The sequence below is a fragment of the Gallaecimonas kandeliae genome (genome assembly GCF_030450055.1).
Lineage (GTDB): Bacteria > Pseudomonadota > Gammaproteobacteria > Enterobacterales > Gallaecimonadaceae > Gallaecimonas > Gallaecimonas kandeliae.
Genome location: NZ_CP118480.1, coordinates 1393256 through 1449319, shown reverse-complemented (window position 1 = coordinate 1449319; position 56064 = coordinate 1393256). Strand labels below are relative to the sequence as shown.

57 protein-coding genes (2 of these 57 only partly in view) are annotated in these 56064 nt (G+C 59.7%); 14 read left to right on the top strand and 43 right to left on the bottom strand.

The features are described from left to right. The 7 genes from PVT67_RS07110 to PVT67_RS07080 form a co-directional block, all read right to left on the bottom strand. Positions 1–1448: the beginning of a Dyp-type peroxidase gene (locus PVT67_RS07110; protein WP_301499210.1), read on the bottom strand. 2158 nt of this gene lie to the left of the window's left edge; the window shows 1448 of its 3606 coding nt (coding positions 1–1448); it begins with the start codon at positions 1446–1448; its stop codon lies off the left edge, out of view. Positions 1449–1699: 251 nt separating this feature from the next. Continuing rightward, on the bottom strand, positions 1700–2647 hold the full coding sequence (locus PVT67_RS07105) for an aminoglycoside phosphotransferase family protein (RefSeq protein ID WP_301499209.1): 948 nt from the start codon (positions 2645–2647) through the stop codon (positions 1700–1702). Between the two features lie 39 nt (positions 2648–2686). Then, positions 2687–3787, bottom strand: a complete 1101-nt coding sequence (locus PVT67_RS07100; protein WP_301499208.1) for a threonine aldolase family protein — start codon at positions 3785–3787, stop codon at positions 2687–2689. 134 nt (positions 3788–3921) lie between these two features. Beyond that, a complete protein-coding gene (locus PVT67_RS07095) occupies positions 3922–4269 on the bottom strand; it encodes a GFA family protein (RefSeq protein ID WP_301499207.1) in 348 nt (115 codons plus the stop codon). An 81-nt stretch (positions 4270–4350) separates the two neighbouring features. Beyond that, entirely contained in the window at positions 4351–5034 is a 684-nt protein-coding gene (locus PVT67_RS07090; RefSeq protein WP_301499206.1) for a hypothetical protein, read from the bottom strand. A 61-nt stretch (positions 5035–5095) separates the two neighbouring features. Continuing rightward, positions 5096–5467 carry a hypothetical protein gene (locus PVT67_RS07085; protein ID WP_301499205.1) on the bottom strand — a complete coding sequence of 124 codons (372 nt, stop codon included), beginning with the start codon at positions 5465–5467 and terminating at the stop codon, positions 5096–5098. A gap of 78 nt (positions 5468–5545) precedes the next feature. Further along, positions 5546–6421 carry a prohibitin family protein gene (locus tag PVT67_RS07080; protein ID WP_301499204.1) on the bottom strand — a complete coding sequence of 292 codons (876 nt, stop codon included), beginning with the start codon at positions 6419–6421 and terminating at the stop codon, positions 5546–5548. A 398-nt stretch (positions 6422–6819) separates the two neighbouring features. On the opposite strand from PVT67_RS07080, the gene PVT67_RS07075 reads away from it, so the two are divergent. Then, positions 6820–7563: a class I SAM-dependent DNA methyltransferase gene (locus PVT67_RS07075; protein WP_301499203.1), complete on the top strand. Its 744-nt coding sequence runs from the start codon at positions 6820–6822 to the stop codon at positions 7561–7563. Between the two features lie 202 nt (positions 7564–7765). Here the strand turns inward: PVT67_RS07075 and PVT67_RS07070 are convergent, their stop codons facing one another. The 9 genes from PVT67_RS07070 to PVT67_RS07030 form a co-directional block, all read right to left on the bottom strand. Beyond that, entirely contained in the window at positions 7766–8080 is a 315-nt protein-coding gene (locus PVT67_RS07070) for a hypothetical protein (protein WP_301499202.1), read from the bottom strand. A 130-nt stretch (positions 8081–8210) separates the two neighbouring features. Beyond that, on the bottom strand, positions 8211–8642 hold the full coding sequence (locus PVT67_RS07065; protein WP_301499201.1) for a DUF6326 family protein: 432 nt from the start codon (positions 8640–8642) through the stop codon (positions 8211–8213). Between the two features lie 133 nt (positions 8643–8775). Further along, complete coding sequence (locus PVT67_RS07060) at positions 8776–9273, bottom strand: tetratricopeptide repeat protein (RefSeq protein WP_301499200.1); 498 nt, start codon at positions 9271–9273, stop codon at positions 8776–8778. A 95-nt stretch (positions 9274–9368) separates the two neighbouring features. Further along, on the bottom strand, positions 9369–9971 hold the full coding sequence (locus PVT67_RS07055; protein WP_301499199.1) for an LURP-one-related family protein: 603 nt from the start codon (positions 9969–9971) through the stop codon (positions 9369–9371). Between the two features lie 156 nt (positions 9972–10127). Next, positions 10128–10706 carry a GNAT family N-acetyltransferase gene (locus PVT67_RS07050; RefSeq protein WP_301499198.1) on the bottom strand — a complete coding sequence of 193 codons (579 nt, stop codon included), beginning with the start codon at positions 10704–10706 and terminating at the stop codon, positions 10128–10130. A gap of 83 nt (positions 10707–10789) precedes the next feature. Next, the gene (locus PVT67_RS07045) at positions 10790–11152 is read right to left on the bottom strand and encodes a gamma-glutamylcyclotransferase family protein (RefSeq protein WP_301499197.1); all 363 of its coding nucleotides are present in this window, start codon (positions 11150–11152) and stop codon (positions 10790–10792) included. Between the two features lie 103 nt (positions 11153–11255). After that, positions 11256–11861 carry a DUF998 domain-containing protein gene (locus tag PVT67_RS07040; RefSeq protein WP_301499196.1) on the bottom strand — a complete coding sequence of 202 codons (606 nt, stop codon included), beginning with the start codon at positions 11859–11861 and terminating at the stop codon, positions 11256–11258. A 100-nt stretch (positions 11862–11961) separates the two neighbouring features. Then, the gene (locus PVT67_RS07035; protein ID WP_301499195.1) at positions 11962–12876 is read right to left on the bottom strand and encodes a hypothetical protein; all 915 of its coding nucleotides are present in this window, start codon (positions 12874–12876) and stop codon (positions 11962–11964) included. Positions 12877–14202: 1326 nt separating this feature from the next. Then, the gene (locus tag PVT67_RS07030; RefSeq protein WP_301499194.1) at positions 14203–15012 is read right to left on the bottom strand and encodes an alpha/beta fold hydrolase; all 810 of its coding nucleotides are present in this window, start codon (positions 15010–15012) and stop codon (positions 14203–14205) included. Between the two features lie 209 nt (positions 15013–15221). On the opposite strand from PVT67_RS07030, the gene PVT67_RS07025 reads away from it, so the two are divergent. The 3 genes from PVT67_RS07025 to PVT67_RS07015 are packed head-to-tail and all read left to right on the top strand — an operon-like array spanning position 15222 to position 16431. Beyond that, positions 15222–15542 carry an ArsR/SmtB family transcription factor gene (locus tag PVT67_RS07025; RefSeq protein ID WP_301499193.1) on the top strand — a complete coding sequence of 107 codons (321 nt, stop codon included), beginning with the start codon at positions 15222–15224 and terminating at the stop codon, positions 15540–15542. Further along, positions 15539–16021 (top strand): SRPBCC family protein, encoded by a 483-nt coding sequence (locus tag PVT67_RS07020; protein ID WP_301499192.1) that lies wholly within the window; start codon positions 15539–15541, stop codon positions 16019–16021. The genes PVT67_RS07025 and PVT67_RS07020 overlap by 4 nt, the downstream gene beginning before the upstream one ends. Next, entirely contained in the window at positions 16018–16431 is a 414-nt protein-coding gene (locus PVT67_RS07015) for a GFA family protein (RefSeq protein ID WP_301499191.1), read from the top strand. The genes PVT67_RS07020 and PVT67_RS07015 overlap by 4 nt, the downstream gene beginning before the upstream one ends. A gap of 55 nt (positions 16432–16486) precedes the next feature. On the opposite strand, the gene PVT67_RS07010 is transcribed toward PVT67_RS07015, so the two are convergent. The 14 genes from PVT67_RS07010 to cysB all read right to left on the bottom strand — a co-directional run bounded on the left by PVT67_RS07010 (position 16487) and on the right by cysB (position 29046). Beyond that, positions 16487–16882, bottom strand: coding sequence for a GFA family protein (locus tag PVT67_RS07010; RefSeq protein ID WP_301499190.1), 396 nt, complete (start codon positions 16880–16882; stop codon positions 16487–16489). Positions 16883–16959: 77 nt separating this feature from the next. Beyond that, on the bottom strand, positions 16960–17106 hold the full coding sequence (locus PVT67_RS07005; protein WP_473092212.1) for a GDCCVxC domain-containing (seleno)protein: 147 nt from the start codon (positions 17104–17106) through the stop codon (positions 16960–16962). A 148-nt stretch (positions 17107–17254) separates the two neighbouring features. Next, complete coding sequence (locus PVT67_RS07000; protein WP_301499188.1) at positions 17255–17638, bottom strand: VOC family protein; 384 nt, start codon at positions 17636–17638, stop codon at positions 17255–17257. Positions 17639–17695: 57 nt separating this feature from the next. Beyond that, entirely contained in the window at positions 17696–18367 is a 672-nt protein-coding gene (locus PVT67_RS06995) for a class I SAM-dependent methyltransferase (RefSeq protein WP_301499187.1), read from the bottom strand. Between the two features lie 167 nt (positions 18368–18534). Further along, positions 18535–19200 (bottom strand): glutathione S-transferase family protein, encoded by a 666-nt coding sequence (locus PVT67_RS06990; RefSeq protein ID WP_301499186.1) that lies wholly within the window; start codon positions 19198–19200, stop codon positions 18535–18537. A gap of 117 nt (positions 19201–19317) precedes the next feature. Next, positions 19318–19893, bottom strand: coding sequence for a hypothetical protein (locus tag PVT67_RS06985; RefSeq protein WP_301499185.1), 576 nt, complete (start codon positions 19891–19893; stop codon positions 19318–19320). A gap of 89 nt (positions 19894–19982) precedes the next feature. Then, on the bottom strand, positions 19983–20372 hold the full coding sequence (locus tag PVT67_RS06980; protein ID WP_301499184.1) for a cupin domain-containing protein: 390 nt from the start codon (positions 20370–20372) through the stop codon (positions 19983–19985). Positions 20373–20437: 65 nt separating this feature from the next. Continuing rightward, positions 20438–20572, bottom strand: a complete 135-nt coding sequence (locus PVT67_RS06975) for a hypothetical protein (protein WP_301499183.1) — start codon at positions 20570–20572, stop codon at positions 20438–20440. A 147-nt stretch (positions 20573–20719) separates the two neighbouring features. Then, positions 20720–20959, bottom strand: a complete 240-nt coding sequence (locus PVT67_RS06970; protein WP_301499182.1) for a hypothetical protein — start codon at positions 20957–20959, stop codon at positions 20720–20722. 143 nt (positions 20960–21102) lie between these two features. Further along, entirely contained in the window at positions 21103–23412 is a 2310-nt protein-coding gene (locus PVT67_RS06965) for an AAA family ATPase (protein WP_301499181.1), read from the bottom strand. A gap of 138 nt (positions 23413–23550) precedes the next feature. Continuing rightward, a complete protein-coding gene (locus tag PVT67_RS06960) occupies positions 23551–23964 on the bottom strand; it encodes a hypothetical protein (protein ID WP_301499180.1) in 414 nt (137 codons plus the stop codon). Between the two features lie 890 nt (positions 23965–24854). Then, on the bottom strand, positions 24855–26228 hold the full coding sequence (pntB, locus tag PVT67_RS06955) for a Re/Si-specific NAD(P)(+) transhydrogenase subunit beta (RefSeq protein ID WP_301499179.1): 1374 nt from the start codon (positions 26226–26228) through the stop codon (positions 24855–24857). 4 nt (positions 26229–26232) lie between these two features. Then, positions 26233–27753 (bottom strand): Re/Si-specific NAD(P)(+) transhydrogenase subunit alpha, encoded by a 1521-nt coding sequence (locus PVT67_RS06950; protein WP_301499178.1) that lies wholly within the window; start codon positions 27751–27753, stop codon positions 26233–26235. A 318-nt stretch (positions 27754–28071) separates the two neighbouring features. Further along, positions 28072–29046 (bottom strand): HTH-type transcriptional regulator CysB, encoded by a 975-nt coding sequence (cysB, locus tag PVT67_RS06945; protein WP_301499177.1) that lies wholly within the window; start codon positions 29044–29046, stop codon positions 28072–28074. 143 nt (positions 29047–29189) lie between these two features. Between cysB and PVT67_RS06940 the strand changes: the two genes are divergently transcribed. After that, the gene (locus PVT67_RS06940) at positions 29190–29960 is read left to right on the top strand and encodes a hypothetical protein (RefSeq protein ID WP_301499176.1); all 771 of its coding nucleotides are present in this window, start codon (positions 29190–29192) and stop codon (positions 29958–29960) included. Between the two features lie 113 nt (positions 29961–30073). On the opposite strand, the gene topA is transcribed toward PVT67_RS06940, so the two are convergent. Next, positions 30074–32623 carry a type I DNA topoisomerase gene (topA, locus tag PVT67_RS06935; protein ID WP_301499175.1) on the bottom strand — a complete coding sequence of 850 codons (2550 nt, stop codon included), beginning with the start codon at positions 32621–32623 and terminating at the stop codon, positions 30074–30076. Between the two features lie 215 nt (positions 32624–32838). On the opposite strand from topA, the gene astB reads away from it, so the two are divergent. Together astB and PVT67_RS06925 are read left to right on the top strand one after the other, a co-directional pair. Beyond that, positions 32839–34179 (top strand): N-succinylarginine dihydrolase, encoded by a 1341-nt coding sequence (gene astB / locus PVT67_RS06930; protein WP_301499174.1) that lies wholly within the window; start codon positions 32839–32841, stop codon positions 34177–34179. A 127-nt stretch (positions 34180–34306) separates the two neighbouring features. Beyond that, on the top strand, positions 34307–35608 hold the full coding sequence (locus PVT67_RS06925) for a dicarboxylate/amino acid:cation symporter (protein ID WP_336407818.1): 1302 nt from the start codon (positions 34307–34309) through the stop codon (positions 35606–35608). 41 nt (positions 35609–35649) lie between these two features. On the opposite strand, the gene PVT67_RS06920 is transcribed toward PVT67_RS06925, so the two are convergent. Continuing rightward, positions 35650–36447: a DUF3025 domain-containing protein gene (locus PVT67_RS06920; RefSeq protein WP_301499173.1), complete on the bottom strand. Its 798-nt coding sequence runs from the start codon at positions 36445–36447 to the stop codon at positions 35650–35652. 96 nt (positions 36448–36543) lie between these two features. Here PVT67_RS06920 and PVT67_RS06915 point away from each other — a divergent pair, with 96 nt between their 5' ends. Beyond that, entirely contained in the window at positions 36544–37290 is a 747-nt protein-coding gene (locus PVT67_RS06915) for an HAD-IIA family hydrolase (RefSeq protein WP_301499172.1), read from the top strand. Positions 37291–37388: 98 nt separating this feature from the next. After that, positions 37389–39002 (top strand): M28 family metallopeptidase, encoded by a 1614-nt coding sequence (locus PVT67_RS06910; protein ID WP_301499171.1) that lies wholly within the window; start codon positions 37389–37391, stop codon positions 39000–39002. On the opposite strand, the gene PVT67_RS06905 is transcribed toward PVT67_RS06910, so the two are convergent. Beyond that, positions 38977–39459: a glutathione peroxidase gene (locus PVT67_RS06905; protein WP_301499170.1), complete on the bottom strand. Its 483-nt coding sequence runs from the start codon at positions 39457–39459 to the stop codon at positions 38977–38979. The two genes, PVT67_RS06910 and PVT67_RS06905, sit on opposite strands and share 26 nt — an antisense overlap. A 73-nt stretch (positions 39460–39532) precedes the next feature. On the opposite strand from PVT67_RS06905, the gene PVT67_RS06900 reads away from it, so the two are divergent. After that, positions 39533–41122, top strand: a complete 1590-nt coding sequence (locus PVT67_RS06900; protein ID WP_301499169.1) for a cation:proton antiporter family protein — start codon at positions 39533–39535, stop codon at positions 41120–41122. Here PVT67_RS06900 and PVT67_RS06895 read toward each other — a convergent pair. From PVT67_RS06895 to PVT67_RS06885, 3 genes are all read right to left on the bottom strand, one after another. Further along, on the bottom strand, positions 41073–41477 hold the full coding sequence (locus PVT67_RS06895; RefSeq protein ID WP_301499168.1) for a hypothetical protein: 405 nt from the start codon (positions 41475–41477) through the stop codon (positions 41073–41075). The two genes, PVT67_RS06900 and PVT67_RS06895, sit on opposite strands and share 50 nt — an antisense overlap. Beyond that, positions 41474–42304, bottom strand: coding sequence for a mechanosensitive ion channel family protein (locus tag PVT67_RS06890; RefSeq protein WP_301499167.1), 831 nt, complete (start codon positions 42302–42304; stop codon positions 41474–41476). Before PVT67_RS06890 ends, PVT67_RS06895 begins: the two co-directional genes overlap by 4 nt. Before the next feature lie 137 nt (positions 42305–42441). After that, positions 42442–43062 carry a trimeric intracellular cation channel family protein gene (locus PVT67_RS06885; protein WP_301499166.1) on the bottom strand — a complete coding sequence of 207 codons (621 nt, stop codon included), beginning with the start codon at positions 43060–43062 and terminating at the stop codon, positions 42442–42444. Between the two features lie 176 nt (positions 43063–43238). Here PVT67_RS06885 and PVT67_RS06880 point away from each other — a divergent pair, with 176 nt between their 5' ends. The 3 genes from PVT67_RS06880 to PVT67_RS06870 all read left to right on the top strand — a co-directional run bounded on the left by PVT67_RS06880 (position 43239) and on the right by PVT67_RS06870 (position 46294). Next, positions 43239–43661, top strand: a complete 423-nt coding sequence (locus tag PVT67_RS06880; RefSeq protein WP_301499165.1) for a hypothetical protein — start codon at positions 43239–43241, stop codon at positions 43659–43661. Between the two features lie 117 nt (positions 43662–43778). Next, positions 43779–46022, top strand: coding sequence for an aminotransferase class V-fold PLP-dependent enzyme (locus tag PVT67_RS06875; protein ID WP_301499164.1), 2244 nt, complete (start codon positions 43779–43781; stop codon positions 46020–46022). Between the two features lie 101 nt (positions 46023–46123). Then, on the top strand, positions 46124–46294 hold the full coding sequence (locus PVT67_RS06870; RefSeq protein WP_301499163.1) for a hypothetical protein: 171 nt from the start codon (positions 46124–46126) through the stop codon (positions 46292–46294). Positions 46295–46326: 32 nt separating this feature from the next. Here PVT67_RS06870 and PVT67_RS06865 read toward each other — a convergent pair whose 3' ends face one another. Genes PVT67_RS06865 through PVT67_RS06855 form a run of 3 tightly spaced genes read right to left on the bottom strand, consistent with a single transcriptional unit; the run spans position 46327 to position 49414 of the window. After that, complete coding sequence (locus PVT67_RS06865; RefSeq protein WP_301499162.1) at positions 46327–47958, bottom strand: amidohydrolase; 1632 nt, start codon at positions 47956–47958, stop codon at positions 46327–46329. A gap of 9 nt (positions 47959–47967) precedes the next feature. Further along, a complete protein-coding gene (locus PVT67_RS06860) occupies positions 47968–48273 on the bottom strand; it encodes an MGMT family protein (RefSeq protein ID WP_301499161.1) in 306 nt (101 codons plus the stop codon). 43 nt (positions 48274–48316) lie between these two features. Further along, a complete protein-coding gene (locus PVT67_RS06855; protein WP_301499160.1) occupies positions 48317–49414 on the bottom strand; it encodes a hypothetical protein in 1098 nt (365 codons plus the stop codon). Between the two features lie 323 nt (positions 49415–49737). Between PVT67_RS06855 and PVT67_RS06850 the strand changes: the two genes are divergently transcribed. Continuing rightward, positions 49738–50013, top strand: coding sequence for a hypothetical protein (locus PVT67_RS06850; RefSeq protein ID WP_301499159.1), 276 nt, complete (start codon positions 49738–49740; stop codon positions 50011–50013). A 3-nt stretch (positions 50014–50016) separates the two neighbouring features. On the opposite strand, the gene PVT67_RS06845 is transcribed toward PVT67_RS06850, so the two are convergent. The 4 genes from PVT67_RS06845 to PVT67_RS06830 all read right to left on the bottom strand — a co-directional run. Continuing rightward, positions 50017–51279: an HD-GYP domain-containing protein gene (locus PVT67_RS06845; RefSeq protein WP_301499158.1), complete on the bottom strand. Its 1263-nt coding sequence runs from the start codon at positions 51277–51279 to the stop codon at positions 50017–50019. 195 nt (positions 51280–51474) lie between these two features. Further along, positions 51475–52746, bottom strand: a complete 1272-nt coding sequence (locus PVT67_RS06840; RefSeq protein WP_301499157.1) for a polyhydroxyalkanoate depolymerase — start codon at positions 52744–52746, stop codon at positions 51475–51477. 178 nt (positions 52747–52924) lie between these two features. Continuing rightward, positions 52925–55546, bottom strand: coding sequence for a M1 family metallopeptidase (locus PVT67_RS06835; RefSeq protein WP_301499156.1), 2622 nt, complete (start codon positions 55544–55546; stop codon positions 52925–52927). 99 nt (positions 55547–55645) lie between these two features. Continuing rightward, positions 55646–56064: the 3' portion of a YIP1 family protein gene (locus PVT67_RS06830; protein ID WP_301499155.1), read on the bottom strand. It continues 196 nt past the right edge of the window; 419 of the gene's 615 nt are visible here — the last part of the coding sequence; the start codon falls outside the window, past its right edge; the stop codon is at positions 55646–55648.

Here is a 56064-nt window from a genome sequence, read left to right as displayed (position 1 = left end):
GTGATCTTCTCGTCCTCGCTGAGGTACTCCAGCACCTGGCTGCCGATGCCGAGGGAGAGCTGGGGCATGTTGCCGACGATGATCTCCAAGGGATCTATGGCCAGCAGGTTGGCCTTCTTGCTGTACTCGGGGCTGACCAGGATCTTGGACAGGCTGAGCTGGGTGGCCTTGCCCTTGCGCAGCACCACAGAGGCGTCCAGCAGGGCCTTGTCGTCGGGGCCCAGGTGGTCGCGCAGGTGGCCAAGGGGCGGGGTCTGGCGCGGCTTGTACCAGGTGTCGTGCCAGCGGGAGAACTGCTTGTCCACCAGCGCCAGTATGCGGTCGCTCAGGGGGCAGTCCTGGGTCAGCTTGGAATGGCGCACCTTGTGCTGGTAGTCCTTGGCGTTGTAGAACATGTAGCCGTTTTCGCTGCGCACGTCGAAGTAGGCGTTCATGGTGATTTCTTCGTTGCCGGGGCCGGCCTGGATGCCGCATTCTTCGAGGCTGGGCACGTACCAGTAAGAGCCCTGGTGGCTGTGGGTGACGCTGAACAGCCGGTCCTGGATGAAACCCTTCTGGTGGCCGGCGATGCCGTCCAGCAGCTGGTCGAAGACATGGCTGGCCTTGGCGTAGCCGGCGAAGAAGACCCCCTCTTCACGGGATCGGTTGTCGGCCTTGTGGCCGAAGGGCAGCGCCTGGCGCAGCAACCGGAAGTTGACCCTGTCTCCATTCAATTGGCGCACCCGCTTGATGTGGCTGGCGCTGTCGTCCATGGGGATCAGCCTGTCCTTGTCGTCCCGCCCTATCATGTTCTGCTTGTCCAGCTCGCTCATGGCGCCGAGCTTCTCCCAGTCGTGGAGGAAGCGCTGGGAGATCAGGAAGGCGCCGCCCCTGTGGCTGGGATCTTCCCCGCCGATGACGGTGCGCTGGGACAGATCCTCGGCGTCCGGCGGGTTGATGATGCCGTCGGTGAAACGGCCCCCCAGCACCTTGCCGCCGTGTCGCTTGTCCGCCGCCACTATAAGCGGCGCCTTCAGGCAGTAAGGCGCCATGGCGTCTTCCACCAGGGCCCGCAGCGCCTCGGCGTCGCTTTTGTCGTCGGACTTGATGTGGAACCAGAGATCGCCGCCGCTGTTGCCGACGATCTGGCCCAGTTCGTCGAGCTTGGCCTTGGAGCCCATGCCCTGGGGCAGCGAATACCCCAGCACCTCGCTCCAGCCGGCCCAGAGCTCGAAGCCCACCCCCAGGATCACGGCGCTGCGGTAGCCCTTGTCGGCGCAGTAGGCGTCCAGGCGCCTGGCCAGCTCCTGCCAGCGCTGGTGCATGTCCAGGGAATGGTCGTTGACGTAGAAACTGCAGTAGACGGCGTGGTCCGGGAAATAGGCCAGGGCCTTCTGGCTGAAATCAAGGTTGAGGATCTTGCTGCGGGGCGCGTCCAGCCCGGCGGGGGTGTCGATTGGCTTGTCCATGGTGGTTCCTTGTTGTTATTGCCTTTCCTAAGCCCAAACCGGGCAAGGCGCCTTTCCATGGCCTCATCTTGGACGAAGAGGCGGCGCACCTGCGCCGCACGTGAAAGAGGAACCTGCCCCAGCCTGGGGTGCTTTTCATAGAGCCTAGCCAGCCGCCGCCGTTTTGCATTAAAAAGATTGTTTTTCACCCACTTGTAAGCATTGGGGCAATAAAAAAGGCGCCACTGGGGCGCCTTGGTTTGCGAGGCCGCTCAGCTCCTGGCCTTGTCATTAAGCCGGATAAAGGCGTTCTCGAAGGCCGTCTTCAGGGGCGCACGGCCCTGCTCGGGAAGCTGGATCATCATGGACCCATAAGACTGGGCCTGGTGGGCATAACAGAGGATCTCCGCCCTGTCCCAAGTCTGGCGCAGCGCTCCTTTGTCCATGAACGCCGTCCAGCCGCCGAGGTATGCGTCGATGATGCGCTCTTTTCCCGCGCCTTCCGGCATGCGGTAGACATAGGTGCCGTCGATGAAGGGGTGGCTGATGCAGGCGTCGCTCCAGTCGAAGAAGACAAAGCCGTCCTGGGTCCGGGCTATGTTCTCGATATGCAGATCCCCGTGCATCAGGGCGTCCGGCAGGGGATGGCGCCCCAAGTCGGCAATGGCCTCGGCCACTTTGGCTATCGTCTCGGTGGCGTAGGCCAGCGCCTTTGAAGGCAGCAGGCCGGCGAGGCGCTCGTCACAGAAGAGCTCCGCCAGCCGCTCGGGCAGCGCCGTAACGGGCCTGGCCAGGCAGCCGCTGGCCTTCAGCCGCTCAAGGTGCGGGATGGAGCTGCTCTGCAGGCGCCCATAGGCGGCAAAGGCCTCGGCCCAGACCGACAGGTCGCAGTCCTGCGCCAACGGCTGGCCAAAGCTGCCAGACAGCATCCATTGCCTGTCCGCCTGGATGGCCAGCGTCGCCGGCGTCGCGCCGGGGAAGCAGTCGCTGAGGGTGCGGCACAGGCTGGCCTCGTTGGAGAACAAAGGCAGCTTTGCCGTGGCCTTGAAGTAGTAGTCCCCCTGGGCCGTGGGCTGCCTCAGGATCTGCCCCAGGGCCCAGCCGGACACCGCCTCAAGGGGCATTCCTGCCGGGATCTGCCGCTTTTCCAGCTCGGCCTTGACCCAGGCGTCGGCACTGGCCGGCCAGTCGCCCTGCTCCCAAGATTGCGTGACTGTCATTGTCCTGGTCATTCCCTTGTTGGCGCCGGGTCACGCCCTTCAGTCCGCCAGCACCTCGGCGGCGAAGGCGTCTATGGCCGCCTGCCATTGGTCCCGGCTCTGCTGGTCGAAGGCGCTGCCGATGGTCAGCTCGCAGCAAAGGTGCGCTTCCCCTACCTGGTAGGGCGGCGTGATGAGGGCCAGGCCGCTCTGGCGCATCCAGCGGGCCGCCTTTTCCAAGAAGCGCTGCGGCTGGCACTGGATGCGCAGCCGGAACATGTTGGTCTGGGGCTGCAAGGGCCAGGTGCTGAACCCGGCCAGGGCGTTGATCTGCTGGGCCAGCCACTGGGCGTTGTCCCGGCGCTTGGGAAGCTGCGGCAGGTGTTCGCGCAGGCCCTCCCGGGCGGCAATCACATAGGGGGCCAGGCTGTAGAGGTTACCGCCGGCCCGGCGCAGCCAGATGCGGGCCTTGGCGATGAAGTCCTGGTCGCCTGCCAGCACGGCGCCGCTGATGCCGCCGAGATCCTTGTAGAAGCTCACATAGACCGAGTCGAACAACGCCGCTATTTCCGCCAGGGACTTGCCGTAGGCGGCCGGGCATTGCCAGAGCCGGGCGCCGTCCAGGTGCAGGCGTATTCCCTGCCCCCGCACCCATTGGCTCTGTGCCACCAGTTCGTCCCAGGGTGGCAGCTGGCCGCCTATCTCGCGCATGGGCAGTTCCAGCAGCACGGCAGCCAGGGGGTTTAGGGCGGCCGCCTGCAGCTGGGCCAGGGTCGGCACCTGGTGGGCGTCGCCGAGGGTAACGCCCTTGAGGCCGTAGAGGATTTCGAAACCCTTCTGCTCGTGCAGCTCCAGGTGGCTGGTGGCGTGCAGTGCCACATAGGGACTGCGCTGCTCTTCGGCCCAGATCTTCAGGGCCATGGGCTGGGCCAGGGTGCCGCTGGGTAAAAAGAGCGCCGCTTCCTTGCCCAGCAGCCGGGCCACCTCGGCTTCGAAGTCCGTGATCAGGGCGCCGCTGCCGTAAACGTCGGCTTCCTCGGCCTCACCGGTGGCATCCGCCAGCCGCTGCAGGCTGGCCTTGAGGGAGATTTTCTGGTTGCGCACCGTGCTATGGCGGCACTGGTTGAAGGCGGCGCGAAAAGCGCCCAGGTGATCGGTCATGGTTTTTCTTCTGGGAGCGGGACCAAGGTCCGCCAGTATAGGTAAAGGCAGGCGGCCCAGGCCAGGCCGCCCAACGGCAGGGGCCCGCCGCCTGCCCTATCCCTGTGGCCGCGGCCGGCCAAGTTCCGCAAATATCAGAGAGAACGGCCGTCGAAATGCTTGACCGGCAGGGCCGCCAGGTCCAGGTCCTCGATGCAGTTGAGGTTGATGGCGGCCATGGCGTTGCCTTTGGGATCCTGGCCTTCGCCATAGGGGTGGATGCCGCAGACGGGGCAGAAGCGGTGCCGGATGACGTGCTTGTTGAAGCTATAGGTGCTGGCCGCGTCTTCCGGGGTCAGCAGCTTGAGGGCGCTGCGGGGTACGAACCACATCAAGGCCCCCTTGCGCCTGCAGATGGAGCAGTTGCAGGCCAGGGCCCCATCTACCTGGCCGTCCACTTCGAAGGCGATGCGGCCGCAGTGGCAGCTTCCCTGGTATGTCATGCTAGCGTCTCCTTAAGGTGAAAGTTGCCCCGGCAGGGGCAGCTTGAAGTGTAGTGGAAGCGCCGAACCTGGGGCCTTGCCTCAGGCGGCCGCTTCCCGCCTGCCTCTGGCCGCCGGGCTCAGCCGCACCCAGCGGAACAGCCACATGATGGCCAGTTTGGTGGCCGCGCTGACACTGGCCAGCAGCAGCAGGGGCCAGCCCGTTTCCAGCCCCATCACCAGGGCGAAGAAGATGGTGGTGACATCCATGGCCAGGATGAACTGGCTCATCTTCAGGGAAACGGCGCCGGTCCGGCCGGCCTTGAGAATGAGGCCTATCTGGTGCAGGTAGCCCTGGGCCAGCAACACTGTGATGGTGACGATGAGGCCTTGCGAGAGCAGCTTGCCTTCGTCCACATAGCGGTGCCCCGCCACCAGGCCGACCAAGCCCAGGATCATCAGCAAGGCTCCTGTTGCCAGTGCCAGCCTGGCGGTGCGGCTGCCCCTGTCGCGGTAGATCTCAAAGAGGATGGCCAGCACCAGCAGGGACCCCAGCAGCCTTGGCCAGACGATGAAGTGATTGAAGGGCTGGATGGAAAAGCCGTAGACGAAGAAGGACCAGTAGGCCAGGAAGCTGACGGTGAACTGGTTGAGGGAGAGGATCTCGGTGGGCCTGCCCTCCCCCGCGTCTTTGCGGCCCAGCACCTTGGCGAGCTGGGTCCAGACCCCATAGAAGCTGACGAAGATAAAGGCGGTATTGAGGCTGCCGGCGATGCTGTAGAGCATGGATTTTCCTTCTTGTGGTTGTGATGCGTGCATGGCCTTTGGCCCACCTCGGGCAAGCCCTTTACTTGCAGTGGGCCACCATGCGCTGCAAATCAATCTGGGGCCCCTTGACGCAGGATTCGACCTGCACAGTGACTGTCCCCAAGAACCAGAGCCCTGTGCCCAGCACCGCCGCCGCCCAGAGCCGGGCCAGACGGTACCCCTGGGGGCGCCAGAGCAGGTAGAGCACCGATAGGGCGGCAAGGCCGGCGCCGACAGGCATGGCGAGGCTCAAGGCCGACCAGGCCACTTGCCCCGGCCGCAGCCAGGCCAGCCCCAGCACCAGGGCCGCGGGCACCAGGGGCAACAGGGGCAACAGGGGCAACAGGGGCAACAGGGGCAACAGCAGCATGGAGGCCAGCAAGGCCCCCAGCCAGCGGATATTGATGTCCATGATTGCCCTCCTGAGATTGCCTCCCTCTGGCCCGGAAAGCTGGGCGAAAAAAACGCCGGCTATGCCGGCGTCCTTACCTTATTTATGGGTATCGAAGAACGGCAGCGTGCTGTTGGGCAGCATGGTCTGGGGCAGCTTGCCGTCCCATTTCTCGGCCTTGGTCAGCTCCACCAGATCCTTGTTCTGGGCCAGGGCGGCGGCGCGGCTCTTGATGGCGGCGGCCTCGGCTTCACCCTTGATGCGGATGGCTTCGGCCTCGGCCTTGGCCCGGGCCAGCTGGGAATCGGCTTCCGCCTGGGCCTTGGTCACCGCTATCTGGGCGCTGACCCGCTCCTTCTCCAGGTTCTGCTTCTGGGTCTGCACCTCCACCTCGGCGCGCATCCTGTCTTCCACCGATTTCTCATAAGCGTTGGAGAAGTCGATGTTTTCTATCTGCACCGAGCTTATCTCGATGGGCCCCTGCACCGCCTTCTTGATGGCGTCGGTCACGTCCATCACGAACTTGACCCGTTCCTGCACGGCGGAGATGGCGGTGTACTGGCCGAAGATGTTCTCCACCTGGGTGGGCACGGCGCGGTCCACCAGGCGGTTGACCATGGAGTCGATGTTCATGAAGTTGGCATAGACCTGGGCCACCTTGTCTTCCGGCACACGGAAGGTCACCGACGCCCTGATGGTGGCCGGCTGCTGGTCGCGGCTGTAGGCCTGGAGCTTGGAGTAGCTGACGGTGTGGGTCTGGGTGGAGATCTTCACTATCTTGTCGATGAGCGGCATCTTGAACCCCAGCCCCGGCTCGGCGGTGCCGATGATGCGGCCGTTACGCAGATGCACCCCCCGCTCCCCCTGGTCCACCGTGAACCAGCTGCCGTAGGCCACCACGACGATAGCCAGCAGGACAAGGAAAGGGACTATTTTGGCGATGCCCACCGCAGGGGCCCGGAGTTGTGTTGCCATCGCAGGGTTCCTTTTTATGCGTTTGAATTTCCAATTCGAATACAAAGGGATAACTCGAAGTTAAAGTATCCCACAAGGTCGCCCTGCTGCGGTGAAAAAGGTATTTCCAAGTGTTTCGACCAGCAAAGGCAGCGCCCTTTGGATTGCTGAGTCCCCACCAGGCCTGATCAGCCCAGTCCAGGAACAACCAACGGTACTGCCATCGACAATGGCTGGGCCCAGTACCGCAGCCAGGTCAAATAAAAGCGAATAAAAACAAGCTATAACCCGTGACGATTTTCAGTTGTCACCGGCATTGTTGCTGCCCGTCACAGCTGGTCGCTATCTCTGCTTCGCAATTACCATTCGCTGATATATGATGCGCCACCGCAAAATTGCTGCTCAAAAACCAGGCTCAGATGTCCGCCAACGCCTTGTACACCGACCTGTCCGGTTATTACGACTTAATGTGTGCCGATATCGACTACCAGGCGCAGAGCCATTGCATTCGCAGGCTGCACCAGATCTTCGGGAACAGCGGCAATAGCCACCTCGATCTCGCCTGTGGCACTGGCCCCCATGTCCGTCATTTCGTGGATTTCGGTTACGTCAGCAGCGGGCTCGACATCAACCAGCCGATGCTGGACATCGCGGTCATGCGCTGCCCACAAGCGCAGTTTTCATTGCAGGACATGTGCAGTTTCGAGGTGGCCGAGCCGCTGGACCTTATCACCTGCTTCTTGTACTCCATCCACTACAGCGCTGGGCTGGCAAGGCTGAAAGACTGCATCGCCAGCGTCCACCGGGCACTCAAGCCAGGCGGCGTCTTCTGTTTTAACGTGGTGGACAAGAACAAGATCAACAACGCTTCTTTTGTACGGCACTCGGCAGAACAGGAAGGCAGCCTGCTCACCTTCCAGTCCGGCTGGTATTACAGCGGCGCCGGTGAAAGGCAGTCGCTGAAGGTCAGTATCGAAAAGACCACGGCCGAAGAAACCCAATCCTGGCGCGACGAGCACCCCATGGTGGCCTTCGGCTTCGACGAACTGCTGGCCATATTGGCGCCCTACTTCGAAGTGCATGTCTTCGAGCATGACTACGAGAAGATCATTCCCTGGGACAACCACTCCGGCAACGCCATTTTTACCTGCGTGAAGCTGTAACTGGGGCTCTAGCCTACCCCTTCAGCGCGGCAGCCCAAGCAGGGGTAATGACCTTTTCTAGCGTGTTGTAAGGGCCAAGTGGATCTAGCTTTCCGCCCGCCCCAAACTTGCCGCCTTCCCAGCCCACACCTTCAGGCACACAAACTCAGGTGGGCCTGCTCTCCCATTGAAAACCTGCTGGACCAATCCGCGAATAGCCTGCTCACACGCCGCTGACCATATAGAGCGCTGTATCTATGGCCTTCGTCGTCAATCCCGGGTTGTCCAAGGGCACGTTATGGTCGGAGGTGTCGGTGACAAAGTGAACGGCCCTGGGATTCCGGTCGATCAGCGAGTCATGCAAAGCCCGCCAAGCCATCTTCCCCTCGGCGCTGTGCCCTATCCACCAATTGCTCTCGTTCAGTTTTGAAGAAGTGAGGATCACCGTCGGTATTCTTTGCGTAACCTCCTTGTCTGCTATCGCCTTATCTCGATAAAGGCGCTGCAGATAGGCCCATTCAGGCTGCCCTTCCATCATCTTATAATGTTCGTCGTGGCATCGACCTCCACCAGGGTGGCTGCACCTTGCCCTTTTGGCGACATGAAAAGCAAGAGTTCATCCTCCCGCGCTTGACGGACCTGCTGAACATCGCTGCGTTGCGCCACTGTCAAATGCCGGATGCTGCGCCTGTTGCTTGTCTCGGCCAACGCCACGCATACCAGACCACGAGCGAAGTGAGCACGACTTCGACCACTGCAAACAGGACATAGAAAGCCCAGCCGCTACTGACGGCAATTAACAGCATCAGTACCGTGAAGAGCAACCCCACTACTATGTTGAGCCAACGGCTGACGACGGGTTTAAGGGCGAGGCTAAGGAAGATCATGATGCTTGGAATTATCATCAAGACAGAAGTGCCCAGCAGCACTGTCTGCGTCACCGCACCAAGGGGCTCCATATGCCCTTGCAACATCGTTTGCAGCTTCCCGGGTATGTAGAGCTCGAAATAGTCGCCGTAGACATAGCAAAACATCGTACTAGCCCATAGGGCCGCAAGTTTTATCTTTACAGGGACTTTTATATCTTCTAATGCGGGCATGTTCTTTGCTCCTCTCGTGCGGCCTAACATCCACGTACGGCTGTGATTGAGGCGACTTGTGCTTTTCAACGGCACTTGCATCACCATGCAAATTGTTGCCAACTGGAAAATGTCAATACAGACCAAACGCCTATTAGCGCTTGTCGACTAAACGTCCTGCATATCGGAACAGGGACTGATTGTAGCGGGGCAAATAAACGGACAGCGCTTGCAAACTATGAAGCAGGGCCTCATCTTTGCGCCCCTGATCATGGAGGACTAGAGCCAGGAAACCTCGCACTGCCCCATCCAGCTCATCAGGATCGCTTCTTAGCTCTGCTTCGAGTATTGAAAGGCTCTCCTCAAGCTTGCCCAGATTCCGCAATGAACTAGCCAGTTGGATAGAGGTCCTCCTTTTTCGTAGTCCGGATATACCCTTCGCTATGGCTTCCCTGTACTGCGGGATTGCCAACTCAGGATAACCGCTGGAATCAAAGGCACAGCCGCGTTCGAAAGGAACCAAGGGGTGCCCTTCCGGCAGTTGTGCTACCAACTCTTCTATATGGGCCAGGAAGGCCTCAGTAGAATAGCTCGAGAATCGCTCCCAAAGCGCAATTTCCTTTTTCTCCCACTCTTCCGTTGGAGATTGCATCAATCATATCCTTGTCATCTCATGCCCCCAAACGAAGGCGAGTAAGAAAGACGTTGCGTAGACGGCTACCGCCCGCAACCTTTCAGCCGGTTGTGTTAGTCGTTACCTTTGTTCTCGAAGTGGACAAAGTCAATCAAGAATACGGCTCCGAGAAAGAGTGCTTTTAACCTGGCATCCCACTCTCTGGGGAAAGTCACGTCGAAGTTGTCGGCGTCTGTAAAACCCTCCTTAAGCAGGCCGCTCCATTTTTTTGTGATCTTCCCATACTCAGCGTCGCCCTTCTTGATGACAAAGGTCCAAGGCTTAAGTATGGGCCCAAACAGCTGGAACAGCTCTCGCCCCGAGCTATCCAAGACCGAGTATTTACGCCGAAAAAAAGAAAAACGTTTCTTCAGCGCCCCAAGAGACTGACCTTGAGAGTCAAGGATATTGGCCTCATGGAAGTAGAACCTGAACGGCCTTGCCACGCGCAACACTTCCTGATTATTTTCTGCTAAGACAACGATCGTAAAAGGGCGCAGGGCTTTTAGAAATACCCTGAGCAGCGCGGAGCCGCCCTCCTCTGCCGCATAATAGATGTTATTGCCAGCTTCATCCAGCACAGTGTATTTATTTTTCGTCTCGAAACCAGAAAGAATTTCCACCCATTCTTTCTGCTGCCTTACGATGAGACCATCCAGTGAATTCAGCCTTTCCATTGTGAGACTCGCCTTATTATTAATGACAAGGACCCCAAAACATGGCACCTTCAGACACTCCCTGATCCTAACGGTATAACACCAGAAAAATAATTCAGAGAAGCATTTTCATACGCCACCCACGACTTAGGGCATTGGGCTACCTTAAGTCGTCTTTCAGTTTAATTTACTTAACAGGTTGTTTTTTACCGCTGGCCATTCGGCAGCCACTATCGAATAGACAGCCGTATCTCTCAGAGATCCATCAGGCATTATCTGATGATGACGCAGGATGCCATCTAGCTTCGCACCCAGGCGTTCTATGGCGGAGCGGGACCTTTGGTTAAAAAAGTGCGTCCTGAACTCAACGGCGATGGCATCATGTGATTCAAAAAGGTTGCTCAACAACAATAGCTTACACTCTGTATTGACAGGCGTTCTTTGCGCTGAGGCTGAATACCATGTGTAGCCAATCATTGCCCTTCTATTATGTTCATCGACATTATAATAACGGGTGGTGCCAACAATTTCGCCAGTCAACTTTGAACGGACTGCATATGCGATATTCCTCGCCTTGCCGGCTTCAATGGCATATTCAACATAGGCACCCATATTTTCTGGGCTGGGTACAGTCGCAAACCACAGCTTCCATGGCTCGCCATCTTGAACAGCCGACTTCAATCGAGGCACATGCTCAATCCGCAAGGGTTCAAGTATTACGAACTTTCCTTCCAACTTGCCTTCATTAATCCACATAGGTTTTAAACTTCATTTCTCAGATAACAACTAGCCCTGGGGCGGCATGGACAGCAATAGAATGCAGTTCTATCAGCATCTTGCTAGGCATCGCTGTTCTTGGCTGGCTCGGTTGCAGCGCATACATACACCCACGCATTCTTTCCTGATTCAAATTCACCAAGAATGCGCACATATTCTTCGACTTCATATTCATCCGCTTGCGCCAACTCCGAGGGGGTTAGTTCAAATACAGTGCCTTCTACGATGTCAGTGCCATTACCCGTGAACTTGAGAATTGGATGAGTATCTGTTCCACTGGTTTTAATTACCTCTGGATCTTTAATTTTTATGTCCGAAAGAACGTAACCCATTAAGGTATCTTTTTCACCACTGAGTTTTCTACCAAAGGTTTTTTCCTGAACCTGTTCCATCTGCAAGGTGCCGTATGAAAATAGTCTTTCCATTTACTGCCTCGATATGTGTGAATATATGCCTGACGACGGAGTCAAGCAGCCTGTGTGCCGCACCGGCCTATGCGACAGGCATGAGTGTGAACGGAAGGATTGGTTAGCGCACGCCCAGGGTGGCTGGAATGCCCCCGGCAGCGTTTTCTCTGGCAACTTGAACGGCTGCCAGACCAAACCAGCCCATTGTTGGCAATGCCCAGAGGCGCTGGATAAGGCCGTTGTACTCAGATGGAATGAAGCCGGCGTAGATCAACCAGAACATAAGGGCATGGACAAATGCCATCACGCATGAGAGCAACTCGAACTGTGGTGAGCGCGCATGGCGACTAAATTCCAGCGCGACTGCGAGCGGTAGCACAATCATGAAGATGGAGATGTTGTACAGCAAGTGAAGAGGCGTCTCCAGGGTCCATATTCCAGCGCTGATCATGCCAAGGCCAAAGAGAACGGATGAGAGCATGGAAAAAGACATACCGCGTCGCATGGACAGTTGCATGCCAACGCCGAAGACGCACATAGAAATTCCGATCAGAATGTCCGCAGCGCGATGCGTATAGGCATAGGCTGGCGCTTCCAGTGCAACAGCACTGATGCTATTTCGCAATGCATCGAATCCCGGAATAAACCACCCAAGACTAATGTTGAGAAGCGATAGCATCCAAATGAGATGGGCTTGCTTGACTGACATAACCACAATTCGATCCATGAATGTCTTCCTTGTGATGTGAGAAATGAATAACGCCACTTGAGCGCGCTAACACCAAGCTAAGTGGCGCGCTTTAGCGCGTCCTTGCTTGAGTGCCGTGTTAGGCGACTACCTGCTTATAAGCGAATGGCTCTGATATAGCATTTGCTACATATGTATAGAATGAGTCTTCTGAGTCGTCGACACTTACAGGACCAACTACAACATATTCAATAATTTTACCAGATTTTTTCTTTAGGTTATGACCGTATTGCATAATTTGCCCAAGAGCCTCACGTATACAACGTTCAGCAGAAAAAGAGGACTTTACTTCAAATAAAATAAACCTGTCTTCCAACTCGACCAATACGTCTATGAAGTTTGACTCTATTTTTACGAATTCCGGGCCGTACTTTTCAGCCAATTCGATAGTTAGTAAGTTCTGAATTTTATTATGCGCACGAGACGAAATATAACCAGCCGTAGCTTCAACCACTACATCTTCAGTTGTTTTCAAAGAAAAGCTACTATCTTCATGATCTTGCCTGGTCGCTTCATTTGAATAGTAACCAAAGATAGGCTTTATCCTATTTAAATCGTCAACCTTATGAATCGTTTGACCATACCCAAAAGGAAGTTCATATTCTAAACCAGCCTCAATGAAATCAACCTCTATTGTATGACCCAGTTCATCACAGCGTTTATAAACAGGAGCGTCTATACCTTTTACAATCGCGTACGCACCAATAACAAGACGAGCTTGCTTCCCTGATGGTGCACTATGTATTTTTACGGCAATTAAATCTCCAGGCATCAAATTTAAAAAATATTTAAGCGTGGAGTAAGATTCCTTTGATTCCGATTTTGTTTTTAGGTGACTTATTATGACTTCATGCTTTTTACCCACGAAGTCACACATATCCTCACCCCAGTTAAACCCAGTCGATATGACACCTTTTTCCAGCATCAAAGGAAAAACATCATCAAATCCATCGTTCTGATTTCCATATTTACTGCCGATAATGTAATAGTTCATTTGCATGCCATTGATTTAAAGTAATTCGCATAACAAGACGTATAAAGCCGGCTCGTTTTCACTCATTAGACCACCTTGCCGAATGAGTGCAACTCGCTCTTTTACAAGACTAATGCATCAGTCCCGTTCAAGCGGCTGCGCGAAAACGCACCGGCTCCTTTTGCTGCTCGGACCGGCTTCTTATCTTGAAGTCGGACCACCTTATAAATCATTTACTCTCAGTAACTTAGCTATCTATGGCCGAGATAAACGAGCCAGGTGTCCGTGATAAAGGAGCCAAATTGCCACGGCTTACCTGGATATACTGTATGCCCATCCAAAAATCTGAGGGGCGCTGTCCAATGGACAACCGTGTCAAACCGTCTTGATTTAGCCAAAAGGGCGGATGATATGCCTGCGGCATGGCTTATTGCTTGCCGGGTCCCGCCCCGGCGGGCGGGATACTTTGTTTTCGCACAAAGTATCCAAAGGCACCGCCCCTGGCGTTACGCGATGTCCTTACCTCTGGTCGCTCCGAGGCCACCGGCTCATACGCGCTCCCGGCACGTATTCGCCTGCCTCGACGTCCTGTCTCGGCAGGCCTTTCACTCCCGGCGGTAAGGCGCTCCACTTAAAAGGGGCTCCGGGGTCTCACCTGCAAGCCTGGTTAGCCGTACTGGGCTCTTGTTTCTTCCTAGCGTTGTGCAGAAGCACAAACGAAACTGCGGGACCTCAGGCCATAAGCTTAAGCCAATGGTGATGGCGCTTTCGCCCCGTTAAGTGCAGCGCTGAGGCGCCGAGAGCGTGAGCTGGCGCGAGGCAGGACGCCGAGCGAGCGGAATACGTGGTTGGACCCGCGTATGCAGCGGTCAGCGGCAAGCGACCAGAGGCGAAGGACAAGCGAAGCGTGGGGCCGGGTTTTGGGTACTTTTGCCGCAAAAGTACCGCGCCAGCGGGGCGCCCCCCGCAAATGAAAAGCCCGTGCCCGCAGGGCACATCAAAACCCACGCTACCGCCCTTGAGATGACGGGCCTCCACTCCCTGACAGTCCTTGTTGTCTGACTCCCTAGACAAGTTCCTCAACAGATCCCGACTTCTGACCCGTCCCTGGTGGGCCTACCGGCCCGCACATCCTGTGTGCGGGCGTTCGCCTGCGTCAAAGCAGTGCTTTGACTTCGAGGCTCACCCATCCATCGCAGGCAAAATGTAAAACGCAGGTTAACTCCCTCCCCTCCCCCGGTAAACCCTTAGCCAAATCAAACAGCTATAAAAAAGGCGCCGGATGGCGCCTTTCCGTCCGGCCTCCTGCCGCTATCGGCAGAGCGAACCGCTTGGCGTACCAGGCGCTCAAGGCAAGGCCCAGCTCTCCCGAAGAAAATCGGCGATGGCGGCGTTGACCACCTGGGGATGGGTGACGGGGGCCATATGCCCCAGCTCGGGAAAGCGCAGCACCCGGACATTGGGCAGGACGGGGATCAGGACCTCGGCGACGGCCTGGGCCGACTTGGGTGAACGGCCCCCTTGAAGGTAAAGGATGGGCATCTGCAGCGAGGCAAAGGCCGCCAGCCCGGCCGGTTCACCAAAGAGGGCACTTTGCCAATGGCGGATATTGGCGATGGCTTTGGCCATGGCCGCTTTACGCTCGTCCGGCGTCGCGGCCCAGCAGCCCTCGCCAGACCAGAAGTCGATGAAATACCGGGCCGCCTCGTCGGGGTCGCCGCGGTCAAGGGCTGCCGTTGCGGACGCGACGGCACTGCGAATGCCGTCGGCCCTGTTCGGGGGCGGGGACTGGGCGTCCACCAGGGAAAAAAGCGTCGGTTCAAAGAGCACCATCGCCTTGATGCGCTTGGGATACCTGAGCCCCGCGACGAGGGCGACGGCGCCGCCATAGGAGTGGCCCACCAGGGCAAGGGGCCCTGGCTCGGTGCCCAGCAGCGGGCTGATAAAGGCCACCTCATCGCTCAGGGACAGCTGGTGCTGCCCAGGCCAGCCGGCACTCTTGCCGGCGCCATAGAGATCGGGGGCCAGGACCCGGTGATCAGCGGCCAATTCCTCTGCCAGGGCGCGCCACTGGCCAGAGCTGCTGGCGTTGCAGTGCAGGCAAATGACGGCCGGACCGGCACCCACCGAGCGCACATGAAGATTGGGACTTGGCACCTCTGTTTCCTCCTCGGCCGCTTCGGGCCAAAACACAAAGCCATCTTTAGAGGATAGTGTCTGCCCCTGCCCCGCCTGGCGGCCGGTGCTGGCAAGAACCCTGTCTCCTCAGCCCTCAAGCGAGCAGCCAGAAGCGTCATTACGTCAGAAGGCCATTTGACATGCAGGCATTTACCTGCATAATTTCTTCACGTAGAGGAAAGGAACAGATGGACGCAGACAAGGTTTTCAAAGCGCTGGGCGACCCGACACGCAGGAAGGTCCTAGACCTGCTGTTCGAACAGAACGGCCAGACCCTGGGCGAGCTCTGCGAGCACCTGGACATGGCAAGGCAATCGGCCACCCAGCATATCGGCCTCCTCGAGGAGGCCAATCTGGTAAGCACGGCCAGGCATGGCCGGGAGAAGCGGCACTACCTCAACCCGGTGCCGCTGCACGAGATCTACGAACGATGGGTACGGAAATTTGAACGCCAGCGGCTCTCGCTGCTGCACGACCTGAAGAGTGAACTCGAAGGAGAGGGACAATGAACAAGGAAAAGACCAGCTTCATTTACGTGACCTACATCCGCTCGACCCCGGAGAAGGTGTTCGAGGCCATCACCAAGCCGGAGATAGCGCGGCGCTACTGGGGCCATGAGAATATCTCCGACTGGCGGCCAGGCTCGCCCTGGAAGCACGTGCGCACCAACGAGCAGCGCACCGTCAATCTGGTCGGCGAGGTGGTCGAAGTGCTGCCGCCGACACGCCTGGTCATCACCTGGGCAGATCCGGCCAAGGCCGCCGATCCGGACAGCTACAGCCGCGTGAGCTTCGACATCGAGGCCTACGAGGAAATGGTGCGCCTGACCGTGACCCACGACGAACTCGAGGCGGGTAGCGGCATGGCCATGGGCATCCAAAGGGGTTGGCCGATCGTGCTTTCCAGCCTCAAATCCCTGCTGGAAACGGGGCAAGGCATCGACGTCTTCGCCAAGCCGAAATCCGAGGCCAGCGGGGTCTGCGCATGAACCCGCCCTACAGCGGTGGCTGCGCCTGCGGCGCTGTCCGTTACGAGACCCGGCAGGCCCCCCTCTTCCAGAACCACTGCCAGTGCCGCCAATGCCAGCGGCGCAGCGGCACCGGGCACGGCTCCTACCTGACCTTCCCGGCCCGGGCCGAGATGAGGATCACCGGCCAGGCGTCGCACTGGGAGGAGGTCGCCGACAGCGGCAATGTGAAGGTCCATGCCTTCTGCCCCGTCTGCGGGACCCCTGTCTACCTGACTTTCGCCGCCATGCCGGACCTCATCGCCGTCCACGCCGCCAGCCTGGACGACCCTGGCCGCTTCGCGCCCCAGGCGCTCACCTACCGCTCTCGCGGGCTGGCGTGGGACAGCATAGACCCAGGCCTGCCGGCCTTCGAGCGGATGCCCGGCTAAGGCGGTAACAAAAGGCCCTGCCGCGACGGCAGGGCCTTTTCATTTTTAAGGGAGCCTAGGGAATGTGCTCCGCCTCAGGCGGCGGCTGCACCCAGTGATGCATTCGCTCCTCATAGACGGAGACGGTCGGCGCCGGGAAATCGGGGTCGGCAAAGGCGCCGACCGGGATCGTCAGGAAGGCCTCCAGCCCCTCTGCCTCGTAATAGAGGGTAGCGCCGCAGCGGGGGCAGAAGTGGAAGCTGGCGCTCGAGCCTTCGTCGCCGACGCGGACATAGCGGGTGGAATCGCCACTAAGGGTCACGTCTTGGCGGCGAAACCTGGCCTGCTCGCCAAAGACGCTGCCGGTGCGGCGCTGGCAGGCAAGGCAATGGCAGATGGAAACCCGTACCGGCTCACCGACGACTTTGGCGCTGAGCTGGCCACAGCTGCATGAGGCTAGGCGGCTTGGCATAACGTCTTCTCCTGTGTCACAAGGTCACCACCAACAAAAGCGCCAGGGCAGAGGCTCAAGGCGGTTTGCTGGCGGGTTCATTCACAACAGCCCTGCCCTTGTTGCCTTGGTGGGCATTGAACTGAGCCGAAAGAGCAAAAGACGCAGCAGTCTCCCGGTTTGGGCCTCAACAGCTTGTGGCACCCTTCACACTGGTAAAAGAAGAGGCACGAGTCGGTCGGCATCCGTTCCTTCTTGCGAAAGCCACATTCAGGGCAGGTGATTTCAGATCCCAGTATCAACTCAGTCATCGCACTCTCCCGTCGTTCATCGTTGCGCCTGGCCCCTCAAGCCCAGGAAGGGCTGCGCGGTAAGGCCGCTGCCGCCCCCCCCTCAGCTGACCCCTTCGTAGCACCTGGCTTCCAGGTTATGGCCATCGGGATCATAAAAATAGAAGGCTTGGGCCAGGCCACGGGCACCGTAATGGTTGGTACCAATCAGGCCATTCCTGTCGAATACGTCCGAGCCAAAGGGTATCTTGCCGCTCAGCAGGCGCTGGTGGAGCCTGATGAAGGCATCTCTATCAAGAGAAAAGGCCAGATGAACCAAGTCCTTGGGCGCCTCCTCAAGCAGATCCAGGGTCAAATGCTCGCTGACCCTGATGAGCTCAAAAGGCGCCGCTACGCCTTCATGGGAGAAGCCCACAACCTGGGTGTAAAACTCCACCGATTTCGATGCGTCCTTTACCCGCAAAATGAGGTGATCGAGATGCGTCATGACATTCCTTGTAAGTTGGATGGCAGGCGCAGACAGCGCGCCGGCTGCTTGGCCTGGTCAGGATAAAGGTTTTTCGATGACGAAGACCAGGAAAGGCCAGAGGGGAAAGCCGATATGTCTTTGCAGCAGGACCTTGCCGCCGGCCTCCTTGAGGGCGGGCAGCACATCGACGGCGCGGCACCCCATCGACAACCAGGGGAAATGCCAGGCGATATCTTCTACCCGGTCGGCCAGGTAGCGCACCACCCCATTCTTGGGTTCAGTCGAGTGAGCAACGGCGATTTTGCCCCCCGGCTTCGTCACCCTGTACAGCTCCAGCGCCCCTTTTACCGGGTCGTACAAGGGGCAGAGGCTGTAGCTCGACAGCACGACGTCGAAGCTGTTGTCGGCGAACGGCAGCTGGACCATGTCCCCGCTCTGCAATGCCACCCTTTCCTGCAGATGCTCCCGCGCCACCTTCTCCCGGGCGACGGCGAGCATGTCCTCGCTGAGGTCGAAGAGCGTCACCTGGCCCTTTGGCCCCACTTTCCTGGCGGCCAGGATGCCGGTGATGCCGGTGCCGGCACCACAATCCAACACCTTGTCGCCTTCTCTCACGGCGTTATCGATGAGGAGCGCTCTGCCCTTTTGGTCGGTCTTGAAGGTGAGCAGCCCATGCTGGACCTCATACCGTTTCGCTATGCCGCCATAGAGGCGCTTCAGTTCTTCCGTGCCGAGTGCCTTGCGCATCGTCAGACTCCATATCCAAACTCGCCAGAACAAGCCTAGCCTGGGCATTGAATAAGATGGGCATCATAGCCCTGCCAGGCCTCGGCTCTAGGGCAGATCATTTCAGGGCTCGCCGGGCAGGCTCCATTTGTCACTTTCGCCACGCTTCCAGCCTGCAACTGCACCGTTCAAGGCTGATGCCCATCTGCCTGTTGCCTGCTGGTGAAAACCGCCTTTTGGGCGGCGAAAGCGCGCTGATAGGCAGGCCGCTCTTCAGCGCGGGCGACATAGGCCCAGAGGTTGGGATATTCGTCCAGGAGACCCGACGCCCTCAGCCTCAGCAGCACCGAGACCATCATCAAGTCCCCGGCGCTGAAGCCCTCTTCCAGCCAGTCGGCATCCCCCAGGTAGTCAGAAAGCTGGCCCAGCCGAGTGCGGATACGCTCCTCCACCAGCGGCAGGCGTTCCTGGCTCCAGGGCTTGTCGCCCTCCAGCAGCTTTGCGGTCGTGAGATCCAGTATCACCGGCTCCACCGTATTGAGGGCGGCGAAGATCCAGGTGATGGCGCGCGCCCGCGCCTTGGCATCCGCCGGCAGCAGGCCTTGATGGCGCTCGGCGATATGGAGGACTATGGCCCCCGTCTCGAAGAGGCAGAGGTCGCCTTCCTCGTAAGTGGGGATCTGGCCAAAAGGGTGCAGCGCCAGATGCGCGGCTTGCTTCATTTCGCTGAACGAAACCAGGCGGACCTGATATGGCTGCCCCACTTCTTCCAGCGCCCAGCGCACCCGCATATCCCGCGCCAGCCCCCGGCCACGATCGGGTGACTGTGCAAAGGCCGTTATGATGGGTGTCATGCTATTCCTCCTGGTCCATCTGCTGGTAACAACCCTAGTCGAACGGGACGGGTGTAGATCGACGGTTCTGTGGTAATTGTCACTCGCTGGAGTCTTTGCGATGGGCATACTTATTATTTAATTTCTCCGCTTGTTGGCATGTCGATATTCCTCATAGAATGAATTTATGTCTATTGTGTAAAACAAACCACCATCAGCCACCGCCACAGACGGCCCGACATAAATATAAGATCTTTTTATCACAGAAGGGTCCAATACAGCCTCAAAAAAACGGCTTCCGCTACCATCAAATTCCTCACTGATCTTCGTGGTCATCACTATCTGTTTAGAAATCTTCGGAAACATTAAAAATTCTTTTTCTTCTGCCTTCGTCATTTCCTGCCGGGGATTTGGCTTTTCGAAATGTTGATTTATGTAATAAGAATCGAAGAAACCTCTAAGATCTTGATTTTTCGGTGCTATGGGTTCTTTAGAAAGAACTAACCAGGCGGATTTACCAATGATATCTTTTGAAACTAGAATTTTTTCATCATTGAACCATATTCTGTAATTCTCAATTCCTTTTGATTTTTCAAAATGAATGTCCAATCCCTTTTCTTTCATGTTTGCAGGTATAATTCGCTCAAATCTAGTCCAGGCAGCGTCAAGATTGAAAGAACATAATAAAATTGTAACGAATAATAGTTTAACCATGCCGCACAAGCCTCCGCAGTAGGAAATTTAATTGGTTGAAAACGAAGCGAACAGCCCTGGCCTACCTGGCTTTATATTCCACCCTGCATTCACTCTGGCATCTCGACGCTATGCTCGGTCGGAGGCGGCGTGATCGTCAAAACCTTCAACCCCTTGGGTGATTCGAACCTGTGCCAAACCCCCTGGGGCACCACCAAGAACTCACCTTGGCGAAGTATGTTCCTATTTTCAACGCCATCCATCAGGAGAACCAAGGTTGTTTCGCCTTCGACGACTTGCACCAATTCGTCACCGGCTGGATGCCGCTCCCACTCGCTGAAACCAACATAGTGCGTCAGATAGATAGCGCTCCGATCAAAGTCCGCCAATTTAACAAAGGCATCCTGCATATCCCCTTCAGCCGTTTCTGGGGTTCTGTTCTCGAAGCACTTAACTTTACCAAAGCCTTCTTCTATCGATATTGCCGTAGACTTTGACACTGGCTACTCCTTGTGACTATAAGACCCCGCACAAGACGTGCATTCAACTATAAGCCGTGGTTACTTCATTTTATTTTTTGGCTTTTAATAAGATGGGATATGCCCCAGAACAAGACCCCAGCGCCGGCACTGGACAAGAAGAAGAACAGCCCAAGGCCTAATGGGGTTCCCCAATGCAAAATATGGTAAAAGACTTCCATGACTAACTCCTTTTGTTATAAGACATTTCAAATGAGCAGATCGAAATCAAGTTAAAATTAAATTTCGCCGTTATAGATTTAAAAAAGTAGGTAATAGCAATGCTCTACTCAGCAGGAATGGCTTTTTTAATCACCTGTAGCACCTTATCATACCGTACTGACGTTTTTCTTTCTGGTGAAAACAATGAATAAAATAACCACCACTAAGGCAGCAATGGCTACCCATAGGTCTGTGAGTCTTTCAATAATTGAAACGCCAGCAGGGACAATACCAACCATTGAGACGAACCAGGCTTGCCTCTGTTTAAATCTCAGATCGGTGATAGCGATAAAAAGCAAAACCGCAATAAGGAACATTGCAGAATAATGTTCAATTTCCATTTCCATGATATATCCTAAATTTCTCTAACAGGTATTCCTAAACGCCAGGCTTTGGTAGAGACATGGCGCTTCAATCAGCTGATACTCTGGCGGCCGGCTGCAATGAAAAGCTGAGGATGGGTGTCCTTTGGATTCTTTCTTTACACCAATCATGCGATAACTTCGAGCATTTCGTTGTAATGAATCTCATCAACTTCCTGAAGCCATGTAAAAATATCACCAATGACATTTTGGCTTTCACCTAAAAGGTTTTCAGAAGAATCTTCATTAATTTCAATAACAGCGCTATGTGAGTATTTGTTTATGAATCGATAAATCTTTTCTTTGGTAGATTCATCTGTGATTTCGCAACCGTTCAAGCCACAATTCATAAGCTGTGCAATATCACTTCGGTGCTTTGGAAACTTGAAGCTAAAAAATGATTCAAGCAGTTTCCTTGAGAGATTCGCAGTTAAAAAGGCTTCATCTCGAGACAATGCAGAATTGTCTTTGTATGCATACAGCTTTGAAAATATATAATGGTATTCTGAATTGTAATTAACCAGACTAGAGTCTGCGTCTTTAAATGTTGATTGGCGTGGAGCGACTGTTGACGCTTCAATTGTATAAAAGAACGCATTTGGATCTTTGGGCGGATTCTTTCTTTTTCTATTGCGGTTTACACCTTCAAACCAATCACGGATCAATTTGAAGTAAGTAAAGTTGTGCGTAAATACAAATAACTGCTTTGCTTTGTCACAATTGCTACGAAGAAACGAATACGCATGAAATAAGTGGTTCGAGTCAAAGCTTGAAACAGGATCATCCACAACAACGATAGTATTTTCCATCTTGTTATCGTTTTCTTTTAACTTGGTTATAAAGTAAACAAAGGCAATAGCCGTTTTTTCACCTTCGCTTAAGTTTCCTTCTACCGGAACGGAATCGTTCCGCAATATTTCATAGCCTTTTTTAACAGGGCTAAAACGAAGAGTTAATTCACTACGACCAAGAAACTTGTGAAGTGATTCATTAAACTGGTCAGCCCCCAAGCCTTCGTTTGATAAGGAATCTTCAAGGCTTCTAATTTCACTGTTTCGGCTAGTTATTGTGGCTTTTAACGTATTATTTGCGGCCGTACGGTCAACGACTTCCTTTTTCTTGCTGTGGTAACCGAAAGACTTAACCTCTGTGGTTGCATAGTGAAGTTCAAGTTGTTTCTTGGATTTGTCTGTTTCCTCCTTGAAGTTGTTCGATTTGTGGTTGTGCTTATCAACAGTTGTACCAATCGCTGCCATAGCATTGTTAAAGGCCTTTATCGAAGATTCGCTAATAACGTCGACCGTAAGACCAGTCTCAAGTGGGTTTCCTGTCTTCTCTTTCAGGATTTTGTGCCAAGCTGAGATTTCTTCATTAAGGTCTTTGGTAGCCTTTTCCAAGGCTGCACAGAATTCGCTGTACTCCATTTTAAATTCTTCGTAAAAGTCAGCTGCCGCTGGTAAAACAGGGACTTGAATGTATTGATCTGTAAGCCAACCATCAGCATTCACAAGCCTGCTTTGAAAAGCTTTGTAATCGTCATTGAAATGGGCTTCGAGCTGTTTGATGCGATCTTCAGTTATGGCATTACCACAAAATTCACACTGGTTTGTATCATGGCGATTATGAAGATCAAGACCAGTTTCAACCCAAGACTTTATATCACCATGCTCAACAAGTCGTTGAATGGTTTTACTGACTACGCTGGTATTTAGAAGATCATCAAGACGTTCTTTTGCTTTGGCGAAGGTTTCCTGATTAATGGCCTTTCGTGTGAATGAAATAGGGTTCTTCTGATCTGGTTTAGCAGCATTGGTTAGTTCGATAATTCTATCTTCATTAAGAAGTGGCTCATCCGTCTTCATTGATTCAATGTTTGCGGCGACAAACGCCTCAAACTTGCGTTTATCGTAATTTAAGTAATAGCGATCTGTTGTATCAATCGACTGAAGGCTTGTCTTCAGGTGTCTTGCGCTATCAGTATCAAATTTTGATACGGCGCTGTCGAGTTTCCTAATCTCTTCGGCTTCTTTGCTATGCGCTTCTGAATCTATCTTTTGCAATGCCTTCAGTTTATCCAGTCGTTGACGTTCTTCAATCTTCGCTTTGTCTACAAGTAAGATACTCTTGACTACGTTGTTCCATGAAATATTTTCTTCAATGAAGTCGTGATTGAATGTGTAGATATTTAAATCGGCGTTGGTAATACTCGCTTGCGTAATAAACGTGCCGTCATCTATAGCTACAGTTAACTCCGAAGATGGGAACTTTTCTGAATTAGCTTTGTTTTCGATGCATCTAAAAACACCTGAGAGTGTAGACTTACCACTTCCGTTCCAACCATAAAACAGATTGTACTTCCCAAAATCTTTAGCATTGGAATTTGTATGATTCTGATAGATACCGAAATTTTTTAGTTTTTCTATGCTCTTTATTGACATAACATCCTTGCTCTAAAAATCACGCGCTACTCTATTGGCGTATAACGCCTGCAGTTGCGGCTTGGGTGAACTGGCGGCTTTTTTGCTGCGCAGCGCGAAAAAGGTGACAGTTTACCCAGGTCCGGCAAGCTGCACTTGTTAAGCGATTGATGCCCAAATTTCATCTGCTACGCCCAAGTTTTTAGGTATTAATATTTTAAGTTGCTCTTCCAAGAAGTTGTTAGCAAATGCTAAATCATCGCACTCAAAAAAGTAATGTTCGATAAGATAGCCAAAATAAACTTCAGGGATCTTTATATCACGCCCCATACATTCGGAAGAAAGCCAATTTAAGAACCTTGATTTTTCATCTTCGTTTTTAGGAACAAGAATTTTAGTTCTTAGCGCGAACTCTTCGATATAAGTAAACTTGCGAGGCCCTGGAAATTCATAACTTGGCAACTTTAAACAATAACTCGGACCTTTTAACGATAGTGTAGATATATGATCGAAGTTCTCACTTTCGTTTAGAAGCTGCGCATCAGCCCAATCTGTGGCTTCTTTTTCAGTCAAAAACCCAAGATTGTATAAAGCGAGTACTGTTGGAATTCTCGACATATTTTTACACGCTTAACAATAGTTATAAAGCCGGCTCGTTTTCACTCATTAGACCACCTTGCCGAATGAGTGCAACTCGCTCTTTTACAAGACTAATGCATCAGTCCCACTCAAGCGTCTGCACAAAAACGCGCCGGCTCCTTTTGCTGGTCGGTCCGGCTTCTTATCATGAAGTCAGACCAGATAAAAAATCGATTATACTCAGTGACTTAGCAATTTTTTTTGAGATAAAAGAGCCAGGCGTCCGTGATAAAGGTGCCAGATTGCTATTTCTTGGTTGGATATACTGTATGCCCATCCAAAAACCTGAACGACGCAACCTACTATCTCACAGCCTGCCACGCCTACTGGTTCGGGGCCTTTCCCCCTTGGAGCCACCGAGTGGGAGGCTGCGTGAAGGAAGTCGAGCCAGGGATGGCGAGACAGGTGAGTACGCGTCTGGACACGCGTATGAACCGGTTCCTGGCAAGCAGCTGGACGCGAGGGGACCGCGTAGCGGTGGCGGAAGCGGGGGTGCACTCTTTGGTTACTTTCTCTTGCACAGAGAGAAAGTAACCCGCCCGCCGGTGCGGGAACCGGCAAACAAACAGCCGTGCCGCAGGCACCTTCAAGACACGCTACCGCCCTTGAGATGACGGGCCTCCACTCCCTCACGTTCCTTGTTGTCCGACTCCCCGAGCGATCTCGCGCCAGGTTCTGGCTCTTGGCCCGGTGGGCTCCCCAACGAATACATTCGCCGCCCCAGGCAAGCATGTGAACCCCAGGTTACCCCCCTCCCCTTCCACGGTAAACCCTCAGCTAAATCAAGCAGCTACAAAAAAAGGCGCCCTGGGGCGCCTTGTCGCTTAGAAGGCCTTGAGGATGGCCTCCACCGTCTGCTTGGCATCGCCGAACAGCATCACGGCGTTGTCGCGGAAGAAGAGCGGATTCTGGACCCCGGCATAGCCAGTGTTCATGGAGCGCTTGAACACCACCACCTGCTTGGCCTTCCACACCTCCAGCACCGGCATGCCGGCGATGGGGCTGGCCGGGTCCTCGGCCGCCGCCGGGTTGACGGTGTCGTTGGCGCCTATGACCAGCACCACGTCGGTGTCGGGGAAGTCGCCGTTGATCTCGTCCATCTCGAGGACTATGTCGTAGGGCACCCTGGCCTCGGCCAGCAGCACGTTCATGTGCCCAGGCAGGCGCCCGGCCACGGGGTGGATGCCGAAGCGCACCTGGACGCCCTTGGCCTTGAGCTGCTCGCAGATCTCCGCCACCGGGTACTGGGCCTGGGCCACGGCCATGCCGTAGCCGGGGGTGATGATGACGGAGCCGGCGTTCTTGAGCATGTCCGCCACGTCCTCGGCGGTGACTTCCACGTGCTCCCCTTCGATGTCGGCGCTGGCCTGGGCGTCGTTACCGAAGCCGCCGGCGATGACGGAGATGAAGGAGCGGTTCATGGCCTTGCACATGATGTAGGAGAGGATGGCGCCGCTGGAGCCCACCAGGGCGCCGGTGACGATGAGCAGATCGTTGCCCAGCATGAAGCCGGCCGCCGCCGCCGCCCAACCCGAGTAGGAGTTGAGCATGGAGATCACCACCGGCATGTCGGCGCCGCCGATGCTGGCCACCAGGTGCCAGCCGAAGGCCAGGGCTATGAGGGTCATCAAGAAGAGCGCCGAACTGCCCTGCCCGCCTGTGCTGACGAAGTAGAACATCAGGCCCACCGAGACCACCACCGCCGCCAGGTTGAGCTTGTGGCGGTGGGGCAGCATCAGCGCCTTGGAGTTGAGGACACCGCGCAGTTTGCCGAAGGCGACGATGGAGCCGGTGAAGGTGACGGCACCGATGAAGACGCCGAGGTAGATCTCGGTGAGGTGGATGCTGAGCAGGGTGCCGCTGAGGCTGCCGTCCGCCAGCCAGGAGTTGTAGCCCACCAGCACGGCGGCCAGGCCCACGAAGCTGTGGAGGATCGCCACCAACTCCGGCATCTGGGTCATTTCCACCTTCAGGGCCAATCGGGTGCCGATGGCGGCGCCTATGACCATGGCCAGCAGGATCCAGCCGTAGCCGGAGACGCTGGGGCTCCAGATGGTGGCCACCAACGCCAGGGCCATGCCGACGATGCCGAGCAGGTTGCCGCCCTTGGCGCTTTCCTGCTTGGAGAGCCCGGCCAGGGCACCGATGAAACAGAGGGCCGCCACTATGTAGGCGGCACTGACCAATCCTTGAGACATCCTGTTACCCCTTCTGGAACATTTTCAGCATGCGGCGGGTGACGGTGAAACCGCCGACGATATTGATGGTGGCGATCAGCACCGCCACGAAGGCCAGGAAGCCGGTGAAGCCCCCCGACCCCGCCTGCAACAGGGCGCCGACGACGATGATGCCGGAGATGGCGTTGGTGACCGACATCAGCGGCGTGTGCAGGGCGTGGGTGACGTTCCAGACCACGTAGTAGCCCACCACGCAGGCCAGCACGAACACCGTGAAGTGGGACAGGAAGGCCGGCGGCGCGGCATTGGCCACCCAGCCGAAGGCGGCAAGGCCGGCGGCGGCAAGCCAGTACTTTTTGCGGCCCGGCTCCTTGGGGGCTTCCACCTTGGGTGCCGGTTTGGGGGCAGGCGCCGGTTTGGGCGCGGCCGAGACCGAGATCGGCGGCGGCGGGAAAGTCAGCTCGCCGTCCCTGACCACCGTCATGTTGCGCAGCACTACGTCCTCGAAGTCGAGGTGGATGTTGCCGTCCTTCTGCGGGCACAGCAGTTTGGCGAGGTTGACCAGGTTGGTGGCGTAGAGGGTGGAGCTCTGCCCTGACAGGCGGCTCGGCAGGTCGGTGTAACCGAGGATGATGACGCCGTTGTCGGACTTGAAGCGCTTGCCCGGCTTGGTGAGTTCGCAGTTGCCGCCGTTGGCGGCGGCGAGATCGACGATCACCGAGCCCGGCTTCATGGCCTTGACCATGTCGCGGGTGATGAGCTTGGGGGCCGGCCTGCCGGGGATGAGGGCCGTGGTGATGATGATGTCCACCTCCCTGGCCTGTTCCAGGAAGAGCGCCATCTCGGCGTCGATGAAGGCCTGGCTCATCTCGCGGGCGTAGCCGTCGCTGCTGCCGCCCTCCTCCTCCAGCTGCACCTCGAGGAACTCGGCGCCCATGGAATGGATCTGCTCCTTGACCTCTGGCCTGGTGTCGAAGGCGCGCACTATGGCCCCCAGGGAGCCGGCGGCGCCGATGGCGGCCAGGCCCGCCACACCGGCCCCTATCACCAGCACCTTGGCCGGCGGCACCTTGCCGGCGGCGGTGATCTGGCCGGTGAAGAAGCGGCCGAAGGCGTTGGCCGCTTCCACCACGGCCCTGTAGCCGGCGATGTTGGCCATGGAGGAGAGGGCGTCCAGGGACTGGGCCCTCGAGATGCGCGGCACCATGTCCATGGCCAGCACCTTGACCTTGCGGGCCTGGAGCTTGGCCAGCAGCTCGGGATTCTGGGCCGGCTGGATGAAGCTGACCAGGGTGGCCCCCTCCTTGAGGCGGGCTATCTCCTCGTCGCTGGGGGCGTTGACCTTGAAGACGAGGTCGCAGTCCCAGGGGTCGCCAAGCTCGGCGCCGGCCTCCCGGTAGGCGGCGTCGTCGAAGCTGGCGCCCTTGCCGGCCCCGGGTTCGACGACGGGCACAAAGCCCAGCTTGATGAGTTCGCCCACGGATTTGGGCGAGGCGGCCACCCGGTTTTCACCGGGTAGGCTTTCGATAGGTACGCCGATACGCATGACTGCTCCCTGAGGTTGGGGCCCCGCGATACGGCTGCGACTTCGGGCAAGATTGCAAAGCTTTCCCTAGATGTAACAGAAAAATCAGGCAGTTGGGCAAGTCCTTTTTGTTCTATGACTATGCGATCTGGCTTTTGCCCGGCCCCGGAGCCTTGAGCCGCACCGGTCCTCGGCCCCAAACAGTCAAAAAAATGCCCGGCGCTTGGCCGGGCAATGCATGGAACTAACTTGTCAGCAGAGTGAAACCCCTCGGGCTTCAGGGACAACTTTAAGGCGTCACCACCGGCAAGGTTTTGACCTGGATTAAGGTTTTGGCCCTCAACGCACCGGCAGGGCCATGTTCTTGAACAGGGCCTCCACCGCTTCGCTGTCACGCAGGCGCAGGGCCTCGTCCACCACTGCCCTCGTCAGATGCGGGGCAAAGCCCTCGATGAAGTCGTACATGTAGCCGCGCAGGAAGCTGGACTTGCGAAAGCCAATTTTGGTGGTGGAGGCGCGGAACAGGTGGCTGGCGTCTATGGCCACCATGTCGGAGTCCAGCTCGGGGTCGAAGGCCATGGAGGCGATCACCCCTACCCCCAGCCCCAGGCGCACATAGGTCTTGATGACGTCGGTGTCGGTGGCGGTGAAGACGATCTGCGGCTCCAGGTTCTTCTTGGCAAAGCCCTCGTCCAGGTCAGAGCGGCCGGTGAAGCCGAACACGTAAGTGACTATGGGGTACTTGGCCAGCTCCTCTATGCCCACTTGGGAAAGCTGCGCCAGGGGGTGGTCCTTCTTGACCACTATGGAGCGGTTCCAGTGGTAACAGGGCAGCATGATGAGGTCGTCATAGAGGTGCAGCGCCTCAGTGGCGATGGCGAAATCCGCCTCGCCGCGCACCACGGCTTCGGCTATCTGGGTGGGGGTGCCCTGGTGCATGTGCAGTGAGACCTTGGGATAACGGTCGATGAAGCGGCGAATGACCGGCGGCAGGGCGTAACGGGCCTGGGTATGGGTGGTGGCGATGTGCAGCTTGCCGCGGTCCGGCTGGGTGTGTTCGAAGGCGACGGCGCGGATGGCGTCGGCCTTGTCGAGCATCTCCTCGGCGATGTTGATGATCGCCTTGCCGGCGGCCGTGACGTGGGTCAGGTGCTTGCCGCTGCGGCCGAAGATCTGCACCCCCAGTTCGTCCTCCAGCATCCGCACCTGTTTGGAGATCCCGGGTTGGGAGGTATAGAGGCTTTCCGCCGTGGCGGAGACGTTGAGGTTGTTGTTGCGGACTTCGACGATGTAGCGCAGCTGCTGCAACTTCATGAAAAGGCTCCCAAAGCCGGGTTATGCCAAAAAAGTATAACCTAACCGGGTTCTATATCGACTGGCAAATGGTTGATATGCTACCGAAATGACAGCCGTTCCTATACACTCACTCAAATGCGCAGGCGCAACAGGACAATAACATGACACCATACATTGTGACTGCCGTGATTGTGATACTGCTGTTGGTGATGATCGTCATCAACGTGGTCCAACAACAGCGGCAAAAGCAAGAAGCAGAAAGGCGCCAGGAGCTTGCCCGCCACAAGGCCATCATCGAAGAAACCGAGGATCTGCTGCCCTTCGCCGGCCAGATGCCCATCTCCAGCCAACTGGTGGCCATCCTCTACGGCCGCCTCGCCGACGCCCTCAACGGCGCCTTCAAGTTCAACAAGGACGCCAACCTCAAGGCCCGCGCCGACGACGCCCTCAACCAGCAACAGCAGGCGCTGCAGCATTACAGGCCCAGCGACGACAATGTCCGGCTGCCCGACAACGAACTGCAGATGGTGCAGCTGTTGCAGGCCGTCAAGCGGCTGATCGCCGTGCTGCGCACCGAGTTCAACAAGGGCAAGGTGGACGCCGAGGTGTTCAGGAACGAAGCGGCCTTCCTCGACAGGATGCGCCTCAAGATCAACGTCGACGGCCTCATCGCCCGCGGCGTCTCCGCCAAGACCATCAAGCAGTTCGGCTCGGCCCGCCAGTTCCTCAACAAGGCCAAGCAGCTGGCCGCTTCCCAGGCCCACCAGGACAACTACCTGCGCGCCAAGCTCCAGGAGATCCAGCTGCACCTGGACGAGATCAACCACAACAGGGGCGCCGCCCTGGTGCCGCCCAAGGCGGAGAAGAAGGAAGGGGACATCCAGCAGCCGGACGACGTGGATCTGCTGTTCTCGCCCAAGAAGAAGTGGTGACCCAATACCGGATACCCAAAACCGCCCCAGGGCGGTTTTTTCATGGCCGGCGCTGACTGCCAGCCAGGCAAACAAAAGCCCCGCCTAGGCGGGGCTTTTTCTGTTGAGGCGGCTTACTTGCCGTTGTCCACCCATTTGCCGTTCTCATAGAAGGCCATCCAACTGGTGGCCTTGCCGTCTTTCTCTGAGCCCACGTACTGGCTCTTGGTCTTGCGGGAGAACTTGACCAGGGTCGGGTTGCCGTCCTTGTCCTTGAGCGGCGCCTTGGCCAGGTACTTGAACTTCTCCGGCAGCCTGTCTTCGAAGCGTTTGAGCTCAGACACCAGCGGCGCCCGCGTTTCCCGGGATTTGGGGAAGGTGCTGGCGGCCAGGAAGATGCCGGCGGCGCCGTCGCGGAGCACGAAGTGGGCGTCGGATTTCTCGCATTTGAGCTCCGGCAGGGCCACGGGATCTTCCTTGGGCGGCGCCACTTCGCCGTTACGCAGGATCTTGCGGGTGTTCTTGCAGTCCGCGTTGGTGCAGCCGAAGTACTTGCCGAAGCGGCCGTTCTTGAGCTCCATGTTCGAGCCGCACTTGTCGCACTCGATCAGGGGGCCGTCATAGCCCTTGAGCTTGAACTCGCCGGTCTCCAGCAGGTAGCCGTCGCAGTCGGGGTTGTTGCCGCAGACATGGAGCTTGCGACCGGCGTCCACCAGGTAGGAGTCCATGGCGGTGCCGCATTTGGGGCAGCGCTTCTTGGCCAGCAGGGCGTTGGTTTCCCCTTCCTCGTCGTCGACCTTGATCACTTCCTCGCCTGGGGTGAGGTTGATGGTGGTCTTGCAACGTTCCTTGGGCGGCAGGTTGTAGCCGGAGCAGCCGAGGAAGACGCCGGTGCTGGCGGTACGAATGCCCATCTTGCGGCCGCAGGTAGGGCAGTCGATGTCGGTCAGCACCATGGCGTTGGAGCGCATGCCCTCTTCGGCGTCGTCCAGGCGCTTCTTGAAGTCACCGTAGAACTCGTCGAGCACGGCGTGCCATTCACGGCCGCCATTGGCGATGTCGTCCAGCTCCCCTTCCATGCGGGCCGTGAAGTCGTAGCTGAGCAGGTTGGTGAAGTTCTCCACCAGCCGGTCGTTGACGATCTCCCCCATCTTCTCGGCGTAGAAGCGGCGGTTCTCCACCTTGACGTAACCGCGGTCCTGGATGGTGGAGATGATGGAGGCGTAGGTGGAAGGCCGGCCTATGCCGCGCTTTTCCAGCTCCTTGACCAGGGACGCCTCGGTGAAACGGGCCGGCGGCTTGGTGAAGTGCTGCCTGGGATCCAGGGCGTCGAGCTTGAGGGTCTCCCCCACGGCCACGTTGGGCAGCTGCTCGTCGTCTTCCTTGCGCTTCATGGGGTTCAGCACCCGGGTCCAACCGTCGAAGCGCTGCACCCGGCCCTTGGCCTTGAGGGTGAAGTCGCTGCCCTGGGCCTTGGCGGTGGCGGTGAGCTGGGTGACGTCGTAGACGGCGTTGGTCATCTGGCAGGCCACGAACTGGCGCCAGATGAGTTCGTAGAGGCGCTGGGCGTCGCGCTCGACGTCCAGGTCCTCGGATTTGATGCGCACGTCCGAGGGGCGAATGGCCTCGTGGGCTTCTTGGGCGTTGGCCTTGGCCCCGTAGGTGAGGGGGCCGGCCGGCAGGTAGGCCGGGCCGAATTCGCTCTGGATGTAGCCACGCACCGCGTCCACCGCCTCGGCGGAGAGGTTGGTGGAGTCGGTACGCATGTAGGTGATGTGGCCGGCTTCATAGAGGCGCTGGGCCAGCATCATGGTCTTCTTGACCCCGAAGCTCAGGCGGGTACTGGCCGCCTGCTGCAAGGTGGAGGTGATGAAGGGGGCGGAAGGCCTGGACTGGCTGGGCTTGTCCTCACGGTCCGTGATCTGGTAGCCGGCGCCCTTGAGGGCGGCGACGGCGGCCATGGTTTGGGCTTCGGTCACGGGCTTGAAGGCTTGGCCGTCCTGGTGGCTGACCATCATGCGCAGGGCGCCTTCGGCGGCCTGCAGGTCGGCATGGAGATCCCAGTATTCTTCGGGCGTGAAGGCACGGATCTCCCGCTCACGCTCCACCACCAGGCGCACGGCGACGGACTGCACCCGGCCGGCCGAGAGGCCACGGGCTATCTTCTTCCACAGCAGCGGCGACACCATGTAGCCGACGACGCGGTCGAGGAAACGGCGCGCCTGCTGGGCGTTCACCTTCTCCTGGCTGACCTGGCTGGGGTGCTCGAAGGCCTGTTGGATGGCCTTCTTGGTGATCTCGTTGAACACCACCCGCTGGAAGCGGCTGTCGTCACCGCCGATCAGCTCCTTGAGGTGCCAGGCGATGGCCTCCCCTTCCCTATCCAAGTCCGTCGCGAGATAGACCTTGTCGGCCTTGTCCGCCAGGGATTTGAGTTCGGCAACCACCTTTTCCTTGCCGGGCAGCACCTCGTAATGGGCCTGCCAGTGGTTGTCGGGGTCTATGCCCATGCGCGCCACCAGGGCGTTGGTCGCGCTGCTTTTCTTACCCTTGCCGCCGCCCCCGCTGGTGGGCAGGTCGCGAATATGGCCGATAGAAGATTTAACGATGAAGTCCTTGCCAAGATATTTATTAATGGTCTTGGCCTTGGCTGGGGACTCCACTATCACCAGTGATTTTGCCATGAGTCTCTTACGTTAGGTTGGCTGGGGCCCGTCAGGGGTGCCCATATATAGTGTTTTGACTCAGCCGATGCAAGGCGCAAGCCTGAAGTCGTCCCTTTTTCTAATTAATTCAACTTATCCATCATTTGCAAGGCCGACCGTTACCCTTTCCTTGCTATGGGTATAATGCCGACAACTGAAAAGATCCCGTCCAAGGCTAAAACAAGGAATAGGGCATGAAACATTTCGAAGTCAATTTCGACGGCCTGGTGGGCCCAACCCACAACTACGCCGGTCTGTCTTTCGGCAACGTGGCCTCCCTGTCCAACGCCGCCAGCGCCTCCAGCCCCAGGCAGGCCGCCAAGCAGGGCCTGATGAAGATGAAGGCCCTGCACGACCTGGGCCTCAAGCAAGGCGTGCTGGCGCCCCAGGAACGTCCTGATATGGCGACCCTGCGCCGCCTGGGCTTTAGCGGCACCGACGCCCAGGTGCTGGCCAAGGCCGCCAAGGAGGCCCCGGCCATCCTCGCCGCCTGCTGCTCGGCCTCCAGCATGTGGACGGCCAACGCCGCCACCATTTCGCCCTCGGCGGACACCAGCGACGGTCGGGTGCATTTCACCCCCGCCAACCTGACCAACAAGTTCCACCGCAGCCTGGAGCCGGCGGTGACGGGGCGCATCCTCCAGGCCATCTTCAACGACGATCGCCACTTCCAGCACCACAAGCACCTGCCGGACAACGATCACTTCGGTGACGAAGGCGCCGCCAACCACACCCGCCTGTGCAGCCATTACGGCCACGCCGGCGTGGAACTCTTCGTCTACGGCCGCGAGGCCTTCAACGCCGCTGCCCCGGCGCCGAAGAAATACCCGGCCCGCCAGACCTTGGAAGCCTCCCAGGCCATAGCCCGGCTGCACGGCCTGGACGACGACACCGTGGTCTACCTCCAGCAGAACCCGGACGTCATCGACGCCGGCGTCTTCCACAACGACGTCATCAGCGTCGGCAACCAGAACCTGCTGTTCTACCACCAGGACGCCTTTGTCGACACCCAGGCCAAGTTTGCCGAGATCCGCCGCAAATTCGGCGACGGCGAGCTGCATTTCGTGGAAGTGCCGCGGGATCAGGTGAGCGTGGCCGAGGCGGTCAAGACCTACCTGTTCAACACCCAGGTGGTGACGCTGCCGTCCGGCATCATGGCCATCATAGCCCCCACCGAATGTGAAGAATCCGACGCCGTCAGGACCTACCTGGCCAGCCTGGTGGAGCAGGACAGCCCCATCAAGGAAGTCCATTACATGGACGTCAAACAGTCCATGCGCAACGGCGGCGGCCCGGCCTGCCTGCGCCTGCGGGTGGCCTTGAACGACGAGGAAGTGGCGGCGGTGAACCCCAGCTGCCTGCTGGACGACGCCCTCTTCAACCGCCTCAATACCTGGGTGGACAAGCACTACCGTGAAGAGCTACACGTGGCGGACTTGGCCGATCCGGCGCTGCTGATGGAAAGCCGCGACGCCCTGGACGAACTGACCCAGATCCTCGGCCTCGGTTCCGTCTACCCCTTCCAGTTGGACTAAGTTCCTTCCCCAAAGCCCGGCAGCAGCCGGGCTTTTTTGTGCCCGGCCCCCGCCTCCCCTTCCCTGTTCATCCCTGCTTCAAGCTGTTAGATTAGCTGGCATTTGTTAGCAGAATCTTGGACAGCCCGTGACAAAACAAAAAGGAAAACTGGGCCTTACGGCGCGCATCTTCATCGGCATGGTACTGGGCTTCGCCCTGGGCCTGGCCCTGCACGGCTTCGCGCCGGATTCCAGTTTCACCGCCTCCTGCCTGACGTTGTTCCAGATCGGCGGCAAGCTGTTCGTCGCCTCCCTGAAGATGCTGGTGGTGCCCTTGGTGTTCGTGTCCCTGGTGTGCGGCACCTGCTCCCTGTCCGACCCAACCAAGCTCGGCCGCCTCGGCGTCAAAGCCATAGGCCTCTATCTCATCACCACGGCCCTGGCCATCACCCTGGCCATCACCCTGGCGGTGCTGGTCAAGCCCGGCATTGGCCTCGAGCTGCATAGCGACGCCAGCTTCAAAGCCTCGGCGGCGCCCTCCCTGGCCGACGTCATCACCAACCTGGTGCCGTCCAACCCCATCCAGGCCATGGCCCAGGGCAACATGCTGCAGATCATCGTCTTCGCCGTGCTGTTCGGGGTGGCCATAGCCCTGTCCGGCAAGGCCGGTGAGCGCATCGCCAAGGTCTTCGAGGACTTCAACGAGGTGATCATGAAACTGGTCACCATCCTCATGAACCTGGCGCCCTACGGCGTCTTCTGCCTGATGGCCAAGCTCTTTGCCGACAAGGGCCTGGATACCCTCGGTAGCCTCGGCAAGTACTTCTTCCTGGTGCTGGGAGTGCTGGCCATCCATGCCTTCATCAGCTACCCGGTACTGCTCAAGCTGCTGGCCCGCCTGAGTCCGCTGATGTTCCTGCGCAAGATGCGCGACACGGCGCTGTTCGCCTTCTCCACCGCCTCATCCAACGCCACCCTGCCGGTGACCCTGGAAACGGTGACCAAGAAACTGGGGGTCAACAACAGCATCGCCTCCTTCACGGTGCCGCTCGGCGCCACCATCAACATGGACGGCACCGCCATCATGCAGGGGGTGGCCACCGTCTTCATCGCCCAGGTCTACGGCATCGACTTGAGCCTCACCGACTACCTGATGGTGATCCTCACCGCCACCCTCGCCTCTGTGGGCACCGCCGGGGTGCCCGGCGTCGGCCTCATCATGTTGGCCATGGTGCTCAACCAGGTGCACCTGCCGGTGGAGGGCATAGGCCTCATCATGGGCGTGGACAGGTTGCTGGACATGACCCGCACCGCCGTCAATGTCACAGGCGACGCCATGGTGACCTTGGTGGTGGCCAAGTCCGAAGGGGAGCTGGACGAAGGGCGCTTCAACGACCCCAACGCCGCCAAGGCGGAAGAGGAAGTGCACCTCCCCCACGGCCATGCCTGAGCAGGCAAGAGCGAAAAAAAGCCGCCCCAGGGCGGCTTTTTTCATGGCTGAAGCGGCGGCCTTGGCCGGCGCAGGGGCCGGAAGTAATCCAGGTTGGCGTAGAAGGCAGGGTCGCTGTTTTGTGGCCACCAGCCCGGCACCCCCAGCAGCGGCAGGGGCGAGAGCAACGACTTGTCCTTGAGGCCGTCCGAGGCCAGCAGTTCGCAGAGCCGCTCATCCAGCCAGGCGTACTGGGCCTTAAGCGCCCAGCCGAAGAAGGCCGGCGGTGCCAGCAGCGGCAGCATCTTGGCGGTAAGGCCAAGGTAAGGGGCCAGGCCCTGCTCGTAAACGGCGTGGCCGAACACGAATGGCCGGGTGGCGCTGCCCCACTGTTCCCTGCCCTCGACGAAGGCCTGCTGCCAGTGGTGCTGGCGCAGCGCTTCCAAAGGCTCGAGGCTGGCCGCCACCACCAGCACGCCACATTCGTCGAAGAGGGTCAGGCTGTCACGGCGCAAGGTCCTGGGGCTGAGGCCATGGGCCTCGATATCGGCCACATGCTGGGCGTTGATGGCGGCCTTGGCGCGGGGGTACAGAGCCCAGGCCAGGGCGTTGAAGCAGTCGTGCCAGTTGTCCGGCCGGGTCGGCACCCGGCCCGTGGCCAGGATCTGCGCCTCGTAGTAGTCGTCCAGGGGCGCGCTGCAGAAACTGACCGGCTGGCCGGAGCGGGTGGCGGTGCCGGCCGGCAACCAGGCCGTCAGGGTATCGAGCCCCGGAAAGCCAGATTCATCACCCAGCTTTGGGAACAGAGCCTTGAGGTCCCCGTAGAGCCCCTCATCCAGAAAGTGGCGTTGCCAAGTCACCGGCGCTTTCCCCCATCAGCAAAAGGGCGCCAGTGTAGCAAAACGGCGGCTTTTTCTGGTATCACTGAAGGCACCCCAAGCAAGCGGCGCCAGCCCATGAAAAACATCATCTGCGACATCGACGGCGTGCTGATGCACGACAACACCGCCATTCCCGGCGCCGACGCCTTTATCAAGCGGGTACTGGAGCAAGGCAACCCCCTGGTACTGCTGACCAACAACCCCTCCCAAACCGCCAGGGATCTGCACAACCGCCTGGCCGCCGGGGGCGTCAAGGTGCCGGAGGAGGCCTTCTATACCGCCGCCATGGCCACCGCCGATTTCCTGCGCCGCCAGGACGGCAACAAGGCCTACGTCATAGGGGACGGGGCCCTGACCCACGAGCTCTACAAGATTGGCTTTACCATCACCGACATCAACCCGGATTTCGTCATCGTCGGCGAGACCCGTTCCTACAACTGGGACATGATCCACAAGGCCGCCCGCTTCGTGGCCGAAGGGGCCCGCTTCATCGCCACCAACCCGGACTTCAACGGCCCCAACCAGAGCCCGGCCTGTGGGGCCCTCTGCGCCCCCATAGAGCGCATCACCGGCAAGCAGCCCTTCTACGTGGGCAAGCCGTCCAGTTGGATAGTGCGCTCGGCCCTCAACCACATCGGCGCCCATTCCGAGAACACCGTCATCATCGGCGACAACCTGCGCACCGACATCTTGGCCGGCTTCCAGGCGGGCCTGGAGACCATACTGGTGCTGTCCGGGGTGTCCCAGAAAAAGGACATTGCCCTGATGCCCTTCAGGCCCAACCACGTCTTCGCCAGCGTTGCCGAGATAGACATCCTCTAAACCTTTCATCGCAGCCCCGGCGCCGATGGCCGAGAGGCCATTGGCAGGCCCTTGCCACCGTGCCAAGGTGCAGGGGCGATGACCATAAGGATAACCCCATGAAAACCAGACTCAGCTTGCTTGCAGCAGGCCTTTTGCTGGCCACCGGTGCCCAGGCCAGCGTCCCCGGCGACAAGCTCGCCAAGGGGCTGGATGCCGGCAGCTACGGCAGCTTCGTCAAGACCCTCTCGTCCGACGAATTCCAGGGCCGCCTGCCCGCCACCATCGGCGAAACCAAGACCCTCGCCTTCCTCCAGGCCCAGTTCATGCGCCTGGGGCTAAAACCCGGCTTCGGCGACAGCTACCTGCAGCCCGTGCCCCTGGTGGCCATCACCAGCCACCCAGGCCAGCTGACCCTGGGCAACCTCAAGCTCGACTACCTCAAGGACATGGTGATCAACAGCCCCAAGGCGGTGGCCGAAACCACCGTCAAGGACGCCGATCTGGTGTTCGTGGGCTACGGTATCCATGCCCCTGAGCTGGGCTGGGACGACTACCAGGGCCTGGACGTCAAAGGCAAGGTGGTGGTGATGCTGGTCAACGATCCGGGCTACGCCACCGGTGACAAGCGCTTCGACGGCCGCGCCATGACCTACTACGGCCGCTGGGACTACAAGTTCGACGAAGCGGCCCGCCAAGGCGCCGCCGGCGCCCTCATCATCCACCAGACCGAGCCTGCTTCTTATCCCTGGTCCGTGGTGGAGAACTCCTGGGGCGGCACCCGCTATGATCTTGCCGACGACAACGGCCCCAAATCCGCCTTCTCCGGCTGGATAACCGAAGACGCCGCCAAGCGCCTCTTCGCCCAGGCCGGCCTCGATTTTGCCGCCACCACCAAGGCGGCCGGCAAGGCGCCCATGGCCAAGCCCCTCAACGCCAAGGCCAGCGTCGACATCAAGAGCGACTTCAAGACCACAGAGTCCCACAACGTCATGGGCGTGCTGCCCGGCCAGACCGAGGAGACAGTGGTGATCACCGCCCACTGGGACCACCTGGGCACGGACCCGAGCCACAAGGACGACCCCGTCTACAACGGCGCCATGGACAATGCCACCGGCACCGCCGGCCTCATCAGCCTGGCCCAGTCCTTCGAGGATCTCTACAAGGGCGCTGAGAAGCCACGCCGCTCCATCGCCTTCCTGGCGGTGACCGCCGAGGAACAGGGCCTGCTGGGCTCCAAGTACTATGTGAGCAATCCCTCCATCCCCCTGGGCCGCACCGTCGCCGACATCAACATGGACAGCCTCAACGTCTATGGTCCCACCAAGGACATGGTGGTGGTAGGCAAGGGCAAGACCAGCCTGGAGAAGGAGCTGAGCGAGGCCCTGCGCAAGCAAGGCCGGACCCTGGTCCCCAACGACAGGCCGGAAGCCGGCGGCTACTACCGCTCAGACCACTTCAACTTCGCCAAGGCCGGCATACCGGCACTCTTCGCCGGTGGCGGCAGCCAGCCCTGGGACGCCGATGTGGCCAAGTACCGGGAGATGATGAAGGCGCGCCTCAAGGGCTGCTATCACAACGCCTGTGACGAATACCAGGCCGACTGGGACCTGCGCGGCGCCCTGTCTGACCTGCAGGCCTTCCACGACATGATCCAGATGCTGATCACCAGCCGCGACTGGCCCAGCTGGCAGAGCGGCGCCGAGTTCAGCCGCCCGGCAGCCACTGAGTGATGGCACCCTTGAGCCTTGATGGCGCAGTGCGGGGCGCGTAGCGCTTCACCTGGCCGTCGGGGCTCACCAGGAACTTGGTGAAGTTCCATTTGACCGCCCGGGATCCCATGACCCCGGGCGCTTTGTCTTTAAGCCAGCTGAAAAGGGGATGGGTGTTGGGCCCGTTGACCTCGGTCTTGGTGAACATCGGGAAACTGACGCCGTAGTTGAGGGAGCAGAACTGGGCGATGTCACCGGCTTCCCCCGGCTCCTGGCTCATGAACTGGTTGCAGGGAAAGCCCAACACCACCAGCCCCTGGTCGCCAAACTCCCGCCACAGCGCCTCCAGCTCTTCATACTGGGGGGTAAAGCCGCACTTGCTGGCGGTGTTCACCACCAGCCACAGCTTGCCCTGGTAGTCGTTGATGTTGGTATCGCGGCCGTCCAATAGCCTGAGGGCAATATCCTTTGGTTGCATAAAACCTCTGTAACGCGCTGAAAATAGGATGCTGTTATCATGAGGTAAAAAGGACCAGGGAACCATTACAGATATGAGCGCGGCTGTCATCGCACTGGCGTTCTTCTGCGGCCTGCTGCTGAGCCGCTTCGGCCTGCCGCCCATGGTGGGTTTCCTGGCCGCCGGTTTTGCCCTCCACGGCATTGGCATCCAGCCTCCCGCCGCCCTCCACGGCATTGCCGAGCTTGGCGTCACCCTGCTGCTGTTCACCATCGGCCTCAAGCTCAAGCTCAAGAACCTCCTGAAACCCGAGGTCTGGGGCGCCACCACGGCGCATCTCCTTGGCACCATGGCCTTTTTCACCCTCGCCATAGGGCTGCTGGCCCTGCTCGGCCTGGCCGGGGGCGCCCTGCCCGCCTGGCTGATAGTGGCCTTTTCCCTGGCCTTCTCCTCCACCGTGTTCGCCGTCAAGGTGTTGGAAGACAAGGGGGAAACCAGCTCCCTCTACGGCCGCCTGGCCATCGGCATACTGGTGATGCAGGATCTCTTCGCGGTGCTCTTCCTGAGCTTTGCCCAGGGCCAGTGGCCGGCACCCTGGGCGCCCTTGCTGCTGCTGCTGCCCCTGGCCAGGCCCCTGCTCTACAAACTGCTGGACTGGTGCGGCAACTCCGAGCTTCAGGGCCTGGCCGGCCTCTTCCTGGCCCTGGTGGCGGGGGTGGGATTGTTCCAGGCGGCGGGCCTCAAGCCTGACCTCGGCGCCCTGGTGATGGGCATGCTGGCCGGCGGCCACAGCAGGGCCGACGCCCTCGGCAAGACGCTTTTCAACCTCAAGGAACTGTTGCTGGTGGGCTTTTTCCTCAGCATCGGCCTGGACGGCCTACCCAGCCCGCAGATGCTGGTAACAGCTGTGCTGCTGGTGCTGCTGTTGCCGGTCAAGGCCGGCCTCTATTTCTGGGTGCTGAGCCTGTTCGGCCTGCGGGTGCGCACCGGGGTGCTGGCGGCGGTGACCCTGGCGACCTATTCGGAGTTCGGCCTTATCGTCGCCGCCCTGGGCGCCAAGGCAGGGCTCATCGACGGCAGTTGGCTGACGGTCATCGCCATAGCCCTGTCCCTGTCCTTCGCCCTGGCCGCCCCTTTGAGCCTCTGGGCCGAGGCCGTGTACCGTTTCCTGGCGCCGCGCCTCATCCGGTACCAGAAGCGGCGCCTGCACCCGGACGACGCCCCCATCGACATCGGCGGGGCCAAGGTGCTGATCTTCGGCATGGGCCGCCTCGGCACCGGCGCCTACGACCAACTGGAGGCGGAGTTCGGCGAGGGGGTGCTGGGCATAGACCACGCCATCGACAAGGTCAGGGAGCATTGGGAGGCCGGGCGCCAGGTGCTGGTGGGGGACGCCACCGATTCGGACTTCTGGTCCAAGATCCGCCACGACGACGAGCTGGAGCTGGTGCTGCTGGCCATGCCCAACCACCACGGTAATCTCTTCGCGGCGGAGGAACTCAAGACCAGGGGTTACCAGGGCAAGGTGGCAGCCGTGGCCAAGTTCCACGACGAGGTGGAAGAGCTCAAGGCCATGGGCATCGAAGTGTTCAACTTCTTCGAGGAAGCCGGGGCGGGCTTTGCCCGCCACGTGCTCAATATTGCGCGTTTGGGTCCACAGCGTCCTTATCATCCAGGACAGTGATCTGGGTGATGTGCAGCGGTGTGCCCCACTGCTGAATGGTCATCATCTTGGGATCGGGCCGGCCCTCCACATGTACCCGCAGGTTGTGGCGGCGCATGTTGGCGGGCAGCCCCATGGGCAACCACTTGTGGCCGTCATCACCCACTATGCCGAAAAAGCCCCCTTCCATCGGCAAGAAGATGACTTTGCCGTCCGTCGATATGACGCCAGTCACCACGGGTTGCTTGATGTTCTTGTCCACCTTGACCTCCTGGACCTTGGCCGGCTGAGGGGCCAGCTTGGCTGTTCCGGCTGGGTTCTCGGCATGGCTGCAACCGGCCAGGGCCAGCAATGCCGCTATCCAGGCATGTTTCATGTCAAATCTCCCTTTTCGAGTCCCAGCGCCAACCCAGGGGTGGCCGGCACCATGCCGGCGGCCTTGAGGCGCTGGTAGATGATGAGGTTCAGCTCCAGGCGTTGCTGATGGTAGCGGGCCGTCTCCAGCCAAACCCGGGACACCAGCCTGACCCCCAGGGGGGTGAAGGCGTCTATGCCCACCTGGGCCTTGGGGGCGTCCGGCTGCTGCCAGTCCGCCAGCAGGGCTTCCAATACGGCCAGGGCCTGCTCGGGATCGGCGCCCTTGGGCAGCAACAAGGTCGTCTGGGCCAGCTTGCAGGTCTTGGAATTCTGGAAGATCTCTCCCAGCACCTTGCGGTTGGGGATATAGATGCGCTCGCCGTCTTCCGTCACCAGTACCGTCTGGGCCAGGGTGATGGCCTCCACCTGGCCGTCCCGCCCCAGGATCTCCAGGGTGTCCCCCACGGCGAAGGGCCGGGTCAGGATCAGCGCCAAGCCGGCGCCATAGTTGGAGATGGGGCCCTGTACGGCCAGGCTCAAGCCGAAGGTGGCGGCGCCGATGGCGGCGATCAGCGGGCTTATGGTGATCCCCAGCTTGCCGATGGCGATCACCACGAATATCGCCAGTACCGACAACCTGGCCACATTGGCGAAGAAGCGGACCAGGGTCTGGTCCCAGTGCCGCCGCTCGCCCAGGCGCAGCATGGAACGCCTGACCCAGGCCGAGGCCAGCCAACCGACAAGCACTATGATAAGGGCGCCAAGGATGGCGAAGCCGTACTGGACCAGGTAGTCCATGACCTGCTTGGTGAGGTCGGTGAAGTAGTCGATTTCCTGCGTCAACATCTGGCCCTTTCCGCTGAGAAGCTCGTTCAAGCTTATCCGCTAGCCAGGAAAAAGTCCTGTTTAAATCACAGGCTTGCAACAGATCCGTTCATAAAAAAAGCCCGCTGCTGCGGGCTTCTTTGTCCAACTAGCGACCTTCAGTCATGTTCCGGCTGGTGGTACTGGAACACCGGCAGGCTGATGTTGAACCGCAGTGCCACCATGCGCAGGGTAAAACCGCTGACCAGGGTGATGAGGGTGGCCGGCATCTCCGGCAAGCCGATGGCGGTAAGGGTCAGGTAAATGACGGCCGAGGCCAGGGACACGCCGGCATAGAGTTCCTTCTGGAACACCAGGGGGATGCGGTTGCACAGCATGTCGCGGATGATGCCGCCGAAAACGCCGGTGATCACCGCCGACATCACCGCCACGCCAGGCCCGAACTCCATGCCCAGGGCCACCTTGACGCCGATGATGGAAAACACCACCAGGCCCAAGGCGTCCAGCACCAGGAACACCTTGCGCAGCCTGCCCATCAGCGGCGCTATCCAGGTGGCCACCAGGGCGGCACAGCAGACGATGGCGATGTATTGGGGATGGGCCACCCAGGTCAGGGGATAATGGCCCAGGAGGATGTCGCGGATGGAGCCGCCGCCGATGGCGGTGACCGAAGCGATGATCATCACCCCGAACAGATCCATGTTGCGCCGACCGGCGGCCAGGGCCCCGGTCATGGCTTCGGCGGTGATACCTATGATGTATAAGACGGTGAGCAGCATAAGGCCCCCACAAATGTCGACAATGCCGGCATTATAGGGGCAGCCCCCGACTCTGGCACATGACCTTTTTTGCCAAGAATGAATTAGTTTTACTAATGAAAGGTTAAGCTTCGAACGCTTATAAACAGCATGTTGCAACGAAAACCTTTTCGCGGTTGGATAAAGTGGAGTGATAAATGAGAAGAGCCCTTTGGTTGGCCCTGGCACTGTTGCTTGGCGCCTGTAGCCAGGCCCCTGACGCCGGCGACATGCAGCAGATCCTGAGCCGCCATTACCAGCGCCTGCTGGGCGACGACACGGTGCTGGTCCGCAACCTGGAGAAGGTGGACGGCAAGGCCGATGGCGACAACGGCTACCTGGTGGACGTGCGTTACGACCTGGTGTTCCTCAAGGACTTCGAGGATCTGGCTGGCCAGACCGAAAACAAGGCCCGCCAAGGGCAGTGGTTGGGCGCCTTGGACCAGGGGCTCAGCCTCTGGCAACTGCAGCTGCAATTCGGCAACTTCCACAGCGGCGATGTGGTGAAAGTCGAACACCGGTACGAATTGGTGAAGACCGACAAGGGTTGGGATCTGGCGGAAAACTGGTCAAAGCCCTAAAGCTTATGGCTTTTTGCTATCAGCAGACACCCTATATTTTAAAATGGAATATATATATTCGTTACGAATATATAGACTGTGGCCTTCCTTGGATGTGAATAAGTAAAGGAGCAGTCAATGGGCGAGCAGTCCCTTCCTTGCCAAAGCGAGATTTACCTGGATGCCAATGCCACTACACCTGTAATGCCGGCTTCGGTCAGCGCCGTACAGGAGGTCATGCAGGATCTTTTCGGCAACCCCAGCTCACCCCATATGACTGGCCTAAGGGCCAAGCACCTGATGGAAAGCACCCGCACCCTGGCCCGCCAGGTGCTGGGTGCCAAAGACGGTCACCTGATCTTCACCTCAGGCGCCACCGAAGGCATACAGACAGCCGTGGTCTCAGCCCTGTCCGCCGTCAAGGCCGACAATGCCCTGCTCAGCCGCCCCCGCAAGCTGCTGCTTTTCGGCGCCACAGAGCACAAGGCCGTGCCCAACACCCTCAAGCACTGGAACCAGCTGCTGGGCATCGATGCCGAGGTGGTGGCCATTCCCGTCAACCAGCAAGGCCTGCTGGATCTGGACTTCATCCGCGAACATGCCGGCGACGCCCTGATGATCTGCACCATGGCGGTCAACAATGAGACCGGGGCCCGCCAGGATCTCAAGGCGGTGGAAGAAGCCATCCGCAGCCAGAACCCTCAGTGCCTGTGGATGGTCGATTGCGTCCAGGGTCTCGGCAAGATGTCCCTGGCGCTCAGCCAGACCAGCATCGACTATGCCCCCTTCTCCGGGCACAAGCTCTACGCCATGAAGGGCATCGGCATGCTCTACGTGCGCCAGGGCGCGCCCTTCTCCCCCTTTATCGCCGGTGGCGGCCAGGAAAAGGGTCTGCGTTCTGGCACCGAGAACCTGCCGGGCATCGCTTCCTTGAAGCCGGTCTTGGAGGCCCTGCTGGACCCTGAGCACCAGAGCTTCAGAGCCGTGGCCACCCTGGAGGCCTTCCGGGCCCAGTTGGCCGGGGCCCTGCAGCAGGCTTTTCCCGGCCTGGTGTTCAACAACGACTTTGCGGTGAGCGTGCCCACCACCCTCAACTTCGCGGTCAAGGGCTTTGCCTCCAAGGAACTGCTGGATCTCTTCGACGCCGCCAACATCCGCGTGTCCAGCGGCTCGGCCTGTTCTTCGGGCGCCACCCGCTCCTTCGTGCTGGACGCCATGGGGCTGCCGGCCTGGCAAAGCGAAGCGGCGGTGCGCCTCTCCTTCGGCCCGGCCATGACCCAGGAGCAAGTCGACCAGGCCTGCGTTCGGATCCTGGAGGCAGCGGAAGCCCTCAAGCATTCCTGCCGCCACCCGCAGCAGGCCCATACCGACGAGAAGATCCAGGGGCTGGTGCAGCTGAAAAGCGGGGCCGACTGCTGTTACCTGTTGGTGGCCGGCGACCAGTGCGTCATCGTCGACCCTGTCTCCCCCCTGACCGAGCGGCTGGTGCAGATCATCCAGTGCCAGGATCTCAAGGTGATCGCCATCCTCGACAGCCACGGCCACGGTGACCACCAGTCCGCCGCGCCACAGTTGCGTGCCCGCCTGGGCGGCTCCCTGGAAGAACAGCAGGTAGACCACCTGGGTTGGCCCAGGCATGCAGCCCAGGGTCCCCTGGGGTTGCCGGCCCTGAAGCTTGGCGAGCAGTGGCTGAGCCGGCTGCCCACCCCGGGCCATACCGATGATGCCGTGGCCCTGCTCCTCTCCAAGGGCAGCGCCATCAAGGCCGCCTTCGTCGGCGATACGGTGCTGCACGGCGGCCTGGGCCGTACCGACTTCCCCAGTTCCGATGCCCACGCCCTCTTCCACAGCCTCAGGCTGCTGGCAGAAAAAATGCCGGCCAAGGCCTTGCTGCTGCCAGCCCACGACTACGACAACCTGCTGTTCACCTCTTTCGAGGCCGAGCAGCGTAACAACCCCTTGCTGGCCGAGGTGCTGGCCCCGGTCTCTACCTTGGACGAAGACACCTTCGCCGCCCGCAAGACGGCCCTGGATGACGCCCTGGAATGCCCCCAAAGTGCCAGCGAGATCCGCTGCGGCGTGACCCTGACCGACAGGGCCCTGCGCCCCGAGCAGGAGCTGAGCCTGGAGGATCTGGAGCGCATGCAATCACCTCTGCTGGTGGACGTGCGCGAAAGTCATGAACACCACCTGCAACACCTGGGCGGTGACGCCAGTGCCCCGCTGTCGCGCCTGGCCCAGTACCTGCTGGAGCAGGAGGAAGACAAGCCGCTGATCTGCTATTGCCGCAGCGGCTCCCGTTCCCAGGTGGCGGCGCTGGCCCTCACCCGCCTGGGACGCCAGGCCTACCACCTCAAGGGTGGCGTGGCCCTGAACCGCTGAAAAGGCCCTACCAGGGGCCTTACCAAGGCATTTTTGTTGCCTTGTGTTTTCAGCTGGCAAACAATAACCCTTAGATAACAAAAAACTTAAGGGAAAGAGGGATGTTGGACCAATTCGACAATGTGGTGAGGGTCATCGGCCTGGTGCTGCTGGTGCTGGGCTGGCTGCTGAAGAGCCGCAACACCATGCTCATCGGCGGCTTGCTGATCTTCGGTGCCCAGTTCCTGGGTGGCGAACTCAACAGCGCCATCGAAAAGGCAGGGCAGAAGTAAGGGACAAAAAAGGGCGCCAACGGCGCCCTTTTTCATTGCGGCCTGACGTAGACGGCCTTGCCTGCCAGCCAGGTTTCCCTCGGCTTCATCTGCCAGATCTGTGCCGCCGGCACCTGGAAGTAGTCCTGGTCCAAAATCAGCAGATCGGCCCATTGGCCGGGGGCCAGGCTGCCGGTGAAGTCTTCCATGAAGCCCGCGTAGGCGGCGCCCCGGGTAAAGTAATAAAGGGCTTCTTCCCTGCTCAGGGCCTGGTCGGCATACCAGCCGCCGGGGGGCTGGCCCTGATGGTCCTGGCGGGTCACCGCCGAGTAGAGGCCAAAAAAGGGATTGGGGCTTTCCACCGGGAAATCCGAGCCAGCCGCCAGGCGGGCGCCCGAGTCGATGAGCCGGCGCCAGGCGTAAGCCCCCTTGACCCTTTCCTTCCCCAGGCGCTTTTCGGCCATGTTCATGTCGGAAGTGGCGTGGGTGGGCTGCATGGAGGCGATGACGCCGAGCTGGGCGAAGCGGGGTATGTCACTCAGTGCCAAGACCTGGGCATGCTCGATGCGATGGCGCCGGCCCTTTCGCAACGCTTCGGGCAGGGCGGCAAAACCGTCCAGCACCCGGCGATTGCCGGCATCCCCTATGGCGTGGACATTGACCTGGAAGCCGGCTTCGGCGGCGGCGCCCATCCGCTTTTCAAGCTCGCCGGGAGGGAAGATCATCAGCCCCCTTTGGCCCGGCCTGTCGCTGTAATCGGCCAGCAACGCCGCTCCCCTGCTGCCGAGGGCCCCGTCGGCATAAAGCTTGACGGCCATGCCCGCCAGCAGGTCCTTCCCCTGCCAGGGCTGGGGCTTGCCGACCTTGGCCCAGGTGCCGTCCTTGCCATCGAGCATCACGTAGAGGCGGGCGCTGAGGCTGTCCTGGTTTTTCAGGTAGAGCTGCCAAGTGGGCAGATCCACGCCGGCGTCATGCATGGCGGTCAGGCCCACCTGGCCCATGATGGCCAAGGCCGCGTCCAGGGCTTGTTGGCGCTGGACCTGGTCCAACGGCGGCAGCTTGGCTTCCATCAGCGCCATGGCGTTGTCCACCAGTACGCCGCTGGGCCGGCCGCCCTGGCCTCTCAAGATCTGGCCCCCGGCCGGGGCCTGGGTGCCGGCATCGATACCGGCCAGCCTGAGGGCAGCGCCGTTGGCCCAGCCGGCGTGGCCGTCCACCCGGGTCAGCCAGACCGGGCGACTGTCGCCAAGGGTGTCCAGATCCTTGGCACTGGGCATCCGCTTATCGGGCCACAGCTCCTGGTTCCAGCCCCTGCCCTGGATCCAGGGAAGCGCCGGATGGGCCTTGGCGAAGCGGGCAACCCTGGCCAGGGCCTCGGCCAGGCTGCGGCTACCGGCGAGATCCACATTGAGGATACTCTCGCCCAAGCCCAGCAGGTGACCGTGGGCGTCGATGAGGCCGGGGATCACCGTTTTGCCCTTGAGGTCGCGGACCTCGGCACCGGCCGGCATGGCCAGGCGGGCATCGCCCCTGGCCACCACCTTGCCGTCCTGCACCACCAGCCGGCTAAAGCGCACCAACTTGTGGCCGTCCCAGCCATAGCCCTTGATGTTGTCCAACACCAGGCTCTGTGCCTGGGCCAGGGAAGAAAGCAGCGCCGCCGCTGCCAGCAGTAGACGAAACATCCTGACTCCTTAAAGCCCCGACCAAAGGGCCAGGCGCAAGTTGACACGGCCGCCACGGGTGAGCGGGACCCCTTCGGCCAGCAGCCGTTGGCGCTGGATCAGCCGCCCCTCGCCATCGGGGATGGAACAATCGCCGCTGGCGTTGACCACCCGATGCCAGGGCAGGCCCTCAGGGCAATGGCTCATATGGCGCCCCACCAGACGCGGCCCCCAACCGAGGATGGAGGCCAGTTGGCCATAGGTGGCCACCTGGCCGGACGGGATCAGGGCCACCAGGGCATAGAGGCGCTGGGGATTGGTCTGGGTCGCTTTCATGGGCGGGAAAGAAGGCGCCGGCGGCTTAGCCGCCGGCTGGTTTTCACTTCTTGTCGAGGTAGGATTGGCCCTTGCAGAAATGCTCCACACAAGGGGTGGCGAAGCGTTTCTCCAGGCCCTTGAGGGTGGCCTTCTGTTCGGGGCTGTCCAGGGTCAGCAGGGTCACGGCGGCATCCTGGACGCCATCGAGGCGCACATGGACTGGGATGACGGTACGCTTGCCATCACCCAGCTCCGTCATCACCTGCCTGGCCTGGCCGCAGGTGAACACGTACTGGCCCTGGAAGCGTTGGCGGCTGGCCGACCAGTAGTTCCACTCCATCTCGAAGTTGTCGGGCTTGTAGGCGCACCAGTACTGGGTCAGGGACACCATCTGCCCCAGGTGGTAATCCTTGGCCAGGATCCCCGGCAGCACTTCCATGTTGACGTCGCTGGTGGCGACCTGGAAGGTGCCCATGTTCATGCCCTTGCGCCTCGACTTGGATACGCCGACGTATTCCGGCATGCGCCAGTCACTGGAGCTGGCCTTGGCGACATGGCGGGTTTCGCCTTGGTCGGCCTCGGGAACCGGTTTGGGTGCCGGCTTGGACTCCGGCGGAGGCACAGGCTTGGCCTCTGCTGGAGGCGGGGCCTGGGGCACATCCATGGGCGGCACGGACGCCGTCATCACCGGCGGCTTTTCGCCCCGCAGCAGCGCCGCCGAGTAGCCCTCGAGCAGGCCGAAGCGGGTCTTGATGTTGTCTATCTTGGAGACCGGCAGTGCCGTGCGCTGGCCGTTCTTGACGTAGCTCTGGTAGGCGATGGTACCGTACTGGTCGAGGTAGAGGTCGATGTCCCGCTCGTCCACCTTATGGCCGCCGTCCGGCAGCGCCAAGGTCCAGTCGGCATCTTCCTCGTAACCGAAGAGGTTGCCGCCGTCGACGAAGTAGTGATGCTCGCCGTAGCCCTTGTCCCCGGCTTCCAGGCGCTCCTTGATGTAGCGCAGTTCGCCTTTGTCGTAATAGGCCACGTAGCTGGCGGTGCCATTGCTGTCCTTGAGTTCGCCGGCGACCTTCTTCATGTCGTCGGTATGGGCAAGGATCCAGTCCCGCCTGTTATCCAGGGCATCCCTGATCTCCGGTGCCGGCAGGTTGACATCCACGGTCCGCTCATCCGAGCCCGCGGCCAGCGGCACTTGCGTGGTTGGCGTTGTCCCGGCACAACCCGCCAGTGCCAGGGATGCCAGCAACAAGGTCCCGATCTTTTTATTGTGCATTGTGCTTATTCTCAGTTGCGGCAGACAAACAAGGTATTTCATTTTATTAACAAAAAGGATAGCAAACGCTATCCGGTTTTGTATTGGCTTACAAGGTCTTATCCGAAAGCCTAGTCCAAGGAACTGACATGGAGCTAAATGGCCCCACCCTGCTGCTGGGCCACCGCCGGCCGGGATGCTAGAGTGGATGCGTCTTCAGGAGAAACACCATGAAAAAGAAACTGTTGTTGTTATTGCCCTTGCTTTTGGCCGGCTGCGCCGCCACCCAGGACGGCCGCACCACCTGTGCTGCCGAGCTGGATGCCGCCTGGAAGGCCCTGGATCTGGCCAAGGCCGACGGCTTTGCCGGCACCGTCAGCTATACCAAGGCGCTGGGGCTTCTGTCCCTGGCCAAGGGCCAGCAGTCCATAGAGCGTTACGACAGCTGCATCGAGAAAGCCAAGCGGGCCCGCTATTACATACAGCAGTCCCGCCAGGGGCAATAAGGCTCAGGCGCTGCGCTTGCCCAGTTCCATGAAGTAACTGATGTCGCTACGGGGCTTGAGGTAGTCGAATACGGCGGTCGGCAACGCCGCAATGCGCACCGTTCGGCTGACCGTCAGCCCCTCTTCTTCCAGATCGATGATGGCCGCCTGGTCGCGGGGTATGGCAGGGTCGTAGACCAGTACCGCCGGGCTTAACAGCCGGCTGGCATTGACCGTCATCACCAGGCCGTACTGGTCGTTGCTGAGCTGCACCACGGTGCCAGGCGGATAGACCCCCAAAACCCGGATGAAATGCTGGACCAGTTCCTGGTTGAACAGCTCCTTGCCGTGGCGGAACAGGTGCGACAGCACTGCATGGGGCGGCATGGGGTGCTTGTCACGGCGGCCATGGCAGAGGTTGTCGTATTCGTTGGCCACCGCCACCAGTTGGGCCAGCTTGTCTATCCCCCCCTGAGTCAGCCCCTTGGGATAGCCTGAGCCGTCCAGCATTTCGTGGTGCTGGGCTATGACGTTCAATACCCGCGGCGGGAAATCCCCGTGGCGGCTGGCCAGCTCCACCCCGTACTGGGGGTGCATCTTGAGGAAGTTGTTTTCGGCCTCGCTCAGGGCATCTGTCTTGCGCAGTATCTGGCTGGGGATCCGCAGCTTGCCAAGGTCGTGGAAGATGCCGCCAAGGCCGGCCTGGCGGATCTCTTCCCTCGGCATGCCCGCCGTCTTGGCCACCAGCATGGACAACACAGCCACGTTGAGGCTGTGGCAGTAGAAGCCGTCGTCCCCTTTGGGTTCGTTCATCAGGTGCAGCAGTATGTTGCTCTGGTCGGTGATGGTGTCGGTGATCTCCTCCACCACCTGACTGGCATCCTCCAAGGCCGCCAGCGGCCGGCGCTGCATGTCCTGCATCACCGCCTTGACGTTGGCAACGGTACGCTGGAAATCCTGGGTGGCCTTGTTCAGGCCACGCATGTAGGCCCGCTGGCGCTCTATCTTTTCCTGCTTCTTGAGGAAGGCCTCGTCCCGCTCCTGTACCAGTGCCGGTTGAGGCTCGGGCTCAGGCGCCGCCTTTACCAGCGGCAGCGGCAGGGCATCGGACTTGTCAAGCCAGACAATGACATCCTCCAAGCCCAGGCTCTGGATCAGGGTCAGTTGTTCATCGTTGCGGATCTTGAAGCGGCTGAACAGGAAAGGGTGCTGTACCCACCTCAATGAGAGATCCACGAAGAGTCCCACACAGAGCTGGCTGGGCAGCACCTTTATCTTTCTTGTCATAGCGTCCCCACCTCAAAGCTGCCACCGACCGACGGCACCGGAGCAATCCAAGCGACTGATCAACATGGTTATCGTTGTTAAAGCAGCCTTGTCACCAAGGCGCAAGGAGAAGGATACCTGAAAAGGTGCCCAAAGGCCTTGCGCCCGATCAAGTGCTGCCGTTCAGTCACTGCCCAAGGAGGCCACCGAGAGGGCTCAGGGGCTGGGGGGACGGCTCCTGGGCTTGGCGGCAGCCTTGGGTGCCGGCCTTTGTCCTTTCTCGCGGATGAAGGCCTTGATGCGGGGGCCCACCTCTTCCCGGAAGCGTCTGCCGTTAAAGATGCCGTAGTGCCCAACCCCCTGCTGGACATAGTGGAGCTTGCGGGAAGGGGCTATGCCGCTGCAGAGCTTTTGGGCGGCCTGGGTCTGGCCCATGCCGGTGATGTCGTCGAACTCCCCTTCGATGGTCATCAGCGCCGTCTGGCTGATGGCCCCCAGATCCACGGGTTCACCGCGGTAGCTCATCTTGCCCCTGGGCAGCAGGTGTTCGATGAAGACCTTGTGCACCGTATCCAGGTAGAAGGCCGCCGGCAGATCCATCACCGCCAGGTACTCGTTGTAAAAGTCCCGGTGCGCCTCGGCGCTGTCGCCGTCGCCCTTGATGAGATCTTCATAGAACTTGAAATGCTTACGGATGTGCAGATCCGGGTTCATCATCATGAAGCCGGACAGCTGGATAAAGCCGGGGTAGACCCGCTGCCCTGTGCCGGCAAAGCCGTCAGGCACGGTGCAGACGACGTTGTCCTCGAACCATTCCAGATCCCGGTCCGAGGCGTAGTCGTTCATCTCGGTGGGGTTGATGCGGGTGTCCACGGGCCCCCCCATCAGGGTCAAGGTCAAAGGCTGGTGGCGGGACTGGATCATCGCCAAGCGGGCACAGGCCACCAGCACAGGCACGCTGGGCTGGCAGACCGCCACCACGTGCACGTCCGGGCCCAGCTGCTCGATGAACTCCATGACGTAGGTCACATAGTCGTCGAAGCTGAACTCCCCTTCCGAGAGCGGTACATCGCGGGCGTTGACCCAGTCGGTGATATAGACCTCGTGGTCCGGCAGGAAGTGCGCCACGGTGCCGCGCAGCAGGGTGGCGTAGTGGCCCGAAAGAGGTGCCACCAGCAGCACCTTGGGATCCTGGCGCTGGGTGAAACGGCGGAAGTGCTTGAGCTCACAGAAGGGCTTGGTGGCCACCACCTGCTCGCGCACCATGACGGTGCGTCCCTCTATCTGGGTGGCGCAGAGGCCGAACTCGGGCTTTTCATAGTTGTTGGTGCAGCGCTCGAACAGCTCCACCGCCGCCAGCAAGGTGCGGCCGCTCTGGGTGTAAGGCACGGGGCTCCAGGGCAGGGTCAGTTGCTTACGCAGGGCCTGGGCCCAGAGGTGCCAGGGCTGGAAGGCTTGCAAGGCATGGGCGTGCAGTTGGTAAAGCATGGCGGTTTCCCCGATGAGACTGTACAGACCAGTTATGAAGATAGGCAGGGGGCCGCGGATGGGCAATAAATAGGCAAAAACTTTGGGATTCTATGCACTTTGATGAAGCTGAGGTGACATCTTGGCGACAAGGGCCCACAAAAAAGCCCCCTGTCGGGGGCTTTTTCCATGGCGGGCTTCAGCCCTTGGCGCGGGCGCTGCAGAGCTCGATGCTCTCCACTGCCCCCTTGAGGTTGCGCTCACCACCTTCGTAGTTGAGCTTACCGAAGTAGTCGGCAAGGTCCTTGGCCATCTCGTCAGAGCAGAAGCCGCTGAAGGCGGAGACGATGCGCTTGCGATGGGCAGCTGGCCACATGGCCTCCACCGCCTGGCGGTTGGCCTTGAACCAGTCGTAGGTGGCGGCGCGGGTCCTGTCGCTATAGGCCTGGTCGCCCATGATCATGAAGCGCTCGTTGACCCGCAGCGGCCCGGTCAGGGCCATGTCCAGCACTTCTTTGGAGAGCTGGGGCTCCTCGGTGCTGGCCAGGGCCTGCACCGCCCGCTGGCGCACCACTGAGTCTTCGCTGGCGGCCAGCTGCGCCTTGAGGGCCTCGAAAGCGGGGCGGCCTGTGTCCTGAACCCAGACGTCCAAGGCAAGGCCGGTCAGATCCGGGCTGATGCCGCTCGGCTTGCCGGCCATGTAGGCCTTGGCGGCCTCGCCCAACTGGGCCCGCAGTAGTGGGGCCTTGGCGGTTTCGGCCAGGAAATAGACCAGGGAGTTACGCAGCAGGGTGTCATCCTTGGACTCAGCAGCTCGGGTGGCGAGCCCCAGGGTGGCCAGGCGCGGGCCATACCAGGCCTGGTACTGGGCGCGGCGGGCGTCCTTATCCTGGCTCTGGTGCTCGAGGATGAAGGTCAACTGGTCCATGGGAGCCGTGGCCAGTTCGCGGTCCTTGAGTTGGGCAATGGTCGGCATCTGGGCCAGGTAGTCATCCACGCTCAAAGAGCCGTCGGCCAGGGCGGCATTGAAGCTGTCCAGCACCGCCAGGGCCTCGCCCTTGGGCAAGGTCGGCAACGCAGCCACCAGCGGCTGCCAATCGCTGACGCTGAAACGATAGTAGCCGGTGCCGTCGGCGTTGGGCAGCAGGGTCTTGGGACAATGGGCCAGGGGAATGTCGGTTTCCTTCTCGGTCAGCAGCTGGCAATGGCGCTGGCCGTCGGCGCTGAAGCAGAAAGGCACGTCCCAGGTGCGGTTAGGATCGCCCTTGGAGCCCAGCGGCAGGTAGCGGCTCTGGGTCAGGTGCAGGCTTGCCTTGCCGTCCTCGCAGTGGGTTTCCACTGCCACCTTAGGTACCCCTGTCTGGGTCAGGAAGGTCATGAAGGCATGGTTGATGGCCGGGTTATTGGCCGCCTTGGCGATGGCACCGACGAAGTCCTCGGCGGTGGCGTTGCCCCAGGCGTGGTCAACCAGGTGCTGGTGCACCCCTTTCTGGAAGGTCTTGGGCCCGACGAAGTATTCGAACATCTTCAGCACGGCGCCGCCCTTCTGGTAGGTGATACCGTCGAAGGCGTTGGAGATGTCGGCATTGCTGAGGATGGGCTGGCGAATTTCACGCATGTTGACCAGGGAGTCAGCGCTCATGGCCCGCTGGGCGCCTTGGGCTATGCCAAGGTCATAACCCCAGTCCGGCGCCCATGTGGCGGCGGCCTTGTTGCCGGCCCAGGTGGCGAAGGCTTCGTTCAACCAGATATCGGTCCACCAGGGCATGGTCACCAGATCGCCAAACCATTGGTGGGCCAGTTCGTGGGCATGCACTGAGGCGTAGGAGCGCTTCTGCCAGAAGGGGGCATCCTCGTCCATCAGCAGCAGCTGTTCGCGATAGGTGATGGCGCCGGGGTTTTCCATGGCGCCGGCGGCGAAGTCGGGCACCGCTATGATGTCCAGCTTCTTGTAGGGATAGGGGATACCGAAGTAGTCCTCCAGGGTCTGGACTATACCGGCGCTGTGCTCCAGGGCGTATTTGAGCTTCTCGCCCTTGCCGTGCACGGCCACGCCGCGCAGGGGTACCGCATGGTCGCGCAGGGCCGTCTTGGGCATGGGCTGCCAATCGACGATGTCGAGATCCCCCACGGCGAAGGCGAGCAGGTAGCTGGGCAGGGGCTTGGTGGTGGCGTATTGGATGTAGGTCCAGTCGCCCTCTTCCTTGCGGCTGACCTCAGGGGTATTGGCGACCGCCTTCATGCCCTTGGGAATGGCCAGGGTGATGTCGAAGGGCACCTTGAAGCGCGGTTCGTCAAACCCGGGGAAGGCGCGGCGGGCGTCGATGGACTCGAACTGGGTGAAGGCGTAGTTGCGGCCCCCTTCGCTGACCTTGTAAAGCCCCTCCAGGGACTGGTTGTAGGGCGCCTGGTAGGTGACCTTGAGGGTCAGCTTCTGGGGCTCCAGAACTTTGGCAAAACTGACCTTAATGACGCCGCTGTCATCCTTGGTCTCGACCTTGGCATCCAGCAGCTCGCCGTCCTGGGTCTGGGCCTGGATCTGCAGCTGGCTCATGTCCTTGGCGTGCATCCAGAGATGATCGCTGGCCTTGGACAGGGTCATGGCGATCTCACCCTCTCCCTTGAAGCTCTGCTGGTCCGGGTTCACCCAGAGGGTCAGGCTGTAATGGCTGGGCGCCTCCCAATCGGGCAACTGGGCGATTGGCACCTGCTCGGCCGCCGCCACGGCAGGCGCAGGCGTGGCCTGTTGCACCTGGGTGTTTTCGGTGTCCTGGCAGCCCAGCAGGGCCAGGGTCAGGGTACTGAGGACGAGTTTACGCATAAGGTATCTTTCTTCCGTGATTTAAGTTACAGAGACGTTAACACTGGAGGCGCTGGCGCCCAAGCGGCTACGACCAATTGCCGCCCAGGGACGACGAACTCACTGCAGGGCCAGGATATCAGGCCCCAATACCAGCAATATCAAGGGGATGGCTACAGCCAACGCCAGCATCGTGGCCAGCATCAGGGTCAGCAGTACCGAGGCCAGGGCGCGCCAGGCGCTGAAGCCGTTGGCCTCGGCCAGCATCTGGCAGGTGGTGATCACCGAATAGCAGGTCAGTACCAGCCCCACCAGGCTGACGACCAGCACGCCCCCCTGTTTCGGCAGCTGGCCGCTTTCTTCCCAGAGCATGGCATCGCCGTAGAGCAGGTAACCCAATAGCCAGAGGAGGATGCCCAGGGTGGCGGGGACGCCGCCCCAGGCCAGGGCGGTCCGGATCCCGAGGGCCTGGGCCTGGCCGTCGAACCAGCCGCACACCAGCCGCAACATCCAGCCCTGCAGGTAGAGCAGCGTCGTCG

Excerpts from the sequence above, each read along its gene's own strand:
- PVT67_RS07105 (WP_301499209.1), bottom strand. The coding sequence starts at position 2,647 with ATGACAGTCACGCAATCTTGGGAGCAGGGCGACTGGCCGGCCAGTGCC.
- PVT67_RS07100 (WP_301499208.1), bottom strand. The coding sequence starts at position 3,787 with ATGACCGATCACCTGGGCGCTTTTCGCGCCGCCTTCAACCAGTGCCGC.
- PVT67_RS07095 (WP_301499207.1), bottom strand. The coding sequence starts at position 4,269 with ATGACATACCAGGGAAGCTGCCACTGCGGCCGCATCGCCTTCGAAGTG.
- PVT67_RS07090 (WP_301499206.1), bottom strand. The coding sequence starts at position 5,034 with ATGCTCTACAGCATCGCCGGCAGCCTCAATACCGCCTTTATCTTCGTC.
- PVT67_RS07085 (WP_301499205.1), bottom strand. The coding sequence starts at position 5,467 with ATGGACATCAATATCCGCTGGCTGGGGGCCTTGCTGGCCTCCATGCTG.
- PVT67_RS07080 (WP_301499204.1), bottom strand. The coding sequence starts at position 6,421 with ATGGCAACACAACTCCGGGCCCCTGCGGTGGGCATCGCCAAAATAGTC.
- PVT67_RS07075 (WP_301499203.1), top strand. The coding sequence starts at position 6,820 with ATGTCCGCCAACGCCTTGTACACCGACCTGTCCGGTTATTACGACTTA.
- PVT67_RS07070 (WP_301499202.1), bottom strand. The coding sequence starts at position 8,080 with ATGATGGAAGGGCAGCCTGAATGGGCCTATCTGCAGCGCCTTTATCGA.
- PVT67_RS07065 (WP_301499201.1), bottom strand. The coding sequence starts at position 8,642 with ATGCCCGCATTAGAAGATATAAAAGTCCCTGTAAAGATAAAACTTGCG.
- PVT67_RS07060 (WP_301499200.1), bottom strand. The coding sequence starts at position 9,273 with ATGCAATCTCCAACGGAAGAGTGGGAGAAAAAGGAAATTGCGCTTTGG.
- PVT67_RS07055 (WP_301499199.1), bottom strand. The coding sequence starts at position 9,971 with ATGGAAAGGCTGAATTCACTGGATGGTCTCATCGTAAGGCAGCAGAAA.
- PVT67_RS07050 (WP_301499198.1), bottom strand. The coding sequence starts at position 10,706 with ATGTGGATTAATGAAGGCAAGTTGGAAGGAAAGTTCGTAATACTTGAA.
- PVT67_RS07045 (WP_301499197.1), bottom strand. The coding sequence starts at position 11,152 with ATGGAAAGACTATTTTCATACGGCACCTTGCAGATGGAACAGGTTCAG.
- PVT67_RS07040 (WP_301499196.1), bottom strand. The coding sequence starts at position 11,861 with ATGGATCGAATTGTGGTTATGTCAGTCAAGCAAGCCCATCTCATTTGG.
- PVT67_RS07035 (WP_301499195.1), bottom strand. The coding sequence starts at position 12,876 with ATGAACTATTACATTATCGGCAGTAAATATGGAAATCAGAACGATGGA.
- PVT67_RS07025 (WP_301499193.1), top strand. The coding sequence starts at position 15,222 with ATGGACGCAGACAAGGTTTTCAAAGCGCTGGGCGACCCGACACGCAGG.
- PVT67_RS07020 (WP_301499192.1), top strand. The coding sequence starts at position 15,539 with ATGAACAAGGAAAAGACCAGCTTCATTTACGTGACCTACATCCGCTCG.
- PVT67_RS07015 (WP_301499191.1), top strand. The coding sequence starts at position 16,018 with ATGAACCCGCCCTACAGCGGTGGCTGCGCCTGCGGCGCTGTCCGTTAC.
- PVT67_RS07010 (WP_301499190.1), bottom strand. The coding sequence starts at position 16,882 with ATGCCAAGCCGCCTAGCCTCATGCAGCTGTGGCCAGCTCAGCGCCAAA.
- PVT67_RS07005 (WP_473092212.1), bottom strand. The coding sequence starts at position 17,106 with ATGCCGACCGACTCGTGCCTCTTCTTTTACCAGTGTGAAGGGTGCCAC.
- PVT67_RS07000 (WP_301499188.1), bottom strand. The coding sequence starts at position 17,638 with ATGACGCATCTCGATCACCTCATTTTGCGGGTAAAGGACGCATCGAAA.
- PVT67_RS06995 (WP_301499187.1), bottom strand. The coding sequence starts at position 18,367 with ATGCGCAAGGCACTCGGCACGGAAGAACTGAAGCGCCTCTATGGCGGC.
- PVT67_RS06990 (WP_301499186.1), bottom strand. The coding sequence starts at position 19,200 with ATGACACCCATCATAACGGCCTTTGCACAGTCACCCGATCGTGGCCGG.
- PVT67_RS06985 (WP_301499185.1), bottom strand. The coding sequence starts at position 19,893 with ATGGTTAAACTATTATTCGTTACAATTTTATTATGTTCTTTCAATCTT.
- PVT67_RS06975 (WP_301499183.1), bottom strand. The coding sequence starts at position 20,572 with ATGGAAGTCTTTTACCATATTTTGCATTGGGGAACCCCATTAGGCCTT.
- PVT67_RS06970 (WP_301499182.1), bottom strand. The coding sequence starts at position 20,959 with ATGGAAATGGAAATTGAACATTATTCTGCAATGTTCCTTATTGCGGTT.
- PVT67_RS06965 (WP_301499181.1), bottom strand. The coding sequence starts at position 23,412 with ATGTCAATAAAGAGCATAGAAAAACTAAAAAATTTCGGTATCTATCAG.
- pntB (WP_301499179.1), bottom strand. The coding sequence starts at position 26,228 with ATGTCTCAAGGATTGGTCAGTGCCGCCTACATAGTGGCGGCCCTCTGT.
- PVT67_RS06950 (WP_301499178.1), bottom strand. The coding sequence starts at position 27,753 with ATGCGTATCGGCGTACCTATCGAAAGCCTACCCGGTGAAAACCGGGTG.
- cysB (WP_301499177.1), bottom strand. The coding sequence starts at position 29,046 with ATGAAGTTGCAGCAGCTGCGCTACATCGTCGAAGTCCGCAACAACAAC.
- PVT67_RS06940 (WP_301499176.1), top strand. The coding sequence starts at position 29,190 with ATGACACCATACATTGTGACTGCCGTGATTGTGATACTGCTGTTGGTG.
- topA (WP_301499175.1), bottom strand. The coding sequence starts at position 32,623 with ATGGCAAAATCACTGGTGATAGTGGAGTCCCCAGCCAAGGCCAAGACC.
- astB (WP_301499174.1), top strand. The coding sequence starts at position 32,839 with ATGAAACATTTCGAAGTCAATTTCGACGGCCTGGTGGGCCCAACCCAC.
- PVT67_RS06915 (WP_301499172.1), top strand. The coding sequence starts at position 36,544 with ATGAAAAACATCATCTGCGACATCGACGGCGTGCTGATGCACGACAAC.
- PVT67_RS06910 (WP_301499171.1), top strand. The coding sequence starts at position 37,389 with ATGAAAACCAGACTCAGCTTGCTTGCAGCAGGCCTTTTGCTGGCCACC.
- PVT67_RS06905 (WP_301499170.1), bottom strand. The coding sequence starts at position 39,459 with ATGCAACCAAAGGATATTGCCCTCAGGCTATTGGACGGCCGCGATACC.
- PVT67_RS06900 (WP_301499169.1), top strand. The coding sequence starts at position 39,533 with ATGAGCGCGGCTGTCATCGCACTGGCGTTCTTCTGCGGCCTGCTGCTG.
- PVT67_RS06895 (WP_301499168.1), bottom strand. The coding sequence starts at position 41,477 with ATGAAACATGCCTGGATAGCGGCATTGCTGGCCCTGGCCGGTTGCAGC.
- PVT67_RS06890 (WP_301499167.1), bottom strand. The coding sequence starts at position 42,304 with ATGTTGACGCAGGAAATCGACTACTTCACCGACCTCACCAAGCAGGTC.
- PVT67_RS06885 (WP_301499166.1), bottom strand. The coding sequence starts at position 43,062 with ATGCTGCTCACCGTCTTATACATCATAGGTATCACCGCCGAAGCCATG.
- PVT67_RS06880 (WP_301499165.1), top strand. The coding sequence starts at position 43,239 with ATGAGAAGAGCCCTTTGGTTGGCCCTGGCACTGTTGCTTGGCGCCTGT.
- PVT67_RS06875 (WP_301499164.1), top strand. The coding sequence starts at position 43,779 with ATGGGCGAGCAGTCCCTTCCTTGCCAAAGCGAGATTTACCTGGATGCC.
- PVT67_RS06870 (WP_301499163.1), top strand. The coding sequence starts at position 46,124 with ATGTTGGACCAATTCGACAATGTGGTGAGGGTCATCGGCCTGGTGCTG.
- PVT67_RS06865 (WP_301499162.1), bottom strand. The coding sequence starts at position 47,958 with ATGTTTCGTCTACTGCTGGCAGCGGCGGCGCTGCTTTCTTCCCTGGCC.
- PVT67_RS06860 (WP_301499161.1), bottom strand. The coding sequence starts at position 48,273 with ATGAAAGCGACCCAGACCAATCCCCAGCGCCTCTATGCCCTGGTGGCC.
- PVT67_RS06850 (WP_301499159.1), top strand. The coding sequence starts at position 49,738 with ATGAAAAAGAAACTGTTGTTGTTATTGCCCTTGCTTTTGGCCGGCTGC.
- PVT67_RS06845 (WP_301499158.1), bottom strand. The coding sequence starts at position 51,279 with ATGACAAGAAAGATAAAGGTGCTGCCCAGCCAGCTCTGTGTGGGACTC.
- PVT67_RS06840 (WP_301499157.1), bottom strand. The coding sequence starts at position 52,746 with ATGCTTTACCAACTGCACGCCCATGCCTTGCAAGCCTTCCAGCCCTGG.
- PVT67_RS06835 (WP_301499156.1), bottom strand. The coding sequence starts at position 55,546 with ATGCGTAAACTCGTCCTCAGTACCCTGACCCTGGCCCTGCTGGGCTGC.